A 55,025-nucleotide genomic window follows, 5' to 3' on the forward strand; every position below is an offset into this window, starting at 1 on the left:
CGTGAAGTGATCGATATCGCCGGGTTTGGTCATGCCGACGACCGGGTGGATGATCAGGTTGGCCTGCGCCTCTTTCGCGGCGCGGAAGGTCAACTCCTGATGCGCGCGGTGGAGCGGGTTGCGAGTTTGGAAAGCCACGACCCGGCGCCAGCCAAGTTTGCGGAAATAGGCACGGAGCTCATTCGGCGTGTCCCGGCGGGCGCGGAAATCGTAATGCACCGGCTGTTGGATGCCAGTGATTGCGCCGCCCAGATAGACCGGCCCCGCGATGTTGTGCAGGTAGTTCACCGCAGGATGCGCGATATCATCGGCCCCAAAGACCATCTCCGCCTCGCGGGCCTTATTCGGTAGGTATTTATCGCCAATCGAGAGGATGGCGAGGATCACGCCTTCCTGATCACGGAGAGCGATGTCCTGGCCGGGCTCGACGCTATCGGCAAATTCCTGGCTGACATCGAGCGTGATCGGCATCGGCCAGAGTGTGCCATCGGCCAACCGCATGTTTTCGACGACAGAGGTGTAATCCTCTTCGCTCAGGAACCCTTTCAGCGGGTTGAAGCCGCCATTCATTAGAAGTTCCAGGTCGCAGATCTGGCGTGGGGTCAAATCCCAGCTTGGCAGTTCGGCGGCTTCGGCTTTGAGTTTCTGTGCTGAGTCATATGAGACATAAAGCTCAGGCACCGGGGCAAGGTTTGGTTGCATCGCTGTCGTCCTGTTTTTGGAAGGGAGAAGGCCGCTTGCCGCGCCGGTTAGCTCGGCATGCAGTGTGTCGTATTCCGCGAGCTTTCGGGCAAGGAACCGGTCGGCCAGGCGGGCCTTTTCGGCGGCTCCTCGCGGGGTCAGCGCGTAGGAAAATCTTTGGCGTCGATCTGGTCCGGCACGGTCGGAAATCGTGACCAGGCCTTGATCAGCCACAGCCCGTAATTGCGCATTGAGCCGCCCCAAGCTGATGCCAAGCGCTTCGGCCGTCGCCCGTTGCGACGCTTCTGGTGCGGTGTCCAGTTGCCGCAAGAGCCGAAAGAGCAGGTCTTCGTCTGGCTGTGGCGTATCAAGGGGTGGTGCGGGCATGCGAGGCTCAGGTTAAAAGTGTGTTCACGAATGAACGCATTTCACAAACCTGAGCTTAGGGGAAGAGAAAATCTGCCCGGCAACAGATTGTTTCAGCGCCGTGGCCGGTGGGCCACGCGCTTCTTAGACGTCACTGAAAAGGGGACCTTACTCCGCCGCGTCGACCGGAGCGGCATAAGCTCCGGCTTCAACCGTTTCTTCGCCCTCAAGCTCGGCGATGTATTTCTCGGCATCCAGCGCCGCCATGCAGCCCATACCGGCGGAGGTGACCGCTTGGCGATAGATGTGGTCGGTCAGATCGCCCGCCGCGAAGACGCCTGGGATTGAGGTGCGGGTCGAGCCAGCCTCGACCTTCACATAGCCGCCATTGTGCAGCTCAAGCTGGTCTTTCACCAGTTCCGTCGCCGGGGCATGCCCGATCGCCACGAAGAAGCCTTTGCAGGGCACTTCGGTGATCACGCCGGTCTCGACATGTTTCGCGCGGACGCCTTCGACGCCACGGGGCTCATCGGTGCCGACGACCTCCTCGACTGTATGGTCCCAGAGGATTTCGACCTTGGGGTTCTTGAACAGGCGTTCCTGCATGATCTTTTCGGCGCGCAGGCTGTCGCGGCGGTGGATCAGCGTCACCTTCGAGGCGAAGTTGGTCAGAAACAGCGCTTCTTCCACGGCCGTGTTGCCGCCGCCGATCACCACGATCTCCTGCCCGCGATAGAAGAACCCGTCGCAGGTCGCGCAGGCCGAGACACCGAAACCTTTGAAATGCTCTTCCGAGGGCAGGCCCAGCCACTTCGCCTGTGCGCCGGTGGCCAGTATGACCGCATCGGCCGTGTATGTCGTGCCGCTATCGCCCTCTGCCGTGAACGGGCGTTTCGACAGATCGAGAGATATGATGTGATCGGAGATGATCTCCGTTCCCATCTCTTTGGCATGCGCCTCCATCCGCACCATCAGATCAGGGCCCATAACGCTGCTATCGCCGGGCCAGTTCTCCACATCTGTGGTGATGGTGAGCTGCCCGCCGGGCTGAATACCTTGCACCAGGATCGGTTTCAGCATCGCGCGGCTGGCATAAACGGCGGCGGTATATCCCGCAGGGCCGGAGCCGATGATCAAAACGGGGCTGTGACGGGTGTCGGACATGGGCGGCAGCTTTCGTATCTCGGGTTGCACGGGGGAGAGGGATCCCGCCCGGTTCAAGCGATATAACGACCCGGGCGTGCGGAATAAAGAGGCCGCTTGTTCCGATGCGGAAAGCCTTGCATTTGGCGCCTCGCTCTTCCATATGTTGCGCGATAACGAAAGAATATTGCGTGATTGATGGGAGTGTTGGACATTTCCATAATCTCCACGCAGAGGGAGCCGATCTATGTCAACTGCCAAACTGGACCCAATCGACCGCAAGATTCTGGCCGAGTTGCAGGCCGATGGCCGGATGACCAATGTCGAACTGGCCAAGCGTGTCGGTATCTCGGCCCCGCCCTGTCTGCGGCGGGTGCGGACTTTGGAAGAGGCAGGGTATATCAAGGGCTATCATGCCGATGTGGATGCGCGGCAACTGGGCTTCGAGGTGCAGGTCTTCGCGATGGTCGGGCTGCATAGTCAGGCCGAGGCGGATTTGGTGGCGTTCGAGGCGCTTTGCCAATCCTGGCCACTGGTCCGGGAATGTCACATGCTGAATGGAGAAATCGATTTCATCCTGAAATGCGTCGCCCCCGATCTCAGCTCGTTCCAAAGCTTTCTGACCGAGCATTTGACCTCGGCGCCAAATGTTGCGTCGGTCCGGACATCGCTGGTCATTCGCGGTGCAAAGGATGACCCGGGCGTGCCCTTCGATGTGATGGAAGAAAGGTTGAGCCAAACCGCATGACCGGCACGGGTCCGTCTTCGATCACGGCAGCTTATCAGGCGGCGCTGACGGCGCAAAAAGCCAAGCGTTTCGATGATGCGCGGCGGCTCTATCGACAGATTCTCGATCAACGACCATTGGCGGAGCCGATGTTCCAGCTCGGTCAGATCGCGGCGGAGACCGGGGATCGGGCCGGGGCCGCGAAATGGTATCGCAAAGCCCTGAAGCTGAAACCGAAAGAACCAGCACTGTGGCACGCTCTGATAGCGGTTAGCCGTGGCGGAGAACGGGAAAAGGCGCGGCGGCAGGCCAAAACGGCGGGGGTCAGTTTGCCTGCGCCCGGGCAAGACCTTGTTGAAAGCGCCGATATGCTCCTGGCGACGGGCCGCCTTGACGCGGCGAAGGACCGTTATCGAGAGGCGATAAAGGCCGGGGCACCCGCAACAGCAGTCCTGACCCATATGGGTGCGCGGCTCAGCCATGCGGATGATCACCAGGGGGCATTGGCGGCCTTGAACGAGGCGATAGACCTTGCCCCCAGGGCTCCGTCCGCGCGCGTGCTCAGGGCAACGCTGTATCAGACCATGGGTGAACTTGATCTGGCAGAGGCGGAGCTGCGCCAAGTCTTGGACGTCGCGCCGTTTCATGGATCGGCTTGGTTGGCCCTGATGCGGGGCCGGAAACAGCCGGTTGATTCCACCGATGTGGCGGCGTTGGAGGCCAGGCTGGCAGATGGGGTCAGCGATGCCGACGCAAGGCGGCTGATGTCTTTCGCATTGGCGAAGGCGCTGGAAGATCAGGGGCGGTATGGAGAGGTCTTCGCCCCCCTTACCGTCGCCAATCAGATCACCGCACGTCGGTTCCCCTATGGGTTTGACAGCGATCTGAAGTCGATCCGGGCGCGGCTCCGCCATTATGAGCCGGACGTATTTGATGGGTTCGCCGACGCGGCGCCGATTTTCGTAACCGGCTTGCCGCGCTCTGGCACGACTTTGGTCGAGACGATCCTCAGCGCACATCCCGATGTGGCCGCTGGCGGTGAAATGGCGCTTTTCGACGATACCATTCGCCCGTTGGTCGAGGCGGCCAGTGCCGGGCAGATGCCGCCATCTGAGGATTGGCTCCGCGCGGGGCAGGCTTGGGCTGAAAAGGCGCAGGTCAAGGCGGGTAGTGGGCGGGTGACCGACAAATCCATTTCGACATTCTCGATGATGGGATATGTGGCGCGCGCCTTGCCGGGCGCCAAGTTTGTGCTCTTGAACCGAGACCCGCGCGATGTCGGCCTGTCGCTTTACAAAAACCAATTCGCGGATGGACAACACCGCTATTCCAACAGCTTGCGAGAGATCGGGCGCTATATCCGCCTGTTCGAGGCGGTGACGGCAGAGTGGCGGCGGATGATGCCGGATCGGGTGCATGTCATTGATTATGACGCGCTTACATCGGACCCAGAGCCAGAAATCCGGCGGCTCTTGGCGTTCTGCGATTTGGACTGGAACCCGGCCTGCCTGAACCCGGAGCAGACGGGCCGTGCGGTAAAAACGCTGAGCGTCGCTCAGGTGCGCCAGCCGATCAATCGCGGGTCTGTTGGGGCGTGGCGACGGTTTGAAGCCGAGTTACAGCCTTTGATTGAGGCGCTTGATACCGAAATTACGCTTTAAGCTCTCAGAATATAAGAAAAGGCGGCCATTCTGGCCGCCCATCTTGCAAGCATACCGCTCGATTGGTGTTAGCTGGCTTGTTTGAGAGTTCCCTCGACCGCCAACTGCCTTTTGGCCCGGACCTGTCGTGCCCAAGGCATCTCAATCTGGTCCTTCTTGCTTTCCGCAAGAACCGATTTCATCCAACGCCGCTTCATCATCTGCCTGTTCCTTCGACTTATCATCGTGTTGTTTTCCGGTCGTTTCCGGATTGAGGACAATCTGCAGGCGCATTCAGGCAGTCTTGCGGCTTTCGTGCTAATTTTCCGTGAAAACTGGTGACAAAAATGTGGCCGAGATACCCCCTGATTTTCCCCTATTTTCCGCAAATCCTAAGCATTTGGTCGCCGTGATTTTGGCGGCGGCAGGGCGATACCTGCCTCGTCTTTGCCGCAAATGCGCCTCTCGCGCCGACAATCGGGGCAGATTGGCCGCATTCTGCGGCCTGGTTTCTCAAAGACGAATTGCTGAGATCAGGCGGCCATAATCCGCCTCACCTTCGTGAACCGAGCGGCGGTAGGAGTAGAACCGCAGTGGATCGGAATAGGTGCAATGGCGGGTCCATTCCGCTTGGCCGATGCCCGCTGCGCGGAGTCGCATCAGACCATAGGCGGGCAGATCGAAGAGATATCGGTCACCAGCCCCGTTGATAAAGAACCGAGCATTTTCGGGGTCTTCATCAAGGAAACGTTCAATAAATTCGGGGCCCACCTCATAGGCGCGCTGGCTGATCGAGGGGCCGATTACGGCTTGAATCCGCGCGCGCTCCGCCCCGGCATCGACCATCACCTCGATTGTGCGCTCCAACACACCATCCAGCGCGCCACGCCATCCCGCATGGGCGGCGGCAATCACGCCACCGGCTCGATCCGCGAAGAGCACCGGCTGACAATCAGCGGTCAGAATCGCAATCGCGATGCCCGGCGTGGTCGTGACGATGGCATCGGCGCGCGGTTTCGGGTCTTGCGCCGTCTTGTCCAATATGACCGCCTCTGCGGAATGGACCTGATGCACGGTCGCAAGCCGATCTGGTCCCACGCCCATGGTTTGCGCCACGCGGTCACGGTTCAGGGCGACGATCTCGGCTTGATCCGACGAGCCGCCGCCGCAGTTCAGACCTTCAAAAATCCCCGAGGATGCGCCGCCGCGCCGGGTGAAGAACCCATGCGTCATGCCCTCCAAAAGATCGGAGGTCAGCGGTTCAAGACGTGTGGTCACTGGACACATCGGGGGCGATCGGCTCCAAGGCTGGCAGGGGTGGGGCATCGGGCGGACGAAGCCCCATCACTTTGAACAAAGTTCCCATTTCGTCGGGGTGCGTCAACCGCTTGTGTGCGGCGATATGCTCGATGCGTGCCGGACCTGAGAGTTTCTCGGCGAGATGTTGCGCCCGGACCGTGATACCGAGCCGTTCGAGGAACACACCCTGTGGCACCAGCGCCGAGGCTTGTGCAGGCATCGCCGCCCGCGCCAGGGGGCTGAACGCCACCTGGGCGGTAAGGTCCGCCTTTCCGGGGTCCTGCAGCGGGTCGACAAAACGGTGTTTAAGGACCGCCTGCAAGGTTTCACCGATGCTGTCCCATTCGCCATAGTCGATGAAAAGTGCGGTGCCGCCCGCGTCGGAAACCCGCCGCCCAATCTCTTCGGAAATGGGGAGAGCCGGGGCATTTAGCTCAACCACTTGGCCGCGCACCGTATCGGCCAGCCGGTCTTCAAGCGCCGCGATTGCGCTCTCGGGACCGAGACCCCAGATCAACCGGCTGCCATCGGTTCCAATCTGGCGTTCGTGCCAGGCCGTCTCGGTCCGCAAGAATTGCCGGATCGGTAGAGCGTCAAAAAACTCGTTGGCAATCAGGTAAAGCGGTCCGGGTGGAAGATCGCCCACGTGATCGACAAATTGCGGTTGATACCCGGCCAGCGCCGCCCTTTGCCGGGCGCGCAGCACAGGGGAGGCTTCGACCAAGACCACTTGCATGGCTTGATGGAACCCCTCGACCATCGCCGTTGCTCGCAGCAAATCAGCCATAAGGGTGCCCCGCCCGGGGCCAAGCTCGGCCAGGACAAACGGGCTTGGACGCCCCTGATCAAGCCAAACTTGTGCCAGCCAGAGCCCGATGATCTCGCCAAACATCTGGCTGATCTCAGGCGCGGTGGTGAAATCGCCCCCTGCGCCGAACGGGTCTTGCGTCACATAATAGCCGTCATGCGGGTTCAGCAGGCATTCGGTCATATACTCGGAAACCGAAATCGGCCCGTTGCGCACGATGCGTGCGATTAGACGTTCGCCAAGCGGCGTCACGCGGCGCGCCTGCGCGCGATGACGATGATGGCGATGCCGATCACCAGCATCGGTAGCGAAAGAAGCTGCCCCATGGAGAGGCCGAGCGTTGGGGTGAGGGAGAGCACATGGCCAAGCGGGTTGTCCGGTGTGATGAATTGCGGGTCTGCTTGGCGGAAATATTCGACGATGAAACGTCCCAGCCCGTACCCGGCAAGAAACAGTCCCATGATCTGCCCCGGAATTTTGAACCCGCCCCGGCGATAGACGAGCCAGAGGATGACCGCGCCCAGGATCAGCCCTTCGAGCGCCGCTTCGTAAAGCTGCGACGGATGGCGGGCGCAGAGCGTTTCCCAGGCTCGTTCGACCAAGCCTTCGGGGCCGGGGCAGGCCTGCGCCAGATCACCGGGAAAAATCACGCCCCAAGGCAGATCGGTTGGGCGGCCCCAGAGCTCGGCATTGATGAAATTGGCGATCCGGCCCAGGAACAACCCGACTGGCGCGGCCAAAGCCATCGCATCACCCACGCTGGCCATCGGCAGTTTGTGCACCCTACAAAACAAGATACCGGCGACGATGACCCCTAAGAGCCCGCCATGGAAGGCCATCCCGCCTTGCCAGATCATCAGGATTTCACCAGGATTTTGGAGGTAATAGCCGGGTTGGTAAAACAAAACGAACCCAAGGCGCCCGCCAAGAATCACGCCGATAATTACCCAGGTGAGCAGGTTTTCGACATGGGTCGGTGTCATCGGCGGGGTGTCGGCGGGCCAAAGCGCCGGCCGTTTGACCGCCATTACCACCATACGCCAGCCGATCAGAAGCGCGGCGATATAGGCCAGCGCATACCACCGGAGCGCAAATTCGAAGCCGCCAATGGCAAAAGAGAAAAGCTCTGGCGAGATGTCGGGAAAGGGGATCGCGGCCTGCATTTGGTCTCCGTCACCTGTATCTTGGTTTTGGATGCGGCGCGCCTGCGGCGAAGTCAACCTTGATACCGCTCCGCCAGACCGCCATATCTGAGCCAAGCGATATGGAGGCTCTCATGCAGACCCGCAACAAGATGATGGAAGATATCTCGCAGTTGATGACCAACGCGATGGGTGTCGCCCAAGGCGCAAAGGACGAGGCCGAAACCGCGATGAAATCGATGATGGATCGTTGGTTGGCTGATCGGGAGTTCGTGACTCGCGAAGAATTTGATGCCGTGCGCGCCATGGCGCAGAAGGCCCGCGAAGAGAACGAAGCCCTGAAAGCGAGAATTGAGGCGCTGGAAGCCGCAAAAGCCTAGAAGTCATCTAGCGTTTACCATTCTTTTGTCCCAATGCCCTCTTACATCCAGGGCATGATTATCGCGAAAGCCACCGAAACGCTCGCGCCATCCTTGGCGCATACGCTCTTTCGGGCGTCCGTCACCGGGGCGCTCTGGACGGGTGGCGCGGTGGCTGTTCAGTTGTTCATGGTGAGTTTGATGTATACCGGCTCTGGGTCGGTTTTGGCGGCGTTGTTCGGGTTTTTTCTGACCGCTGGTGTAAGTTTCCTGATCTGGTTGCCGGGGGTTTCTGTCGCAGTTTTGCTAGGGCGTTTGGTCTTGAGCGCTGCACGCCGCCAACGACCCTGGGGGTGGCCACTTTGGATCAGTGGGTTCGCCTTTGTCGGCGCATTCGGCGTGACAACAATACCGGGTTTGGGGATCGGCCAGCTCGTTTCGGTCCTACCAATGCTCTCGCCCGCATTTCTGAGCGCTGACGTGCTCGCCGGTGTGCCATGGTGGCATTCGCTCTTGGCGGCAAGTCTCTGCGCGATCATCGGTTTGCGGGTTGGAATGACGATCCATGCCTATGAGGGCGACAAGATCGAAATGGGCCGGGGCCCGCAGAATTCTGCTTCTTAATCAAAGCTGTTGATTGATCGCGATTTCCTGTGGATAGCGCGCCATTGGGCGCTTGATTGCGTCATTTCGTAAAAATACTGCTTTACAGGTCCGAGGATACGGCCCACCATATCTAGTATGGGGTCGGGAATATCTCGGCGACCCATAGGTAAGACACCCAGCTTCTAGTGGGCGTCATGGTCGAAAAGACCAGGCCCCGCCGAGGCTGCCAACAATAAAGAGGCCTGGGCAATGTCACTTTCCGAGCAGTATATCGAAACCGACGACATCCATCCGATCGACATTGTCGAGACGATCGCGACCCATCACGATTGGGATTTCGACCGTGTCGCCGATGATCAGATCGCCATGGCCATAGAGGGCCAATGGCGCACCTATTCGGTCACCTTGGCCTGGTCTTCTTTCGATGAAACCCTGCGGATGATTTGCACCTTTGACATGGAGCCGCCGGAAGAAAGCCTGCCAAAGCTTTATGAAACGCTGAACCTGGCCAATGACAAATGCTGGGCCGGCGCGTTCAGCTACTGGCACGCGCAGCGGTTGATGGTGTATCGCTACGGGCTTGTGCTGGCTGGCGAGCAACTGGCAAGCCCGGAGCAGATCGGCTGCATGGTGGAGACGGCGGTTTTGGCGGCGGAGCGCTACTACCCCGCCTTCCAACTGGCCTGCTGGGGTAATTCCACGCCGTCGGAAGCGATGCAGGTGGCCATTGCGGAGAGCTATGGCCGCGCCTAATCTCCTCGGCGGATGACGCCGGAGGCTCCATGGATTTCAACGATGTAAAGCGCCGCGGCCTGGTGATGCTGGGCTGCGGCAAGATGGGTTCAGCGATGCTGGAGGGCTGGCTGTCAGAAGGGCTGCCGCCTGAAAAGGTTTGGGTGATCGACCCCTTTCCAGCGGACTGGCTGGCAGCTCGGGGGGTACAGGTTAACGCCGATCTGCCAACGTCTCCCGCTGTCGCCCTGGTCGCCGTCAAACCGCAGATGATGGCCGAGGCGCTGCCAGCGCTTGCGCCCTTCGGCGGTGGCGACACTTTGATCCTCTCCGTCGCGGCGGGAACGCCAATTTCTTATTTCGAAGAGGTCTTGGGTACGGCGAGCCGGATCATCCGAGCGATGCCCAACACGCCTGCGGCCATTGGCCAAGGGATCACCGCGATCATCGGCAACGCGGCGAGTGAGGCTGCGGATGTCGATCTGGCGGCGGCACTGTTGTCGGCGATTGGCGAGGTCGTGAAACTCGATACCGAAGATCAGATCGATGCGGTCACAGGTGTCTCGGGCTCCGGCCCGGCTTATATCTTCTATATGATTGACGCGCTTGCGGCTGCGGCCCGCGCCGAGGGCCTGCCCGATGACATGGCGATGCAATTGGCCAAAGCGACGGTCGCCGGGGCAGGGGCGCTCGCCATGTCCGCCGACGAGACCCCGGAACAGCTCCGCATCAACGTTACCTCGCCCAATGGCACGACCCAAGCCGGGCTTGAGGTCTTGATGGATGCCGCAACCGGTCTCACGCCGTTGATCGAGGCCACGGTGGGCGCAGCCGCAGCGCGTTCGCGCGAGTTGAAAGGGTAATCCAAATGTCCGATCTCAGCTTCGATGAGTTCCTGAAAGTCGACATCCGCGTCGGGACCGTGACCCGCGCCGAACCCTTCCCGGAGGCCCGCAAACCGGCGATCAAACTCTGGGTGGATTTTGGCCCCGAGCTTGGTGAAAAGAAGTCTTCCGCCCAAATCACCGCCCATTACACGCCGGAGACTTTGATTGGTCGCCAGGTGATGGGCGTGGTGAATTTCCCGCCGCGGCAGATTGGGCCGATGCGGTCGGAAGTGCTGATCCTGGGTGTCTCTGATGCTGAGGGCGGGATTGTCTTGCTCGCGCCGGATCAGGCGGTGGAAAACGGTCAAAGGATGCATTGATGAAACTGCTGATTTCCCGCCGGTTGCCCGATGCTGTCATGGCCGAGGCGGCGGCCCGGTTCGATTTGACAGATCGCGCCGGAGACGGACCGATGTCCAAGACCGAATGCATCGCGGCCCTGACCGAGCAAGACGTGGTGATCCCGACCTTGGGAGATGGGTTTAATGCCGAGGTTTTCGCCGCCGTGCCCGAGCCGCGTTGTAAGCTGCTCGCCAATTTCGGCGTTGGCTATAATCATATCGATGTGGCCGCCGCCGGTGCCGCAGGGGTGGCTGTGACCAATACGCCGGGCGCGGTGACGGATGCGACGGCGGATATCGCGTTGACGCTGATCTTGATGACCGCCCGGCGGGCGGGTGAAGGGGAGCGAATGGTGCGCGCGGGGGCCTGGACCGGCTGGCACCCAACGCAGATGTTGGGTCTGCATGTAACCGGCAAGACCGTCGCGATCATCGGTATGGGGCGGATCGGACAAGCGATTGCACGGCGCTGCCATTTCGGCTTCGGTTGTCGGATCGTTTATGCGAACCGGTCCGAGAAGACGCTGGATTTCCCGGCGGAAAGGTTGCCCTTGGCTGAGGCGATGGCGGCGGCGGATATCGTCGTCTTGGGCCTTTCGGCCAGCGCCGAGACGCATCATTTCATTGACGCCGAAGCGCTCTCCGCCATGCGGTCCCATGCGATTCTGGTGAACATTTCGCGGGGCGATGTGATTGACGAGGCAGCGTTGATCGCTGCGCTTCAGGTGGGGCAGATCGCAGGAGCCGGCCTCGATGTCTATGAGTTCGAACCGCAGGTCCCCGACGCGCTGAAGGCAATGGAAAACGTGACCCTGTTGCCGCATCTGGGCACGGCGGCGCTTGAGGTGCGCGAGAATATGGGCCGGATGGCGCTCGAAAATGCCATTGCGTTTGAGGAAGGTCGGGCGCTACCAAACCTGGTCTAAGAGCGCACTAGGTCTATACAATCTGTGGCATCTGGGCTGAGACGCGGACTCCCCCTCAGTCCAGGACCGCCGTCGACGTCCGATCACCGATCTCCTCACGCCAATGGCGTCGACAGAGCGAGATGTACCGGTCATTGCCACCCACTTCGATCTGCGCGCCTTGGGTTATGGCTTTGCCGCTTTCATCGACCCGGATCACCATGGTGGCCTTGCGCCCACAATGGCAAATCGTGCGTACCTCGCGCATTTCATCGGCAAGCGCCAGAAGTGCTGCGGACCCGGGGAAAAGTTCGCCCTGGAAATCGACGCGTAGGCCGTAGCACATCACCGGTACACCCAGATCATCGACGGCACGGGCCAACTGCCAAACTTGGTCGCGAGTCATCCATTGTGCTTCGTCGATCAGCACACAAGCGCATGGTCCTTGTTTCAGGCGCGTGTCGATTTTGGCAAAGAGATCATCAGCTTGCGTATAGGTGTCGGCCTCCGCGCTGATCCCGATCCGGCTGCCGATTTGGCCGGTTCCGACCCTATCATCGAAGTTCGCTGTCAGCAAATAGGTCTGCATCCCGCGTTCGATATAGTTGTAGGAGGCTTGCAGAAGCAGGGTCGATTTCCCGGCATTCATGGTCGAATAGTGAAAGTAGAGCTTGGCCATGAGGTTAGATGTGCCTCAGCCCGAAGGCGCATGCAAGAGACGCGTAGGGTGGGGGTTCTCGCCTTTTCGGCTGTTTCGAAATGCCGCTAGCCAACCCGGTCGCGAAAGGGGAAAGCGGTCTCGGGAAAGGGTTCGCCGCAAGTTGCGACGAGACCCCGACCAGAGCCGGTTTGGCCGCGACGACGAACCCCCACCCAATCGGCCCGGTACAGCGACCGATCACTAGTGACGCGCCCGAAACACGTTCCGAGCAAGGAGAGTGTCGCAGCAGCGGCGATTGACCATCATGGGAAAAAGCGATTTGGTTTCCCCAAGATAGCCAATGAGGAGGCGGGGGTAATCGCGTGGGAAGCTACCTGAAGAAACACACCGAGGCGCTGATAAAGGATGTGGGGTTTGCGGCGGCCTGCGAGTTGACCGGGAAATCGAAGGCGACTTTGGGTCGCTATTTCTCCGATGCGCCGGAACATAGCGACCGGTTCATGCCGGTGGATGCGGTGGCTGCCCTTGAGGGCGCGGCGCGGTTCCCACATGTGACGACGGCTTTGGCAGATCTCAGGGGTATCACGCTCAGCTATGATGAGACGCGCCGGAATGAGGGCGGCGAGGGCGGTGTGAATGCCGATGTTGTCGCGCTGAGCCAGCGGTTTGCGATGTTGATGGGGGAGTATCACCAGTCGATTGAGGACGGGGTGATCACGATCAACGAGGCGAAGCGGCTTTTGCGAGAGACGCTGGAGATCCAAAAGGTGCTGCTTGAGATGAAGCTGCACTTGGAAGAAGAAACCGCGGGTTAGGCGCGTTCGACGATCACCGAGCCGACGGAATAGCCCGCGCCGAACGAGCAGATCAGACCGGTGTCGCCGCTCTGTAAGTCATTGGAATATTTGGAAAACGCGATGATTGAGCCAGCGCTCGAGGTGTTGGCATAGTCTTGCAAGATGTTGGGCTGCTCACCGGGGTTCGGATCGCGGCCCAGGACTTTTTTGCCGATATAGTCATTCATCGTCTTGTTCGCCTGGTGGAGCCAGAGGCGTTTGAGATCCTCGGCGGCGATGTTTTCCTCGGCCATATGCGTGGCGATATGTTTGGAGACGAGGGGCAGGACCTCTTTGAAGACTTTGCGGCCGTTCTGCATGAATTGCATGTCGCGGCGGTCTTCCATCTGACCTTTGCGGGTGCGGCGCAGATAGCCGTTATTGTTGCGGATATTGTTCGAGAACTGGGTCGCGCAGCGGGTAGATTTTATCAGGAAATGCGGGCCCTTAGCGTCTTCGGCGCGCTCGATCAGGACGGCGGTACAGACATCGCCGAAGATGAAATGGCAATCGCGGTCGCGCCATTCGAGATGGGCGGAGCAGATCTCGGGATTGACCACTAAGGCACTGGAAATGCTGCCGGATTTCACCATATCGGCGGCGGCTTGGATGCCGAAGGTGGCGGAGCTGCAGGCGACGTTCATGTCGAAGGCAAAGCCTTGGATTCCAAGAAGATTCTGGATCTCGATGGCAATCGCGGGATAGGCGCGTTCGTGGTTCGAGGCGGCGCAGATCACGGCCCCTACATCACCGGCAGTTTTGCCGGCCATTGCAAGGGCTTGGGTGCAAGCGTCGAGCGCCATTTCCGCCATTTGGCCGGGTTCGTCGTCGGCGCGCTCCCGAAGCCAGGGATGCATCACGGCGGGGTCTAAAACGCCCGTCTTATCAAGGACATAGCGCTGCTCAATGCCGGAAGCCGCGAGGATGAACTCTGCGGAGCTTGGTTCCTTCGCCTCGACCTCGCCCGCCGCGATTTTATCCGCGTTTTCAGCGTTGTAGCGCTCTACATAGGCGTTGAACGCGGCCACAAGCTCGTCATTGGTGATGATTTCCGAGGGCGTGAACACGCCGGTTCCGGTGATCGCGGGCTGATACATCTGGCTCTCTCCTTGACGGTCCAAATGCGCCCGATTTTGGCCCGAGGTCAAGATATGGAACCGGTATGGGTTTGGTATGGAACTGATACATACGCGGCCCCATCCACGCAATTTTAGGAAATTTGCGAGAGTCTGACGCTCCCCAGAGGCAAAGGAGCGGTGCGATGGACCCGTTTGACGACAAGCCGCTGACCAAACGGCAGCGCTATGACCACTATTACATGATGGAGGCGATGGCCCGGTTCGAATGGGACATGCACCACAAGATCGCCACCCATTTGCGCATCCCGCAGGACTGGCACGAGATCAGCCAGCGGCGCGAGAGCAAGAAGGTGAAGATCACGATGTCGGTCGATGAGGATGTGGTGAAATGGTTCAAGTCGATGGGGCCGGGATATCAGCCGCGGATGAACGATGTGCTGCGCAGCTTCATGCATGCGAAGCTCATGGGGTTGCTGAAAGGCGACGACACCAAGGATGCCTATCGCGAGGGGCTGGCCGTGGGGACGGAGCGGGTGGCGTTTGGGGAGATGGAGGAGAAGGTGAGGCGGCGGGGGAGGTGAGGTATCTTGATGTTATTACCAATTAGGGTTCTCATAACCTCAACCGCGAGGTGTCACTGTGCAAATAAAGAGACTTAGAGTTCAAAACTATCGCTCCGCGCGCGATCTTACCATCGACTTCAGTGATCTGACGGTGGTTCTAGGCGCAAACAACTCAGGAAAATCAACGGCCTTACGGGCGCTAGAGATTTTCTTTGAGGCCGCACCAAAGGTTTCCGATGAAGACTTCTACCAGAGGGAAGGCAACGATATACTCGTGACAATTACCTTCTCAAGGCTGGTTGAGGACGAAATCGAGCAGTTTGGTAGCGCTGTCATTGACGGGCAGATGACGATTCAGCGCGTTTTTTCGACGGATAAGGATATAAACTATCAGTACGCCGCACTTGCCCCGGTGTTTCCAGGGTTCTCGGAAATCAGGAATGAGAAAAGCAAGACCAAACAAAGGTCAATCTATTCGATCTTAAGACAGGAAATGACCGAACTTCCAGCGGCACAGAATGCAGATCAGGTGCTTGAAAATTTGGAGCAGTGGGAAAGTCAGCATCCCGATAGGCTTGAACTACAATTTCTGAGGAATTTTTTTGGCGCACCTAATGTCGCCAACGGTAAGCTGCGGAAGAAAACGGCCCTAAGTTTTGTGCCCGCTGTCGCAGACGCACAGGAAGTTGCCGGAAATGAAAAGACGAGTCCAATTGTCAAATTGCTGACAGACGTCTCTAGACAAATCTATGAAAACAGAGAGGAGCTTCGTGGCTTCATCGACGCCGCTCAAGGCGAGTTCGAGGCACTCACGAATCCGGAGAACTTCCCACAGCTAAGCGGTATCAGTGAACGGCTAACTGATAGTTTGCAGCGGTACTATGCAAACTCGAGCCTGCTTGCGGAGTGGTCAGGACAAGATGGCCTTAGGGTCGAATATCCCAAGCCGACCATAAGAATCGAAAACGATGGCTTCAACACCCTCTTAGCCAACGTTGGTCATGGCCTCCAACGCGCTGCGCTATTTGCAGTTGTTCAATACTTAGCCGAAACGCAGACGACCACCGAAGGCGCGGACTTTGCGGAGCCTCAAAGCGACATCATTTTGCTAGTTGAAGAACCTGAGATATACCAACATCCGCACAAGCAGCACGTGATTTCGGATGCGTTTTCCGAAATAGTACAAGTGTTTTCTCAAGCAACTGGGATTAGATTTCAGATAATTTTTGCGACTCACTCTGAGAAATTTGTCAAAATGCACTCCTTTGAAAGGCTGCGCCTAGTTCGACAGGTTGATGGCGAGCGTTGGTCTCACAGCGTGTCTTCGGTTTCCTTGACGAAGTGTAGCAAGTACTTTGCAAGTCTCGTGGGGCGAGACCCAATGCCAGATGAGGCTTTTGCAGCAAAGCTCCACATATTCTCAAGGGAGGTTTGTGAAGGTTTCTTTGCCGATCGGGTTGTGTTGGTTGAAGGTGTCACCGACAAAGCGGTGCTGGAAGGATTATTTAAGATAAAGGGGCGCAGTGCGTACGGCGAGGGGGTCTCAATAATAAGCGTCGAGGGCAAGAACAAGATTGATAAGCCATTCTATATTTTTTCTGAAATGGGGATTCCAACCTACGCAATCTTTGACTCCGATATTACGAAGAAGCCTAGACATCAAAGGAAAGACTTCAACATGCTTTTCCAGAAAATGATAGGAGTGACCCAGCCACAAGAATTCCCAGCCGGCGTCTTTCCTCGCTTTGCGGCGTTCGAGTCCGATCTTGAGGGTTACCTGCGAGATCGGATCGGAAAGACATATGATGAAATACGAGCAGGAATTGCTGAAGAGTTTGGCCTGCAAGTAGGTGAGTTATCAAAAACGCCGCATGCAATGGGCCTGCTGCTACAGAAAGCTATCGATAGCGGTACTACGTTTCCCCTTTTAGACCAGATTGTTGAGGCGATAGACAGTCTTTGACGTTTACCCCTGAAGCGACCTTACCCCCAACTCGCCTTCCCGCGCCGCTTTCATCGCCAGCGCGGCGGCGTGGCTGGCGGCGAGTGTCGTGAAATAGGGGATCTTGTCATACAAAGCGACGGCGCGCATGGAGCGGCTGTCTTCGACGGCTTGTGCGCCTTCGGTTGTGTTCATCACCAGGGCCACATGGCCGTCTTTCATGATGTCCACAATCGTGCGCCCGCCTTCATAGGCTTTGTTCACCACATCCGAGGCGATGTCGTGCTCCGCGAGGAAGCTGGCGGTGCCGCGGGTGGCGAGGATGGTGAGGCCCAGATCGGTGAGGGTTTTCGCGGTCTCGATCAGGTGCGGGGTTTTGTCGTCGTCTTTGATCGAGAGGAACACGGTGCCCTGGTCGGGGAGCGTAGTGCCCGCGCCCAGTTGCGCTTTCAGGAAGGCGCGGGGGAAGGTGCGGTCCCAGCCCATGACCTCGCCGGTGGAGCGCATTTCGGGGCCGAGGATCGTGTCGACGCCGGGGAAGCGGGCAAAGGGCATGACGGCCTCTTTGACCGAGAACCATTGGGTGCGGAAATCGGCCAGCGTCATCGGGTCGGCCTGGGGTAGGTCGACATCGTCGGGCACGGGTTTCTGGCGCGGGGTGAGCGGGAAGCTGGAGAGCGGCTCCCCGGCCATGAGGCGGGCGGCGATGGAGGCGATGGCGCTGTCCGTGGCTTTGGCGACGAAGGGCACAGTGCGCGAGGCGCGGGGGTTGACCTCGATGAGGTAGATCTCACCGTCTTTCACCGCGAATTGGATGTTCATCAGGCCGATGACGTTGAGCGCTTTGGCAAGCGCTTCGGTCTGGCGGGTGATCTCGGCGATGATGTCGTCAGAGAGCGTGTGGGGCGGGAGCGAGCAGGCGCTGTCGCCCGAGTGGACGCCGGCCTCTTCGATATGTTGCATGATGCCGGCGACATGGGTGTCGGTGCCGTCCGAGAGGCAGTCCACGTCGACTTCGGTGGCGCCCGCAAGGTAGCTGTCAAGCAGCACGGGGCTGTCGCCGGAGACGACCACGGCCTCGGCGATGTAGCGGTCGAGCTGCGCGGTGTCGCGGACGATTTCCATGGCGCGGCCGCCGAGCACGTAAGACGGGCGGATGACGAGCGGGTAGCCGAGTTGTTCGGCGGCGGCTTTGGCCTCGGCATCGGTGGTGGCGATGGCGTTTTGCGGTTGCTTCAGGCCGAGGCGCTGGACCAGTTGCTGGAACCGCTCGCGGTCTTCGGCGAGGTCGATCGCGTCGGGCGTGGTGCCGAGGATTGGGATGCCCGCATCATGCAACGCATTGGCGAGTTTCAGCGGGGTCTGGCCGCCGAATTGGACGATAACGCCGTGGAGCGTGCCGTTTTCCTGCTCGACGCGGAGGATTTCCATCACATGCTCGAAGGTGAGCGGTTCGAAATAGAGCCGGTCGGAGGTGTCGTAATCAGTGGAGACGGTCTCGGGGTTGCAGTTGACCATGATGGTCTCGTAGCCCGCGTCGGTCAGCGCGAAACAGGCGTGACAGCAGCAATAATCGAACTCGATCCCTTGGCCGATCCGGTTCGGGCCGCCGCCGAGGATGACGACTTTCTTGGCGTCCGACGGGCGGGCCTCGCATTCGACCTCGCCCATCACAGGGGCCTCATAGGTGGAATACATATAGGGTGTTTGCGCTTCGAACTCGGCGGCGCAGGTATCGATGCGCTTGAAGACGGCGGTGACCCCTTGGGCCACGCGGTCGGCGCGGATCGAGGCCTCGGTCCGGCCGGTGAGTTTGGCCAGACGGGCATCAGTGAAGCCCATCATTTTCAGGCTGCGCAGCCCGGCTTCGTCACTGGGCAGGCCGTCCGCGCGGACCGCTTCCTCGGCGTCGATGATCTCGCGGATGCGGGCCAGGAACCAGGGGTCGAAGCTGGTCACCGCTTGGATGTCGTCATCCGAGAGGCCATGCCGCATGGCTTGCGCGATGACGCGGAGCCGGTCTGGGGTCTGGGCGCTGAGCGCTTTGGTGATCGCCGCCGGATCGGGGGCGCCAGGAATGTCGATCTCGTCGAATCCGGTGAGGCCGGTTTCCATCGAGGCCAGTGCCTTTTGCACCGATTCATGGAAGCTTCGCCCGATGGACATCGCCTCGCCCACGGACTTCATCGCGGTGGTGAGATAGGGTTCGGAGCCGGGGAACTTCTCGAAGGCGAAGCGGGGGATTTTGGTCACGACATAATCGATGGTCGGCTCGAAGCTGGCCGGTGTGACCTTGGTGATGTCATTGTCCAACTCATCCAGCGTGTAGCCCACGGCGAGCTTTGCCGCGATTTTGGCAATCGGGAAGCCGGTGGCTTTCGAGGCCAGCGCCGAGGACCGCGACACGCGCGGGTTCATCTCGATCACGACCATGCGGCCATCGGCGGGGTTCACGGCCCATTGCACGTTGGAGCCGCCGGTCTCCACCCCGATTTCGCGCAGAACGGCAATCGAGCCGTTGCGCATGATCTGATATTCCTTGTCGGTGAGCGTCAGCGCGGGCGCGACGGTGATCGAGTCGCCGGTATGGACGCCCATCGGGTCCACATTTTCGATGGCGCAGACGATGATCGCGTTATCCGCCTTGTCGCGGACCACCTCCATCTCGTATTCTTTCCAGCCAAGCAGGCTTTCATCGATCAGGATCTGTGCCACGGGCGAGGCCTCAAGGCCGGAGCGGCAGAAATGCTCATATTCTTCGCGGTTATAGGCAACGCCGCCGCCGGTGCCGCCAAGCGTAAAGGCGGGGCGGATGATCGCGGGCAGGCCGACATATTCGATGGCGTCGATGGCCGATTGCAAACCCGCGGCGATGTCGTATTTGCCAGTGTCCAGCTTTGGCGCGCTGACAATTGTCGCTTTGGGATTCTCCAAACCGATCCGGTCCATCGCTTCGCGGAATAGTTTGCGATCCTCGGCCATCTCGATCGCGGGGCGTTTGGCGCCGATCATCTCGACGCCGAATTTTTCCAGAACACCTGCTTCTTCGAGCGCGAGAGAGGTGTTGAGGCCGGTTTGTCCACCCATGGTCGGCAGGAGCGCGTCGGGGCGTTCCTTCTCGATGATCTTGGCCACGACCTCGGGGGTGATCGGCTCGATATAAGTGGCGTCGGCGAGGCCGGGGTCGGTCATGATGGTGGCGGGGTTGGAGTTGACCAGGATGACCCGGTAGCCTTCTTCGCGCAGCGCCTTGCAGGCTTGGGCGCCGGAATAGTCGAACTCGCAGGCTTGGCCGATGACGATGGGCCCGGCACCGATGATCATGATGGAGGTGATATCGGTTCTTTTTGGCATGTCATTCCCCAAGGCCCAAGCAAACTGTCCGCGTTATAGTCAGCGGGCGTGGGGGCGCAACCCCGGAAGGGGGCATCGGAGCGCGTGCCGCAGGTGGTGGGGGTCGTGGAGCCGGTTTGATGGTTGGCGAAGGGCCGTCGACGGGCCGCGTCTATGCGGCACGATTTGGCGGGGAGCCCGTCGCGCGGCGCGGCCGGGTGGAGACGCCAAGCCCGCGCCGTCTATTCGGCGGCGTGCCTTTGGCGGCGGTGGGTGCCCGCATAGAGATAATCACGGGTCAGCGGTACGGCCTGTTGATGTTTGGCAAGTTGCAGTTGGAAAACGCATTGCCGGTGGTGCCGGAAGGTCAGTTCCGAGGCTTTCAGATAGTAGCGCCACATGCGGGTGAAACGCGCGTCATAGAGGGCTTCGGCCTCGGCCTCACGGGCAGTGAACCGGTCATGCCAGTGTTTCAGGGTCTCGGCATAATGCAGCCGCCAGACCTCCAAATCGGTGGGGTAGAGGCCGGTTTTCTCCATCGCTTTCGACATTTCCGACAAAGCCGGGACATAGCCGCCGGGGAATATATATTTGGTGATCCAGGGGCTTGTGCTGCCTGGCGGGGCGGCGCGGCCAATGGTGTGGATCAGCGCGACGCCATCGGGCGTCAGCCGGTCATAGACGTGGGAGAAATACTCCCGGTAATGCGGCACGCCCACATGTTCGAACATCCCAACCGAAACGATCCGGTCGAAGGTGCCGGTGACCGAGCGATAGTCGCGAAGCTCATAACGCACCCGGTCGGCGAGGCCCGCTTGCGCGGCGCGGTCCGTGGCGATCCGGTGCTGTTCTTCGGAGAGCGTCACGCCGAGGACGCGGACGCCATAGTCGCGCGCCAGGGTAAGGCCGAGGCCGCCCCAGCCACAACCGATCTCGAACACCTCCATATCGGGCTGAAGCAGGAGCTTGCCCGCAATGTGGTGCTTCTTGGCCTCCTGCGCCTCTTCCAGCGACAGATCGGGCCGGGTGAAATAGGCGCAAGAGTATTGCCGGTCGTCGTCGAGGAACAGGTCGTAGAGCTTTGAGGACAGATCGTAGTGATGGGCGACATTTTGGCGGGCGCGATGCGCCGGGTTCCATTGGTCAAAAGCCCGCCGAGTGCGGCGCAGCCCAAGAGCGGCTTTCCGCCACCACAGCCCCTTGGAGCGCGCGGCATTGCGGACGATGAGGGTCAAAAACCCCTCCAAATCATCCTGGGCGATGGTCATTTGGCCGTCCATATAGGCCTCCCCCAGAGCCAGTTCGGTGCTCAAGACCAGGCGGCGGATCAGCGCCGGATCATGGAATGTGATGCGGCTGACCGGGCCCGTCTCTGAGCCATATTTTCTTTCGATTCCATCAGGATAGGTGACAAAAAGCGTCCCTGTGGTGACAAAGCCACCCAGCATATGATCCAAGATGCGGTCCCACATCTTCCTACCTCCCTTGGTCTGACAAGGTCGATCCGAAGCCCCTCGGGGTCCGTATTCTGCCAGACCGGGGCAAAAAAGAAAGGGTTAACAATCTTGAGATAAGGGTGCATGCGCGGATGTTAAACCCTCAGGCCTGGAGGGTTTGCTGGTCTGGCCGCGCCGCATATGCGCGATTGGAACAGGCGAGAGGCCGATGCCATCGGGGATTGTGGGGGCATGCCCCCGCGCGGGGCGAGGAGGGCTCCCGTTCAGGGGGCGTGACGCGCGCCGCCCCCTCTTCAGTTGATGAAGTCGTTCGGATCGACCGCTTCGAAGCCGCGCCGAACCTCGAAATGCAGGAAGGACGGATCGCCCGGGCCCACATCGGCCACCGTTTGGCCGCGCGAGATCGTGTCGCCACGCTCCACTCGGATGTTCTGGATATTGGCGTAAACCGTCAGCAGGTTGTTCGGATGCCGGATCACCAGGATCGGGATCTGATCGGTGTCGCGGGTGATCGCGGCGACTTCGCCATCGGCGGCGGCCTGAACGGCGGTGCCAGTCGCGGCGGCAATGTCGATCCCCTCATTGCTCGACGAGAAGGGCCGGATGATCGATCCCGCAACGGGGCGCTGCATCTGGGACCGGTTGACCGCAGGGGCGGGTGTTGCGGGCTCAGCCGTCGGTTGCGCGGTGTCGGTCAGATCGGGTGTGTCTGGCAGGGGCGCGGAGGTGATCGGCTCAGGCAAGGGTTCGGATGCGGAGGGGGGCACAGGGGTGATCGATGCGCCTGGTGCCGCGGCATCCTCGATCGGTCCGGCCTCCTCAATCACCAAGGGGATGATCAGGTATTGGCCTTCGCGTACGGACAAATCGGGCCCCAGCCCGTTCCATTCGGCAAGCGCCCGGACTGACACGCCATAGAGCCGGGCCACGGAATAGGCGGTTTCGCCCCGGGTCACGCGGTGTCGCACCGGCTCCGCGCCGCCTTGCACCGCGACCGGCGTGGCTGGGCGGTTGGCGTCGGCCTCATCAATTGCGGCTGATGCGATCGAGGTGATGTTGGTCCCCGTGGTGCCGCCAACCGAGGTCACGCGGCGGGGCAGAGCGACGATCTCATCGGCGCGGAGTGTATCGGTCACGTTGCGTCCGTTGAATGTCGCGAGCTCTTGCGCGTCCAGCCCAAGCCGGGCTGCCAAGCTTTGCATCGTGTCGCCCCGGCGGGCCACCGCAACCTGATAATTCGGATAGGTGATCAGGCCGTTTGCATCGGCTTCGGGTCTTGGGGCCGTCTCGGACCCGGGTGCCGCGTTCGAAATCGCATTATTGCGAAAATCGAAATCAAAATCGCTGATCGCGTCGGCACAGCCAGCAAGAAGCGGCAGACAAAGGCCAAGCATAAAAAATTTGGGGGCGGGCATTGCTCGGGTGTCCTCAAATGATCATCGCGCCATTGGCGCGTCTCTGCCCCGATTTTTCCGGAGTCTCGCGCGCCTTTTGCATAGCTTTTACACCAAAATGCAAGGTTAACGCCAGCCCCAGGCGCGGTCTAATCTGTGGCCATGCCTTCGAGCAGGGGGACGAAGCGCACCGGCAACAACTCATCATAATGCAGCCCATCTGGCCCGCGCGTGACCTTGATCAAACTTTGCACCGCATCGGATTGACCCACGGGCACGACCATAATGCCGCCCTCTTTGAGTTGGGCCAAAAGCGGCCCGGGCGGGTCTTCGGCGGCGGCGGTAACTAGGATCCGGTCGAAAGGGGCCTGTTCCGGCATACCAAAGCAGCCATCCCCGGCCATCACGGTCACATTGGTGATATCTTGCGCGGCCAGCCGTTTTTCGGCTTCGCGGATCAGTGTCCGGTGCCGGTCGATTGTATAGACCCGGCGCGCAAGATGGCTCAGCACGGCGGCCTGATAGCCCGAGCCGGTGCCAACCTCGAGCACCTTGTCGCGCGGCTGTACATTCAGCGCTTGCGTCATCAGACCCACGACCGACGGTTGCGAGATGGTTTGCCCGCAGGAGATCGGCAGTGGCATGTCGTCATAGGCCCGGTCTTCGAAATGTCCGCGGACGAAATCACCCCGGTCGACCTTTTCCATCGCGCCAAGCGTCCGCTGATCCGTCACGCCCTTTGATCGAAGGGCGAAGAGGAATTGCATTTTGCGCTCGGCTTCGGTGGTCATCTGATCATTCCAGGGCGGCTTTCAGATCATCAAGCGCCTCATGCGCCGTCAGATCGGCGCGCAGCGGGGTGATCGAGATATACCCGTCGAGATTGGCATGGGCATCGGTGCCCGGCGCGGTCGGGATATGTTGCGGCCCGCCGGTGATCCAGAGAAAGCGGCGGCCATTGGGGGCGATATGCGCGTCCATCCCGAAGAAGGTTTCGGTGCGGAAGCCTTGCGAGACGACCTTATGGCCTTTGACCCCGGCCGCCGGGGTCGGCGGGAAGTTCACATTGTAGAAAATCCGGTAATCGGCTTTGTCCCAATGGCCCTGATCCACGAGCGCGCGGACCAGGCCCGCACCGTGTTCAACCGTGGCCTCGAACGGGTCGTCAAGATGGGCGTTGCCGGGCCCGTAATATTGGCTGAGCGCGATGGCGGGCAGGCCTTGCAAGGCGGCCTCCATCGCGCCGCCGATGGTGCCGGAATAGAGCACGTTTTCGGCCGAATTGTTGCCCCGGTTGACGCCAGAGAGGACCAGATCGGGTGGATTGTCTTTTAAGACATCGTAGAGGCCCGCCAAGACGCAATCGGCGGGCGACCCTTCGGCGGCATAGCGGCGCGGCCCAAGCTCGGCGATCATTGTGGGCGAGACGTAAGAGATGCAGTGCCCGACGCCGGATTGTTCGAAGGCGGGCGCGACCGTCCAAACCTCGCCACCCGGGCCCGCGACTTCGGTGGCGATGGCTTCGAGGACTTTCAGGCCGGGGGCGTTGATGCCGTCGTCATTGGTGATGAGAATGCGCATAAGCCCGCCCCGATCCTGCTTCTATCTTGCCTCTGTGCCATAGCTTTGCCAGAGGGGTGGGGTAAAGGCCAGATGGATGGGAAGTCTGCACCTGCAACTCAGATGTCACGCCCTTGCCGGGCGTGTTGCGTGGGTGATCAGGAAGAAGGGCGCTTAGCCCCTGTGCAGGCCCCGGACATATCCAAGCGCAATCGCCGCGAAGGCGGTGATGACACCGACGGCGAAGGGCAGGTTGAATGTGTCACTGGTGAAGACCGAGACCGCGACGCCGACCAGCGCCCAATCCAGCGCCACCGCATAGGTGACCGGTGGGCGGAGCCGCAGGATCGCGATGCCAAGCGCGCCGATGGCGATCAGCCCAAGCCAACTGGCCGCGCCCGGGCCGATCCCGGTCCACCCCGTCAGGGTGGTCATCGCCGCCACGAAACTCGCCGCCGTCAGCCAGCCCGCGTAGAGCCCGAGCGGGGCGGCACAAAGCCAAGTGTCGCTGCGCGGCGCACGGGCCATGGCAAAGACGGCACCGCCGAGCATCACGAAGATCAGGAGTGTCGCGATCACCGGATTCAGTTGCGCCACGCCAATCCAACTGGCCCCCACGGCGAGGCTGATGAAGAGCGGCCAACGGGTGGCGTCCCATCCCGGATCGACATCGCGTTTGATCAGCCCAAAGAAGGCGGACGCGATGAGCCAGGCATAGATCACGCCCCAGATCGCGAAAGCGTAACCCGCCGGTTGCAGTGGCAAGGGCGGCGTCGGGTTCGGGAATGCATCGGGGTCGAAGCCGGTGAAGGGCTGTGTCATCAGCGGCGCGGCGGCGAAGGCCAGGGCCGCGCAGACGATGAGGATCGCCTTGAGCTTGGCGCCGTCATTCGGGTCTTCGGGGTTTTCGATGTCAGACAAGGGCGCCTCCCGCGTCGATCCGGGTTTTGTCGCCGAGATAGGGGTGCAGAACCTCGGGCAGGGTGACAGAGCCGTCCTCCTCCTGACCGTTTTCCAGAACCGCGATGAGGCAACGCCCCACGGCGAGGCCGGAGCCGTTCAGGGTATGGACGAATTCCGGCTTGCCGCCGCCTTCGGGACGGAAGCGCGCATTCATCCGACGCGCCTGGAAATCGCCGCAAGTAGAGCAGGAGCTGATCTCGCGATAGGTGTTTTGGCCGGGCAGCCAGACCTCGATATCATGCGTGCGGCGCGCGCCGAAGCCCATATCGCCGGTGCAGAGGATCACGGTGCGGTAGGGCAGGCCGAGTTTTTCAAGGATTCCCTCGGCGCATTTGGTCATCCGCTCCAGTTCCGCATCGGAGTGATCGGGATGGGTGATCGAGACCATTTCGACCTTCTCGAACTGGTGCTGACGCAACATACCGGAGGTGTCGCGGCCCGCGCTGCCGGCCTCGCTGCGGAAACAGAGCGAATGGGCGGTGTAGCGGCGGGGCAGATAGCTTTCCTCGATGATCATGCCGTTGACGATATTGGTCAGGCTGACCTCGGAGGTGGGGATCAGCCACCAGCCATTTGTGGTCTGATAGCTGTCTTCGCCGAATTTCGGCAATTGGCCGGTGCCATACATCATCTCATCACGGACCAGGACGGGGGCGTTGACTTCGGTGAGGCCGTTTTCAAGCGTGTGGGTGTCGAGCATGAATTGCGCTAAGGCCCTGTGAAGACGGGCAATTCCACCGTTCAAGAGGACGAAACGGCTGCCCGAGAGCTTGGCGGCGGTCTCGAAATCCATGCCGTCTTGGGTGGCGGCCAGCTCGTAATGCTCTTTCGGCGTGAAGCTGAAATTGCGCGGGCTGCCGTGGCGGCGGATTTCCTCGTTATCGTCTTCGTCATCGCCATCGGGAACGCTGTCATAAGGCAGGTTGGGAAGGGCCGCGAGGGCTTCGGTCAGGGCCGCGTCCTTGGCCTTGGCCTCGTCTTCCAGGCGCGCGATTTCATCTTTCTTTTCAGCGACTAACGCGCGGAGGCGTTCGAACTCCGCCTCATCGCCGCTGGCCTTGGCGCGGCCCACCTCTTTGGAGGCCGCATTGCGTTCGGCGAGCGCGGTTTCAGCGGCCAGAATGCAGGCGCGGCGCGCTTCGTCGAGGGCGAGAAGGGCGGGCGATTGCGGGGCCATATCGCGGCGCGCGAGGGCGGCGTCGAAAGCGTCTGGATTGTCACGAATGGCGCGGATGTCATGCATGGAGCGGGCCTTTGATCGGGCAGAGTGTTGCGGCGCGGTATGCCCGATCCGGCGGCGGGTTTGAAGGGGGAAAGGGGCGTATGGGACCGGTATGGATTCGGTATGGGTCTGATACAGACGCGGTGCGGGTTAGTCGAGCACAGGGTCGGGCAATCTGTAACCCTCCGGATTGGCCTGCCATTTGCGCCATTCGGTCTGGAAGTGTTCGTCGTCCAATGCGAATCTGGGCCAATGGGTAGGACGGAGTTCGGGCGGGACGGGGACGGAACCGTCTGCGAATATCTCGGGCCAGAACGGGCGGAGTTGGTTGGTGGTGATCTGGTCGACTTGCCCCGATGCGGCACCTCGGAGCCTAGCAGCTCTGAGTAGGGTGCCTTCTGACATCTGCGCGCGCGTAAGGTCTACCCCATGCATCTCCGCAGCGCTGAGATTTGACCCCTGCAGCTGCGCGCTAGCCATGTCCGCCTCTTGCATCTTTGCCCGAGTCAGGTTTGCCCCCTGCATCTGTGCGTTCCAAAGAATTGCCCTTTGCATCTGAGCGTCCCACAGGTCTGCGCCCTGCATCTGCGCGCGCTCGAGGTTTGCCCCCTGCATCTGCGCGCTCCAAAGGACCGCTCGCTGCATCTCCGCGCCTCGAAGATTTGCCCCCTGCATTTGCGCTTGCATAAGGTTGGCCTCCTGCATCTGCGCGTTCCTGAGGTCCGCGCCTCGCATCTGGGCGAACTGTAGGTTTGCTCCCTCTAGTTGCGCCCCAGTGAGGTCTGCCCCCTGTATTTGCACACGGGTTAGAGACACGCCAACTAAGATGGCACCATCAAGATCCGCGTTGCGGAGATCTGCCCCTGTCAGATCCGGTGGCGAGAGGTTGATGAACTCAGCTGACCGATGAGCCCGCCAATCTTCATGAAAGCGCCTATCAATAGTCCCAAAATGATCTGAGCAGGTTGAGCTCAAATCACTTTCGTTTTCGGTGCACCAGACGGCGCGTGCGGACTGAACTCTGTCTGTGATTGCGTCTGCCCAATCGGTGTATGGACCGCAAACCTCCATCGTTAGTTCCTCGCGCCCACACCAATCGATGCGGTAGCTATGGCGCGCGGTCTCGTGGTCCAAGCGCTCAGGCGCTATCTCGACCGCCTGCAGGTTCCGCAAGTTTACGGGTTCCATCTCTGTCCAAAACTCGTGCAAGCGGAGAGAGAGTTCCCAACTGCTGGTTGCTACACGTAATGTGATTGGAGCAGTGAGGTCCCGAACCGTTCCGATTTCGGTTTTGACGAGCGTCAGATGAGCCATCACCAGAAAGCTCGCAGTTAGGCCCATCCCGTAGGTGAGCGTCGCCAATCCCGGGCGGCCTTCCACCCGAAACGCGTCGCGGACGGAGAGCCAACTGCCGATCGCGACATGTGTCGAGAACAGGGCAAGAACAAGTAGAAACACGCTCAGGTATTCGTCATGGGCGGGCCAGCTTCTTAACCAGAAACCAAACAACACCAAGGGACCTGCGATCCAAATCAAGACCAGCGTGACGGAGTTTGCGATCCAGTCCATCCGCCGCGTCGTTGAGGCGGCATCGCGGCGAAGTTTGAGAATGAAGTCATTCAGCAACCAGGTGTTCAGGTGCCGCTCTAGCGGTTGGCCCTTCACAAGAGGATCAGGTGTAGCAAGTGCCTCTGCCATCTTGCGGACATGCAGGTGAAGATAGACATAAAGCGCCGTGCCCAAGAGAGGCGCGAAGATGAAGAATGAGTAGGTTGGGATGGAGACCCCGATGAGCGGCAAGACCGTTTCACGAGACGGAATGAAGAAATCCGCGTCTTCGACACGCAGCAAAGTGACCGTGGCAAAGGCTAAGAATGCCATTAGGCCGAACCAGTTTGTCCGCCCGACCCGGGTCAGTTCATTGATACGCGCGATTTCTATGTCTGCCCGGTCATTTTCGACTGCGACAGCGGTAGTTTTGCTTTGACTACTCATTCTGAGCCTAACACCTCCGGTCCAACAAACCGCAATTTCATCGTTTCGGCAAAAGGTTTTATGGCTGTTAGCTTTGGGGTGTCGGATAGGTTGCTCTCCCCGGCTCCAACACATCTTTCCCGGTTGTCATTCATCCCCTGCGTCCCATATGCCGCAGAAGGCCCGTTTATGGGAACCGGAAAAGGGCGGGCGGGCCATTGCCTTCCCTTGGTCCGGCCCGTATCGTGCCGCCGATTTTGCGGGCTGGCCCCGCGTTGGACAACCAAGAGGACCTCTGATGGACGGTGCATTCGCCCAATTCCTGCCCCTGATCCTGATCTTCGTGATCATGTATTTCCTGCTGATCCGGCCGCAGCAGAAGAAAGTCAAAGAACACAAGGCGATGGTGGATGCGCTGCGCCGGGGCGATCAGGTGATCACGCAAGGCGGCCTCTATGCCAAGGTGACCAAGGTCAAGGATGACGCCGAGGTTGAGGTGGAGATTGCCGAGGGGGTGAAGGTGCGCGTGGCGCGGCCGACGATCGTCCAGGTTGTTTCGAAAACCGAGCCGGCCGACAACGCCTGATCCTTCGCGCTAGGAGCCATCCGACATGCTGAATATCCCCCTTTGGAACCGGGTTTTGATCTGGGGTGTGGTTGCGATTGGTCTGGCTCTGGCGATGCCGAACCTGTTTTACGACCGGGTGGAGCGGCATAATGATGCGGTGGCGTTGATCGAAGAGACCGGGGCCACGGATGATGCGTTGGAGGCGGATCGGGCGCTTTGGCCCGAGTTCCTGCCCGCGACATTGGTCAATCTGGGGTTGGATTTGCGCGGGGGGGCGCATTTGCTGGCCGAGGTGCGGGTTGAGGATGTTTATGAGCAGCGAATGGATGCGCTTTGGCCCGAGGTGCGTGATGCGCTGAGAGAGGTGCGTGCGGAGGTCGGCACGATCCGGCGGCAGGACGCGCCGATTGGCGAGTTGCAGGTGCAGATTTCGCAGCCCGAGGGCATGGCGGCGGCGGTCGCGGCAGTGCGCGAGATTGCGGCGCCGGTGGTGAGCCTGACCGGGATTGCGCAGAGCACGCTGGATGTCAGCGGTAATAACGACATTCTGACGGTGACGCTGAGCGCGGCGGAGCAGCAGGCGACGCTGGACCGGACGATGCAGCAATCGGTGGAGATTGTGCGCCGCCGGGTTGATGAGGTCGGCACACGTGAGCCGACCATTCAGCGGCAGGGCGAGCGGCGGGTCTTGATCCAGGTGCCGGGGATCGGCTCGGCCGAGGAGTTGAAGGCGCTGATCGGGACGACGGCGCGGCTGACCTTCCACCCGGTGGTGGGGCGGACCACGGATGGGGCGGAAGTGGCCGGGTCGCGGCAGGTGATCTATCCGTCGCTGGACGAAGAGGGCGTGTTCTACATCCTAGAGCAGACGCCGGTGGTGACGGGCGACGATCTGGTGGACAGCCAGCCCGCATTTGATGCGCAGACCGGGCAGCCCAGTGTCACCTTCCGGTTCAACCCGCATGGCGCGTCACTGTTCGGTGTGTATACGGCGGCCAATGTTGGTGCGCCGTTTGCGATTGTGCTGGATGAAGAGGTGATTTCCGCGCCGGTGATCCGGCAGGCGATCACCGGTGGCTCGGGCCAGATCACCGGGAATTTCAATGTGCAGGAATCGACCGATTTGGCGATTTTGCTCCGCGCGGGGGCCTTGCCCGCGGAGATGACTTTCCTTGAGGAGCGGACCATCGGGCCGGAATTGGGTGCCGACAGTATTGCTGCGGGGCAGGTGGCGGCGATGGTCGCCTTTGTCGCCGTTCTGGTCTTCATGATCCTCAGTTATGGGCTGTTTGGGATCTTCGCGAGTGTCGCGCTGATCCTGAATGTGGGGCTGATTTTCGGTGTCTTGAGCCTGATCGGGGCGACGCTGACCCTGCCCGGGATCGCCGGGATCGTTTTGACCATCGGGATGGCGGTGGATGCCAATGTGCTGGTCTTTGAACGTATCCGCGAGGAGCTCAAAACCGCGAAAGGCCCGGCGCGCGCTATTGAGCTGGGCTATAGCCGGGCGTTGAGCGCGATCATCGATGCGAACCTGACGACCTTCATCATCGCGATCATTCTGTTCACCGTAGGCTCCGGTCCGGTGCGCGGCTTCTCCGTCACGCTGGGGATCGGGATCATGACCTCGGTCTTCACTGCGATTTACGTCACCCGCTTGCTGATTTTGACCTGGTTTGACCGCCGGCGTCCCAAGACAATCGAGGTCTAAGAGATGCGCCTGCGCCTGGTTCCCCAAGAGACAAATTTCAACTTCTTCCGCTTCGCGCGGGTCACATTCGGTGCCTCAATCGTCGCCATGGTGGTGTCGATTGGCATCTGGCTTGCGATGGGGCTGAATTTCGGGATCGATTTCCTTGGCGGCACGACGCTGCGGGTGGAGAGCACGCAGGAGGTGGTCGTGGGCGACTACCGCGCGGCGCTTGATCCGTTGGGCCTTGGCGATGTCTCGATCACCGAAGTGTTCGACCCAACCTTTGAGGCGGGCCGCCATGTGGCGATGGTCCGTATTCAGGCGCAGGAAGGCCAGGAGAGTGTGACACCGGAGACGGTGAATGCGGTGCAAGACGCGCTTGTGGCGGCGATTGACCCGGAGATGACCTTCCCCTCGGTGGAAAGCGTCGGGCCGAAGGTCTCGGGCGAGTTGATCACCACGGCGCTGCTTGCGGTCGGCATCTCGCTGGCGGCGATCTTGATCTATATCTGGCTCAGGTTCGAATGGCAGTTCTCGGTCGGCGCGGTGGCGGCCTTGATCCACGATGTGGTGTTGACCATCGGGGTGTTTTCGCTGCTGCAAATCCGGTTCGATTTGGCGACGATCGCGGCGCTTCTGACGATCATCGGCTATTCGATCAACGATACGGTGGTGATTTTCGACCGGCTGCGCGAGAACCTGCGGAAATACAAGAAAATGCCGCTGGTCGACGTGATGAACCTCAGCGCCAATGAGACGTTGAGCCGGACCTTGATGACCAGTGGCACGACGCTTCTGGCGCTTTTGGCGCTGCTGATCCTCGGTGGCGATGTGATCCGCGGCTTCGTCTTCGCGATTTTCTGGGGCGTGATCGTAGGCACCTATTCCTCGATCTATGTGGCGAAGAATGTCGTCTTGATGATCGGGGTGAAACGCGATTGGTCGAAGCCGGATGGAAATGCCGGAACGCAGTTTTCCAACATAGATGCCTGAGGCGTTGAGCGCCGCACTGGCCCTGGACGGGCTGGTGTGGGTTCTGGCCACGACGATCCTTGCGGGGGTGGTTTATGGCTTTGCGGGGTTCGGCTCGGCGCTGATTTTCATGCCTTTGGCAACGATCTGGCTGGAGCCCGCCTTTGCGATTGCGGCGTTCTCCCTCTCGGCAATCGTGTCGCTATTCACCGTTGTGCCACGCGCTTGGGGGGTGGCGGAGAAATCCGCGACCTTCACCTTGATTGGCGCGGCGTTTCTGGGCGCGCCGTTTGGGATCTACCTGCTGCGTGTCTTGGACGTCGATTGGGTGCGCATCGCGGTTGCGACGACGGTTTTGGTGACCTTGGCGGCGTTGATGGCGGGTTGGCGCTATGCCACGCGGCCGGGGGTGGCCACCCGCGTCGGCGTTGGCGCGGCCACGGGCGTTTTGGGCGGGCTGACCGGGCTGATGGGGCCGATTGTGATCTTGTTCAATCTGGGCGCGGGCAGCCGGGCCGAGGTGATGCGGGCCAATACGATGGTGTTTCTGACCACGATCAGCATCCTGGTCCTGCCGCAAATGGCGTTTCAGGGATTGTTGAGCCTGGAGGCACTTTGGCTGGGTGTGGTGATGATGCCAGCCTATGGGATCGGGACGCGGATTGGGCAGGCGCTATTCGACCCGGATCGCGAAGTTATGTATCGCCGGGTCGCATATGGTATTATCGGTTTGGCGGGTGTGATGGGGCTGCCGATCTGGCAGTGAGTGGAGAAGGGCATGCAGCTACACGAAGTGCAATATGACGACCGCAAGCCGATCGATGGCTATGGGCCGGGGTTTTTCCGGGTCGGTGGCGAACGGATTGAGGGCGGGGCGGTGTTGCTGCCCTCGGGGGTTGCACCTTGGGCTGGGTATGAAGCGGCAGGGCCTCTGATTGCGGCGGCCGATGAGATCGATGTTTTGCTGATCGGGACGGGGGCGGAGATTGCGCATATCCCCGACGGCTTGCGTGCGGAGCTTGAGGCGGCGGGCATTGGGGTGGAGGTGATGGCGTCCCCCTCGGCTTGCCGGACCTATAACGTGCTGCTGGCCGAAGGACGGCGGATTGGCGCGGCGCTTTTGCCGATTTCCGAGGCGAAATAGGCCGCCATTATTGGTTCATTGCATATTTGGGCAAATATCCATTGTTTATTCCTAATTCACGTCTTTTGGGCGGCCTAATGTCGCCTTTTGGATGAATCGGAATTGACAGTGGCTTTGAATGAACCCACCGATTGGGAACTTTCGGACAGATAAAGGGTTCAATACGATGTTTCGTTCATTTCGGCAGGTTGTTTCAAAGGTGGTTGTCGTATCGATTGCCGTAATGCTCGCGGCGCCGGTCAGCGCGCAGAATTCGGCGCTGCAAGTCCCGGTGACATCGGAGTTCATCCCCGGGGAGATACGATTTACCGGCGGGTTGGGGACCGTCTATCAATATCGTTGGACGATAGTGGCCGTTGATGGCCGGTTGGCGCTTTGTGGTGCAGGGTATCTGCGAGATGGGCGGCTGCGCGGTTCGATCAATGACATGCTGGAGGGGGCCTCTCTTCTGGTCGGATCGCAGGTTATGCCGGTCGACGCGCGGTTTTTCACCCGCGCCCGCAGTGCGCGCCGACTGGATCAAGCGGTTGCGACTTGTCAGCCGACCGGCGTGTCCGCAAATACGCGTGAAACTATCTATTTTCAGCCGGATTCAGGTTCCTGGCGGAACTAGCGGGGGGACGGTTCTGGCTCTAGCGATCCCAAGATCATCACCCGCAGCTCGCGCTCCAGCTTTCGGCGCATGACCTCTTCGAAATGGTCATGGTTGAGCGCGTGTTCGACAAAGGCGCCCGGGCCGCGGATCACTTCGCTTTCATAGTAAAGCTCGATCTCGCGGCTGGCCCCGCCGATGGCCAGCCCGTTCACGGTGACCCCGTTCAGCGCGAAATGCTCATAGGCGGCTTCGGGCGGGAAGCCGTCATTGTTTTGTCCGTCGCCGGAGATGTCGAGCGTTTGGAACAGGCACGGCGGGGCTTCGGCGAAGCGTTCGGCGGCAAAGCCGATGGCATAGCCAAGCGCGGTGGGAAAGTCAGCATGTTGCCGTGTGGCCCGCGCGATCTGTTCGGTGACGGTGACGAGGTCCTCTTGGGTCCGGATCATCGTCCAGTTGACCAGCATGTCCTGCTGAAACCGTCCACTCCATTCATAGACCGCGAAGGCGACGGGGCCGGGGCCGTTTAGAAATCCGTTCTGCACTTCGGGAGACAGGAGCGCAGAGATCAGCCCGTTGATTTGCAAAGAATATTCCGCCTCATCGACGGAGGCCGAGACGTCCATCGCAAGAAGCAAGGCCAAGCGGCATTGCTCCTCGGCTTGGGCATGAAGTGGCAGAGGCGTGGCCAGCGATAGGCCCAGGGCGATGAGGCCAGCGCGGATCACCAGTGACCGGTGTTTTCCATCGAGGCCCAGGGTTCGGCCGGGGCCAGCCGCTCGCCTGATTGCAGAAGCTCAACGGAGATGTTGTCGGGCGAGCGCACGAAGGCCATATGCCCGTCGCGCGGCGGGCGGTTGATGGTCACGCCGGCCTCCATCAGGTGCTGGCAGGTCTCGTAGATATTGTCGACCTCATAGGCCAGATGCCCGAAATGGCGGCTGTCGGAGGGCAGCCCCTCGTCGCCATCCCAGTTATAGGTCAGCTCCACCGGGCACTCGTCTTGCCCCGGAGGCGCCATGAAAACCAGGGTGAAGCGGCCGCCTTCGTTTTCCCAACGGCGGGTCTCATGCAGGCCGAGAAGTTGGAAGAAGGCCATCGTGGCCTCCAGATCCTTCACCCGGACCATGGTGTGAAGATATTTCAATCCCATTACAGCTACTCCCTATGCTCGTTTGGGGTAGCCTAACCCGGGTTGGAGGCGCGCGCATCCTCTGTCTTCAGTAAATTTCCCGTGGGGTGGGCGCGACCGGGCGGATGTGCAGTGCGTCGCGCAAGATCAGGGTGACGGTCACGAAGCTCACATAGAGCAGCAGATACCAGGAGCCGAGCTTGCCGAGCGAGACCAGATCCAGCGCGCCTTGGCCGGCATAAGACCAGGTTTGCGTGAAGGTTCCGACATTCTCGGCGACCCAGATGAAGATGGCCGACAGGAACGCCGCGAGCGGCAACGGCATCCAGCGGGGTGTGCTGCCCGCATAGAACCAGACCCGGGTGCGCCAGAAGAGCAGCACTGTGGCCAGGAACAGCCCGGCGCGGATATCGGGCAGGAAATGATGCGTGAAGAAATTGCCATAGATCGCGGCGGCCAGCAGGAGGGTCAGCGCAAAGGGCGGGTAAGGCGCGAACTGCATATGAAAGATGCGGATGACGCGGGCCATATAGCTGCCGACGCAGGCATACATGAAGCCGGAGAAAAGCGGCACGCCGCCGATCTCCATAACCCCGGTATCGGGGTAATCCCAAGAGCCCATATGCAGCTTGAACACTTCCATCAAGGTGCCGGTGAGGTGGAAGAGCGCGATGACCTTGGCCTCGGCGATGCTTTCGAGCCGGAGCCAGAGGAACAGGATCTGGGTGGAAAGCGCGAACAGGAACAGAGCGTCATAGCGGCTGAGCGCCCAATTGGGCGACCAGATGAAGCGGGTGGCAATGATTGCGATCAGAAATAGGATGCCGAAAAGCGCCGCCCAGCCCTGTTTCAGCACAAACATGATGAACTCGGCGAGATGCGGATTGAGCCGTTCGCGCGCCCAATCGCCCATGCGGCGTTCCAGAAAAACGACGCCCCGATCCGTCATCCTGCCCCTTTATCTTGCGTGCCTGCCTCGCGCTGATGCAAGATGTTGTAGACCCCGAATCCCTAGAAGGAAAGAGCAGAGATATGCCGCTGAGCCCTGAGCAACTGGCCGAGATTGAAGAGAGCCGTCAGAATCCGCAACCCACCTTGCGCGCCGTGGCACCGGGGATGGAGCAGCATCTCTATAAAGCGCAGCCGGTTTTGGACCACGGCTTTGTGCGGGTCATCGACTATATGGGCGACGATGCCGCGATCGTGCAGGCGGCCCGGGTAAGCTATGGCGCGGGGACCAAAAAAGCCCGCGATGACAGTGGCTTGATCCGCTATCTGATGCGGCACTGGCACTCGACGCCGTTTGAGATGTGCGAGATCAAACTGCATGTGAAACTGCCGGTTTTCGTGGCGCGGCAATGGATCCGGCACCGGACGGCAAATGTGAATGAATACTCGGCGCGCTATTCGATCCTCGACCGGGAGTTCTATATCCCCGCGCCGGAACATCTGGCGGCGCAATCGGTGGTCAACAACCAGGGGCGCGGCGAGGTCTTGCAAGGCGAAGAGGCGGCGCGGGTTTTGGAGGTGCTGAAGGCCGACAGCGCGCGGGCCTATGACCATTACGAAGAGATGCTGAGCCAGGAGGGGCAGGCGGGGCTGGCCCGCGAATTGGCGCGGATGAACCTGCCGGCGAATGTTTACACGCAATGGTATTGGAAAGTGGATTTGCACAACCTGTTCCATTTCCTGCGGCTACGCGCCGATGCCCATGCGCAATATGAAATCCGGGTCTATGCGGAGGCGATTTGTGAGATGGTCAAAGATTGGGTCCCGGCGGCCTATGGCGCGTTCGAGGATTACCGCATGGGCGGGGTGCAGTTGAGTGGCAAGGGGGTTGATTGTCTCCGGCGGATGCTTTCAGGTGAAAAGGTCACGCAGGAGAACTCGGGGATGAGCAAAGGCGAGTGGCGGGAGTTTGAGGGAGTGTTTGCGGCCGGATGAGAGAGTGACGGTGTTCACGCGTGAGTGGGCGTAAGAAGTCGTGTGGATTAGGAGACTCTTTTTAGGCCTTTTGTATAGTTTGCTACAATCAATCAACGGAGTGTCCGATAGATGCCTTCAGCAGCACGAGTTCTGGCGCGAGACAAGATGATCCCGGAGGTCGGTCTTCTAATTGCAAGCCACACAGAGTTGAGGAGAGGAAAGAAGGGGCGTGATCCTCATAACTCAATACTGAAGTCATCCGTGATGATGCTCTGTGCGATATGGGAACTATACTGCGAGTCTGTTTTGGAGGAGGCTGTCGCGAAGCTGCTGGAAGCTAAAAGCGACCCTCAAACATTGCCTGATGCGATTAAGGGGCAGATTAAACAAGCAGTTTACCACGAGAATGTTTGGAAGTCCGACCCATTAAGTCTGGCTGGATTTGGTTGGCGCGATGTTCACTTGAGGATTGTCAAAGAAAGATGTGCTTCGTTCAATACGCCGAAACCTAAACAACTCGATGATCTCTTCAAAAAGATGTTAGGTCTAAAGGAGCTTTCGAAATCATGGACTGTTCAGCCATCAGAAATTGAGAATTTCGTTAAACTGCGTGGTGAAATTGCGCATCGTGGAACAGACGCTGCGAATGTTCCTCGTGATGACGCGATCCACTATAAGGTTATGATTTCGAAGACGATTTCTGAGACCGATGACGCCATATATGATTTCCTAAGGGCAGAGGAGAATACGGGTAGGGCACCGTGGCAGAAGACTTCCAAATAGTTGCTGCCTGAGAGTAGGAAACGTGCCGTTTCGTCGCCAACAAGCCGACTGTTTGACATGGCAGGCAGACGCCTGCCCGTTAATGCCGGACCAGCGTGCAAGCCCAAAAGATACGTCCAATTGACCGAAGCAAGCATCTTTTCCAGCGTCACAGGCACTGCTCTCACTCTCCGATCTTCGCACCCGCGCCAAGGACATCGCCCGCAAGCTGGCAACCGTGTCCGCGTTCCCTTCCTCCTATTCGCTGAAGGCCAAACAGGTCGCGATACGTCGGGTGCCGTATTCGGGGGTGCCAGGTCGGCGGGGTCGAGGGGGCGAAGTAGCTTTTGACGTCTTCTTAGGTCTCCGCACAGGCAAGGCGGTCACCGCTCAAGGGGCCTTGGGCCTGTGCAGCGGCGTCGCAGGTGTATTGGGCCAGCAGCAGGGCTAGAATTCGGTCATCTGCATGCTCCCACGCCGAAGTCTGACGCCGCGGTGTGGCTTTCTGTCAAAGAAACGGGCCGCAATGACCTTCACATCAGTGCGAGCGGTGCTAGTTGATATCGGATCGTTCAGCCCGGAGCCGCACCACATGTCCCTTCTGATCCTCTTCCTCGCCACCTCGGTGATCTTCCTGGTCGCCGATGCGATCATGTTGCCCACGGTGATCCAGCCGGTCTTTGCGCGGCATCTGGGCGATGGGCTGGCCGAGGGGATCCGGTGGCTGCCGGCGATCCTGTTTTACCTGATTTTCATGTTTGGCATTCTATGGTTCGCGGGTTGGCCGGCTTTGCGGGACGGAACCCCGCATATGGCGCTGATCAATGGCGCGATCTTGGGGTTGGTGGCCTATGGCACCTATGAATTGACCTCTTGGGCCGTCATGCGGGACTGGCATCCGCAGATGGTCGTGCTCGACATGGCCTGGGGCACGGTCTTGACCGCGGGCGCGGCCTGGGGCGGGGTGATGATCACCCGGGCGCTCACCTGAGGCGTTATTCGCGCAGCCAGGTTTGTTCGATGTACAGGATGCTGGCCTTGGGGATGATCAGGTCAGTCTGGTGATCCCGCCCGTTCCGGATGCGGAGCTTAATGAAATCATCGCCTTTCTCGCGCACGGAGCCGCGCACGGTTGCGCTGCGCACGGCACCGTTGGTGAGGCGGATCGGTTGCGTGAGGATGAATTTATAGGTGTAGCGCGGGTCGTTGGTAATCACTTCGTCAAAGAGCATTTGTGGTCCTTTCCCGAGGCGCGCCCGAGAATGCAGGCGCGGCTGAAGGTCTTAGGAAAGCCCGCAAAATGGGGGTAGCGCAAGAAATTCTTGCGGATTGCCGCTCTGTCAGAGGTGATCTGCGGGGCCGTGGCGACGGCTCAATTGTGGGGAAAAACATCAATACGCCGCCCGAATCTCTCCCCCGCGCGACGTCTGTCTTGTGGCCCGATCCCTAGGTGGAATCAGAGCTTCTGCAACTCCACCGCCGAGGCGCGGCCATCACGGCCTTCGCGGAGTTCGTAGCCAATTTTTTCGTTGTCGGCCAAGCCGGTAAGACCGGCGCGTTCGACCGCTGAGATATGTACAAACACATCATTGCCGCCATCATCGGGGGCAATGAAACCGTAACCTTTGGTGGTGTTGAACCATTTTACAGTGCCAGTGGGCATCGTCGTTGTCTTTCCTTCTCAAGGTTTTCCGCCCGCGGTAGTGCGGCGGTGCGGTGTCGTCAGGGCCGTCCTATTGGAATGCCTTCTTGAGAGGGCGGTTCAGCATAAACCTGTTGTCACAGAGAAAAGTTTGGAGCGAAATTGAAAAAAGGCAAGTGTTGGGTTGATTATGGGCTCTGTCTGGCATCAATTCGCGGAGCAATTGCGGCAAAGGTGCATAAGAGATGATCGTTTTCGGGCTAAAAAACTGCGACACATGCCGAAAGGCCGTAAAGGAATTGAAGGCCGCCGGGCATGAGGCGGTTTTGCGCGATGTGCGGGCCGCGCCATTGGATGCGGCGGAGTTGGCCCGGTTTTTAGACGCTTTTGGCGATCATTTGGTGAATCGCCGCTCGACCACGTGGCGTGGGTTGTCGGAAGAGGCGCGGGCGGCAACGCCAGAAGCGTTGCTGACGGCCCATGCGGCGCTGATGAAGCGCCCGGTGATCGAGGTGGCGGGGGAGCTTTATCTTGGGTGGAGCGCTGAGGTCAAACAGGCGCTCCTTTAGAGCGGCCGCGCAGGATCGCATCGAGCGAGAGCGGCCCTGCACCGCGCAGGACGATGACGATCAAGAGAAACACCCAGAACGCGCGTTGATCCATGATCAGGCTGCCGGAGGCGGCGTCGAACCAGCTGCCCCGGTCGGCGGCGGAGATGCCATGGCCGAAAATGTCGACCCAGCTCTGTGCGAAGACAAACCCGATCATGCCGAGGGCGGCGAGCCGTGTAGCGAGGCCGATCAGAAGCAGAAGCGGGAGGATGAACTCGCCCCAAGTCGCACCGAGGACCAGCAATTTGGCGAAAAGGCCCAATTGGCTTGCGTCATAGCCCGCGGCCTCGAACATGCGCGGCAGGATTTGGCCATAGGCCCCGAAACCGACATTGAGGAAGCCGAAAAAACCGTCGCCCAATTTGGTCAGGCCGGAATTCCAGTAATAGATCAGAAGTGTGCCTGCGAAGACCAGCCGCGCCAGGGTGGGGATGAGAAACGGCGCCAGGCCCTCAAGGGCGTCGAAGATGCGATTGTGCAGGGAAATCAAGGCAGTCATGGGTCTTTCCGATCAAGGGTCAGGGCGCCGGTGCTGACAAAGAGCGACAGAAGCGCGGAGATATTGGCTTTGGGTTCGGCGGCCTGGGTCGCGGCCATGGCCTCGGCAACGCTCATCCGGCCTTTTAGAAGCCGGGCGAAAGCAACACCGCCGATGGGCAAAAGATGCGGCACCGGGTCAAACCCGGGCCGGGTGATGATCACGTCTTGGCCGCCGCCGGTGGGTTTTGGGGCGTCCGGGTCGCTATTGGCGCGCCAGATTGCGTAGATCGGATAGCGGGATTGGACGACCAGCGTCGCAGGCGCAACGCGGGGTTTCAGCGCCAAGACCTCATTCGGATCGAGGCCTTCCATCGAGAGCGGGGTCACATCGGCGGCGTGATATGATTGCCGGAGGCCCAGTTCGAGCTTGGCGATATCCGGCAGATAGGGCAGATGCGCGACCGGCTCGAAGCTGGTTAGAAAGCCCGGGAGCCGTTGGCCATAGAGTTGCAGGCGCGGGTGCTCGGGCGGGTGCGCGCGCAGGAAGACGCCCGCCATGGCTTTGAAGAAATCGTTGCCCACGAGTTTCCGGAGAACGGGGAAGCCGGTTTCCAGCGCCTGGGTCAGTGAGACAGCGACATTGTTGCGATAAACGTCAAAACGTTTGCCAGCGGGGCCGCCATGGGCATCGCCGAGCCCCTCCGGGGTCGGTCGGCCTGCATCCATGATGGCTTCGGCGAATTGGGTTTGGCCAGCCATCGGTCTCAAGCCTCAACAGGGGTGAGAATGGTCTCCGCCCGGGCCGCTTCGGCGCGCAGTTCGGCAAAGGGCGGCACGTCGGTATCCCATTCGATCAGCGTCGGGCGGGGGCCACCCCGGGCGACGGTGTAGCGATAGAGCGCCCAGACCGGGTCGACCACCTCGCGGCCATGGCTGTCGATCAAGAGCGGGCGGCCTTGATCGTCTTCATCCTCGTCATGACCGCCGAGATGGATCTCGCCCACATGGGTGAGCGGGAAGGCGTCGATATAGCTATGCGCGTCCCAGCCCTGGTTGTTGGCAGAGACAAAGACGTTGTTCACGTCGAGCAGCAGGCCGCAGCCGGTGCGTTTGGCGATCGCGGACAGGAACTCAACCTCTTCCATCTCGGTTTCGTCAAAATCCAGATAGGTCGAGGGGTTTTCGAGCAGCATCTGCCGACCGATCGTGTCTTGCACCTGGTTGATATGGGCGGCGACGCGGGCGAGCGTGGCCTGTGTATAGGGCAGGGGCAGCAGGTCGTTCAGGAAGCCCATGTCATGGGTCGACCAGGCCAGATGTTCCGAGAAAGACGCGGGGTTGAGCCAGGTGCAGAGATGTTTCAGCCGCGCAAGGTGATCCGTATCGAGCGGGGCTTCGCCGCCAATCGACAGGCCAACGCCATGAACCGAGATCGGGAAACGCTCGGCCAAGGCGCGCAGTTGCGCCAGCGGGCGGCCGCCATCTCCCATGTAGTTTTCCGCGTGAATTTCGAGCCAGGTCACGGGGCCGGGATCTGCGATCAGATCGGCGTAGTGCTGGGCTTTGTAGCCGATACCGGCGGTCAGAGGGAGGCGCGTGTGTTGAGCCATATCGAGCATACTACCACCGGATCGTCTTAAAAAGGACCCCTGGCGCGAACGCCAGGGGCGGGTTTGGCAAAAGCCAAATTACATGTCGAGCGAGCGCAGAACCGAGGTGTCGGTGCCTTCGGGCAGGTCGCGCGCCAGGCCTTCGTAGCCATCGGCTTCGAGCGAGGCGAGGGTTTCACCCATGCGGCCATCTGGCAGCTCAACGTCGGCGCAGGTGCCGGCGGGCACGAAGGTCCAGGCGTTACCCTGATAGTCAACAGTCGAGGTGCCGGCGCAGGTGGTGCCGGGGCCCGCGGCGCAGTCGTTTTCGCCAGCGAGGCTGATGCCGAAGCATTTTTCCTGGGCCTGAGCTTGGGCCGGTGCGGTGCCGTGAGCGGTCAGAACAGCAGCGGCGGCGCCGAGCAGCGCCAGGGATTTCACGTGGGTCGACATTTTGGAGTATCTCCGAGTTGGTTAGATGACAGATCGCAAGTAGCAGCGACAGGGAAATTGGTAGCGGCTGGGGCCGATCACTGGCCAATCACAGAGCCGTGCCGCACGGGTCCGTGAGCGCGCGCGAGAGGTTTGTGAGCAGGGTGGGCGGTGCTAAAATGCGGGAAATATTCAAGAAAACAAGGGTTGCGACAGTATGCGGCCAACCGGGGATTTCCGCTCATGTTACAGGGGAAACCGGGGGAAGAGTGGCAAATGTTTCACCCTAACCTGGCGGCGGCTCGATCTTGGATTGGACGGGCGCGGGTGCCATATCGAGATGAGACAGGCAGGCAGAAGGACTCTCACATGCGCAATGCGGCTTTGGTTTTGGGCATTATCGGCGGTGTCACCGGCATGATCGTCGGATTTTTTGTTTATGGCTATGTGGCGTTTATCGACTCATTTGGCGAGATCGATAATGTGGCGCGGCAGGTCGACAACCCACAGCTTTTCAAAACAGTTGCGATTCTGTCGCCGCTTTTGGCGATTGCGGGTGGGGCGATGGCCCGGGCGCGGGCACTTTGGGGCGGTATCTTGCTGTTGATCTCAGCCACCGGGATGTATCACGCCTTCGGCTTCAACGTCGCCACCATGTTCCCGATTGCCTTTTGTGGTTTGGGCGGACTCTTGGCGCTGGCCGCCGGGCGGCCCGATGAGGAGAAAGCGCATTTTTGAGGGATGGGGGCCTTTGAGTTCTCATTGACCGAGATGCCTGGCCAATGGATGGCGGCCTTTCGAAAACTGGATGCCAAGCGCTCGCATGCAAGCCCCTCCAGTCTCTAACGGCCGTAAACTCTTTGAAGATCAGCGACCGCCTCGGCCTCGCAGCCGTGAACATAAACCCGGTATCGCACATCGTCTTTGCCGCCATAGGGGATCATGTCGTCAAAGAAATGAATGCCCCTCCTTTGCAGTGATTTCTTCAACGCGGTGAGCTTGACCTGTTCCTTGATGAAACCAACCAAATGGCTCCACGCCCAACTGTCATCTTTGATCTGCGTATATGCGTGGAAAACCGCGTCGCTTTCGCAGTCGAAGACCTTCTCCACCCTCTTCACGCCGCGTTCGGTGAAAACCCACTGAAAGGATGTGCCGACCTTTGCGAGTATGAACCCCTCGGAGATAGGCGCGCTATCAATCTGATAAGACAGAAAGTTGCAGCCGTTTTCTTCCATCCACGACCTCAAGTCACGGATCGTCCGAAGTTCAGTTTTTGGTTGTTCTGGCTTGAAATCCAAATGATCTGGCCTGTCGGTATCTCACTCAAGAAACGGCGCCGCGACTTGATCATTCTGTATGATCAAACGTTCTATCTCATCTCATCGCCCGAAAGCAGGCGTTGCTCCTTGAACGCCTGACAACAGCTTTTTCTAGCCCAAGCGGCCATTGGCCCTTGGGTCACTTCAGGTCCGGCGGGATCGCCTCGTTGGTCAAATCGGCGAGGATCTGATCCACCGGCAAGACACTGGTCTGTTTCTCCCCCAAACGGCGGAGGGTGACGGTGCGGTCCTCCACCTCTTTGCGGCCGATGGCGAGGATGACAGGGACCTTGCCCACGGAATGCTCGCGGACCTTGTAGTTGATCTTCTCGTTCCGGATATCGGCCTCAGCGCGGATGCCGGCGTCTTTTAGCATCTGGGTGACTTCCAGCACATACTCGTCGGCCTCCGACACGATCGCGGCCACCACGACCTGCCGGGGCGCGAGCCAGAACGGCAGTTTGCCAGCGTAGTTCTCGATCATGATGCCGATGAAGCGCTCGAACGAGCCCAGGATCGCGCGGTGCAGCATGACGGGGCGATGTTTCGCGCCGTCCTCGCCAATATAGTTGGCATCGAGCCGTTCCGGCAGGTTGAAATCCGCCTGGAACGTGCCGCATTGCCATTCGCGGCCAATCGCATCGGTCAGTTTGAAGTCGAGTTTGGGGCCGTAAAACGCGCCTTCGCCCGGGTCGATCTCATAATCATTGCGGACGCTGAGGATCGCCTTCTCCAGCGCGGTTTCGGCCTTGTCCCAAACTTCGTCAGAGCCGACGCGGACCTCGGGGCGGGTCGAGAGTTTGATGTCGAAACTCGCAAAGCCCGCATCGCGGTAGATGCCGGACAAGAGCTCGATAAAGGCCGCGCATTCCGCCTCGATCTGATCCTCGGTGCAGAAGATATGCGCGTCATCCTGGGTGAAGCCGCGCACCCGCATCAGCCCGTGCAGCGCGCCATGGGCCTCATAACGGTGGCAAGAGCCGAACTCGGCTAGGCGCAGCGGCAGATCGCGGTAGGATTTGATGCCCTGGTTGAAAATCTGCACATGGCAGGGGCAGTTCATCGGCTTCAGAGCATTGGTGCGTTTTTCATTCGCGTGCTCTTCGTCGATCTCCGTGATGTACATGTTTTCACGGTATTTATCCCAATGGCCCGAGGCTTCCCACAGTTTGCGGTCGACGACTTGCGGCGTCTTGATCTCTTGATAACCCGCCTTGGTCAGGCGGCGGCGCATATAGTCTTCAAGCTCGCGATAGATTGACCAGCCATTGGGGTGCCAGAAGACCATGCCCGGCGCTTCCTCCTGGAAATGGAACAGCTCCATCTCCCGGCCCAGGCGGCGGTGGTCGCGTTTCTCGGCTTCTTCGAGGAAGGTCAGGTGGTCTTTCAACTGCTGCCGGTTCTGGAAGGCGACGCCATAGATCCGCTGAAGCTGCGGACGATTGCTGTCGCCGCGCCAATAGGCCCCGGCGACTTTCATCAGTTTGAACGCGTCGGCGGGTACCTGGCCGGTGTGTTGGAAATGCGGGCCGCGGCAGAGGTCTTGCCAATGGCCATGCCAATACATCCGGAGCGGTTCGTCCCCGGGGATGGCTTCGATCAGCTCGACCTTATAAGGCTCGTTATTGGCCTCGTAGAAGGCGACGGCGCGGTCGCGTTCCCAGATCTCGGTGGTCACCGGGTCGCGGCGGTTGATGATTTCTTTCATCTTCGCTTCGATCACACCGAGGTCTTCGGGGGTAAAGGGCTCTTCCCGGTCGAAATCGTAATAGAAGCCGTTATCGATGACGGGGCCGATGGTGACTTTGACATCGGGCCAAATCTCCTGCACGGCGCGGGCCATGATATGGGCGCAGTCATGGCGGATCAGTTCCAGCGCCGGGGCTTCATCCTTCATCGTGTTGATGGCGATCGCGGCGTCGGCCTCAATCGGCCAGGCGAGATCCCAATGGATGCCATCGACCTGCGCCGAGATGGCTTTCTTGGCCAGCGAGGGCGCAATGCTTTCCGCCACTTCCGCCGGAGTCACGCCAGCGGCGTAGCTACGGGAATTGCCATCGGGGAAAGTCAGGGAAATCTGGGCCATCGGCCGGTCTCCTCATCAGTTTGGCGCCTACGAAACGCCCGGTTGCGGGACAATATGTATGTGCCGACTGAATGCCCTCTGTTGGGCTGCGCGTCAAGGTGCCGGAAAGGTGCGGCGGTTCAATTTGTCGGACCAGAGCAGATGGGCAAGCGACAGGGCGACACCGGCAGCGGCGGCCAGACCCAGCAAACCAGGGCCAAACCCGGCCAGGACCAGCCCGCCGATGAAGGCGCCAAGGGCGGTGCCGATATAAACCCCGGCGGCGTTGAGCGACAGGAGCACAGGCGCCTGGGTCGCGTCGAGGATGATCAGCCGAACCTGTTGTGCCGCCCCGAAGGACCAACCGATCACCGACCAGATGAGTACGATCAACCCCAAGACCCAGGTATTGAGCGGCAGGATCGAGAAAAGCGGCAACACCGCAAGTTGCGCCAGGCAGAGGCCGATCAGCGTGCGGGAGGGGCCGAACCGGTCGGACAGGATGCCGCCAAAGAGATTGCCCAAGATCGCGCCGATCCCGAAGAGCAGGAGCATGAGGGAAACCCCGTCGCGGCCCAGGCCCTGCACTTGGGCGAGGAGCGGGGTGAAATAGGTGTAGAGCACGAAGATCGCGCCCAGAAATGTCGTGGTAAACAAGACCGAGACCATGATTGGCAGGCTGGTCAGGTTCGCTCGCAGATCGCGCAGCGCCACCGCGTGGAAGGGCAGACCCGGCGGGATCATCCGCCAGAGCAGAATGAGCGCCGGAAGCGACAAAAGGGCGACGACGCCAAAGGCCCATCGCCAGCCAATGGTGTAGGCGAGCCAACTGCCCGCCGGGATGCCGAGGGCTTGGGCCACGGTGATCCCGGCAAAGACCAAGGCGAGGGTTCGGGCGCGTTGATCGGCGGGGACCAGCGTCGCCGCGACAGCGGCGGCGACGGGGGTGATGACGCCCGCCCCGGCGGCGGCCAGGGCCCGGGCCAGATGCAGCGTGGTGATGTCGGGCGCGAGGGCAGAGGCCAGCGAGGCGAGCCCGTAGAGGCTGAACCCCGCGGCCAGCACCCGGCGCCGCCCGATCCGCCCCGTGGCCGCCACCAGAAGCGGCGAGAGGACAGCATAGGTCAGCGCATAGGTCGTCATCAGATTGCCCGTCGCCGCCCGGCTTGCGCCGAGGTCTTGGGCCAAGGGTTCCAAAATCCCAATGACGAGGAAGGCCCCCATGCCGACAACGAAATTCGCGGCGGAGAGGGACCAGATCACGGTGCGGGAGGCGGTGCTCATCCCCGCGACAGTAGAGACGCCGCGCCCGAGGTCAATTCGGGCGCGGCGTCATTTGGTCAACTGTCTGTGTCAGGCGGCGGCGAAGACCGCGTAGCCCATGATCAAGACACAGATCCACCCGGCGGTGAAAACGATGGGCCGGAGCGGCATGCGCGCCACGCCGGCGATCATGCCCGCCGCATGGAGGACGCGGATCCAGAAAAACGCGATGGCCGTCCAATAGGTGAGACCGGTGAACCCGTCGAACCGATCCACCATCAGAACCAGCACCGCGAAGGGCATGGCTTGTTCCAAGAGGTTCAGATGCGCGCGATGGGCGCGCTGCACCCAGGGGCGCAATCTGCTGATCGTCGCAGGTGTATCGAACGCGTCTTCTTCGGAGGGGTCGGATGCGATGCCAACAACATAAGGGATCCACATCGAGGCCGCGAGGATCATCAGGCAGGCGAGAATGCCCAATTCGGTGGGGAATTCCATGACTCAAGCCTCCTCGTGTTCGTCCCAGAGATGATCGCCGCCGAAATGGGTCGGCGTGCCGGTCTCGAGCCAGGTTTTGAGGCCTGCAAGTGAGCGCACCCAACCGTCCGCGGTGCCGCCCGATGGATCGTGGGCAAGGCCACGATGCTCTACGGTAAGGCAACAATAATCGCCCTGCGGTTCGATCAGATATGTCACCTCGCTGGTTTTTGCATCGGGTTCCCATTTGGGCTCGAAACTGGTGACGAGCCGCGTCTTCGGTTCGACGACCATCTCTTTGGTGTGCAAGGTCTCGGTGCCATCGGGGGTGCGATACACCAACGTATCGCCGCGGCGCTCGGCCGTTTGTTCGAGAAAGTCATAGTGCTGAACGGCGTCTGCGTTGGTGAGGGCGTCCCAAAGCGCATCTTGGGAGCAGCGGATATAAGTCTGCATCATGAAATCGGGTTTGGTCATGGTCTAAGCCTCCTTCACATCGCCATTTTGAGGGCGCTGCCGGTTTCGAGATAGGATTTGAGCGAGGCCGCCAACCGTGCCCAACCTTCGGCGAAGCCTTCTTGGCCGGGGGCCATATCGTAATGCTCGATGGTCAGTTTGCAGGTGTCGCCCTGGGCTTCGATCACATAGACCATATGGCTCGCGGGCGCGTCCGGCCCCATGAACATCGGTTCGAAGGTCATCGCGATACGGGTTTTGGGGTCCATCTCGGTGGTGACCTGGCGCAGCATCGGGTTGCCATCGGGCAGGATAAACTCGGTCACATTGTCCGGCTTCGCATCGCCGCGCACGTCGTTGCACATGAAGTGATACATCGCCATTTGATCGGCCTTGGTCAGCGCATCCCAAAGCGCATCTTGCGTGCAGCGGATGAAAGTCTGCATCATGAAATCGGGTTTACCCATTACACTCTCTCTTTCCAGTTTGGCTTTCAGGTCGCTCAACGCGCTGGCCTGTGGCTGGAGAAAGGGCGCGACCCAACGGTCGAGCATCTCTTGCAAGGGCAAGGCATTGAGATAGTGATGTTTGAACCGCCCATGGCGGCGCGTGATGACAAGATGCGCGTCTTCAAGCACTTTGAGATGTCTCATGACGCCAAAACGGGTCATGTCCAGCTGTTCCTCCAGATCACTCAAGGATTGCCCGTCTTTCCGGCGCAGACTGTCCAACAGCGCGCGCCGGGTCGGGTCGTTGAGGGCTTTGAAGATCGTATCCATGAGGTCTTTATAGGTGATAAAATAGTCACGTGACAAGGTAGTCACCTATTGGATTGTATGACGTGACGGCGTTTTGCATTGAAAAACAGGGTTTTTCTTGCTGTTTTTATCGTGCGGTGCAGTAATGACGCCCGAATGAGAAGGGCGTTTTGCGATGACAGATGGTGTGTTTGAGACGGTTCAGAGGCGGTGGTTGGCCTATAATCGAATCGCGGGAGACGGGCCGGGCGTCGTGTTTTTGGGCGGGTTCAAATCCGACAAAGAGGGCACCAAAGCCCTGCATCTCGAGGCCTGGGCCAAGGCAACGGGCCGGGCATTTCTGCGGTTCGACTATTCGGGCCATGGGACATCGTCGGGTGAGTTCACTGAGGGATCGATTGGCGATTGGGCCGAGGATGCGTCTGCTGCGATTTTGGGCCTGACGGAGGGGCCGCAAGTGCTGGTGGGGTCCTCGATGGGCGGCTGGATCTCGCTCTTGATGGCGAAACGGCACCTCGAGAAACTGGCCGGGTTGGTGACCATTGCCGCGGCGCCGGATTTCACCGAAGACAGCATGTGGGCCGGGTTTTCAGATGCCCAGAGGGTGGAGCTTGCGGAGACGGGCCAGGTTGCGTTGCCCTCGGAATATGGCGAGCCCTATATCATCACTAAACGGCTGATTGAGGAGGGGCGGAGCCAGTTGGTTCTGCGGGAGCCGTTGGCGATCGACGTGCCGGTGCGGATGCTGCAGGGCACGGCGGACGCGGATGTGGAGATGTCGGTGGCGCAGCGGCTGCTGGAGCATCTGGAAGGGCCGGATATCCGGTTGGAGCTGGTCAAAGGCGCTGATCATCGGTTCTCCGATGAGACCTGCCTGGCGCTGATCACGGAGAAGGTCGAAGAGGTTCTGGCGCGTGCGTAGGGTTGGCAAATGGCTGGGCCGATTGCTGTTGGCGCTCGTTGTGTTGTTGGGGGCTGTCTGGCTCTTTGGTCCGACCGAACCGGTGGAGCGCGGCGCGCCCTTCGCGGGTGATTTGAGCGATCCGGCGGCGCATTTAGCGGCGCGGGAGGCGGCGTTTGACGACATCACCCCGGGGGCCGAGGCGCGGATCATCTGGGCTGGTGCGCCGGGTGCGGAGACGCCGCTGACGGTGCTGTATCTGCATGGGTTTTCCGCGACCTCGGAAGAGATCCGCCCGGTGCCCGACAATGTCGCCGATGCATTGGGTGCGAACCTGGTCTATGCCCGGTTGCGAGGCCACGGGCGCGGCGGGGCGGCGCTGGCCCAAGCGACAGCGGGCGCCTGGATCGACGACACGGCCGAGGCTTTGGCCGTCGCGCGCGCGGTGGGCGAGGAGGTTCTGATCATCGGCACCTCCACCGGCGCGACCTTGGCGGCGATTGCGATGACCGAGCCGGATATGGCGGTGGATGTCGCGGGGGTGGTGATGATCTCGGCCAATTTCGAGCTGGCCAATCCGGCGGGTGTGCTCTTGGAATGGCCCGCGGCACGGGTTTGGGTGCCCTGGCTCGTTGGCGCGGAGCGCAGTTTCGAGACCCTGAATGACGCCCATGCCACCTATTGGACCTGGTCCTACCCGACCATCGCGACCTTGCCGCTGGCGGCGGTGATGCGGGAGGCCCGGGGACGCGATTATGCGACCGTGGAGGCCCCACTTTTGTCGATTTTTTCCGATCAGGATCAGGTGGTCTCCGCCGCCGCGTCGCGGGCCTTTGCGGAGGGGTGGGGCGGCCCGGTGCAGCTTGCGCCGCAGGACCTGCCGGCGGAGGGTGCAGACCCCTATAATCATGTGATTGCTGGCGATGTTTTGAGCCCGGCCATGACCGCAGATGTGACCCAAATCATCCTCGACTGGGCGGCCGTGCAGGGCTTCTAGAGCAAGGGCGTTTTCCGCGCTGCAGCGACGATTTTCTGTCTTTTCCCTTGCCGAAACCGGTTTCGGAACGAAGGTTCTGAGTCGGGGAGTGAGATCAAATGCCAATCGCAAAGCCACGAGAGCGGGCCGCCAAACGGGTGACGATCAATGATCTGGCCCGGTCCTTGGGCATCGCCAAGGGCACGGTTAGCCGGGCGCTCAATGGCTATCCTGATATCTCGGAAACCACCCGGGTTCGTGTGACCCGCGCGGCGGAGCGTATGGGGTATCGGCCCTTGGCGCAGGCGCAAGCGATCCGCACCGGGCGGGCGCGCTCTTTGGGGCTGGTCTTGAATGCGGGCGGAGATGCCGAGCATCGGCCTTTTCTGACCGATTTCCTCGATGGTATTTCGCGCGCGGCCTCGAAAGAGAGTTGGACGCTGAGTGTTGCCACGGCCCATGACGTGGAGGACGAGGTGGCCACGATGGCGCGGCTGATCGATGAGCGGAAGGTGGATGGGTTCATCTTGCCCCGGACGCGGCTGCACGATGCGCGGATTGACTTGTTGCGCGATCTGGATGTGCCGTTTGTCCTTTTTGGGCGCACGGCGGACCCCACCGGCTGCGCCTGGTATGACATCAGCGGTGAAGATGCGATGACCGCCGCCGTGCAGCGGTTGGCTAATCGCGGGCATCGGCGGATCGGCTTCATTAATGGCGCGTTGGAGTACACCTATGCCGGGCTGCGCGAAGGTGGCTATCGGGCGGGTCTGGCCGATGCGGGCTTGCCATTTGATCCGGCGCTTATGGTCGACGGCGCGACCACGATGGCCGAGGGGGAGGTTCAGGGTGAGCGCCTGCTGGATCTGGCCGAACCGCCCACGGCGATTGTCTGCGCATTGGATTTGGCCGCTCTTGGAGTTTACCGCGCCGCCGCGCGCCGCGGGCTGCGCATTGGCCCCGATCTGGCAGTGATCAGCTATGACGGCATTCCCGAAGGCGCGACGGCGACGCCACCATTGACCACCTATGCGGTGGATAGCCGGGCCGCGGGCGCGCGGCTGGCCAAGCTTCTCTTCGCCCGCATTCGCGGGACCGATCCAGAACGTCTGCGCGAACTCGCGCCTGCGCGGTTGATCGCGCGGGCGTCGGATGTCGCAGATTTTTATCCGGATCCGGCGGCAGCGCTGGGGCCGGTCAGTACCGAAAACAACCATTGGGAGGATTGAAATGACACTGATGATGAAGGGGACCCGTTTGGCCCTGATGGCGGCGGTCTCAAGCCTGGCGCTTGGCTCCGTCGCTGCGGCCCAAGACACGATCCGGTTTTGGACGACCGAGGAACAGCCTGAGCGTTTGGCCCGGCAAGAGGCGATGGCCGCCGAGTTTACTGCGGAGAGCGGTATTTCTGTCGAGGTGATCCCGGTCACCGAAAGCGATCTGGGCACCCGGGCCACGGCGGCCTTTGCCGCGGGCGATTTGCCGGACGTGATCTATCACCCGCTGCAATATGCGCTGCCCTGGACCGAAGCCGGCATCTTGGACCCGGACGCGGCCAGTGATGTGATCGAGGACCTGGGCGAAGATACCTTTGCACCGGGCGCCTTGAGCATGGCGGCAACCGAAGACGGGTTCGCCTCGGTTCCGGTGGATGGCTGGACGCAGATGATCGTCTATCGTGCCGATTTGTTTGAAGAAAACGGGCTGGAGCCGCCCAACACCTATGCCAATGTGCTGGCCGCCGTTGAGGCATTGCACAATCCGCCGGAGATGTTCGGTTTCGTTGCGGCGACCAAGATCGACGAGAATTTCATGAGCCAAGTTCTGGAGCATGTGTTCCTCGCCAATGGCGTGAGCCCGGTCGGCGCGGACGGGTTCCAGGAGTTGGACGAGGCGGCGACCACCGAGGTGTTGGAGTTCTATGCCGCGATTGTTGAGGCCAGCCCCGATGGGGAGTTGTTCTGGCAGCAATCTCGCGAGCTTTACTTCGCGGGTCGTGCGGCAATGATCATCTGGTCGCCCTTCATCCTCGACGAGTTGGCCGGTCTTCGCGACAGCGCACCGCCGACCATCACCGACGATCCGACCAGCGGCGAGTTGGCCTCGCGCACGGGTATCGTGACCAACTTTGCCGGCCCGTCGAACCCCGATGGCGCGGCCTGGGCCGATATCCGCTATTTCGGAATCACGGCGGATGCCGATACCGATGCGGCGATGGAATTTGTCCAATTCTCGATGGATCAGGGCTATACCGCGACGCTGGCCATCGCACCGGAGGGAAAGTTCCCGATCCGGCGCGGCACGGCGGAGGATCCGACTGCGTTTACCGAAGCCTGGGCGATGCTTGACGTCGGTGTCGACCGCCGCGCGCCTTTGGGCGACCTCTATGACCAAGCGATGATTGACGAGATTGTCGGCGGTCTGGATGTGGCGCAGCGCTGGGGCGTGGCCGATGGCCAACTCGGTCTGGCCAGCCGGATCGTCAACAGCCAGATCATCAACCGGTTGGTGCGTGAATACATGGATGGGGTGCGGGATGCCTCGGCCACGGTCGCGCTGATGAATGAGGAGCTGGCGCGGATCGAATGATCCGGGCTCAGCCGATCTGATCAAGCTTTCGGGCGGCGCATTGGCCGTCGCCCGGGGCCAGCCCTCCCGCTCAATCGGAGACCAAGCTGATGACGACCGCTGTCCCTCCTAAGGGCACCGGCCCCCTTGCGCGCCGCGAAGCGCGCCTGGCCTGGGGTCTGTTGTTCCCGACACTTGCTAGTGTGGCGCTGGTGGTTCTGCTGCCGCTCTTGGCGATCTTCTGGATCAGTTTCAAACCGGTTGGCCTGGCCGATTTGCGGGCCGCGGCGCCGGTGGCGCGCGAAGACCTGCGCGATGCGGACGATGCGGAGCCTTACATCCGCTATCGCATTCGCAACTCCAGTCAAAGCGACCCGATTGAGGCCGTGGTTCTGACCGACCTCATCCCGGATCAGGTCGAGATTCTGGAGCTGCCAGAGGGGTGCGAACTGGATGGGCAGGCGCTGACCTGCCGGATCGACCTGTTGGAGCCGGGCGAGCGTCTCACGCTGGAAATTCCCGTCGGGCTGCCCGCTGATATCGAGGCGGCGGAAGCGGCGATTGAGGATGGCGAGCCGAGCATCACGGGGTCAGCCGATAATGTGCTGACCAACATGGAATTCACCTTGGAGAATTTCGCCGAAATCTTTGATGCGCGCGAGTTTTGGACCGTCATTGGGGCAACGCTGTTTTACACCGTGTTTGGGACGTTTGGCGCGCTGATCGTCGGGCTTTTCGCGGCGCTTTTGCTCAATAAGAGTTTCCGGGGGCAGGGGGTCCTGCGCGGGCTTTACCTCTTCCCCTATGTCGCCCCGGTGATCGCGGTGGCGTTTTCCTGGGTGATCTTGTTCGACCCCTTCTCGGGCTCGGTCAATGCACTGCTGATTCAGATGGGCGTGACCTCGCAAGCGATCAATTTCTTCGGCGAGCGGCCCCTGGCGCTGATCATGGTGACGGTGTTCGAAATCTGGCGCTACTTCCCGCTCTCCTTCCTCTTCATCCTCGCGCGGATGCAGTCGATCGACACCGATATGTATGAGGCGGCAGATGTGGATGGCGCCTCGCCGTTCCAGAAGTTCCGCTATCTGAGCCTACCGATGTTGATGGGCATCCTCTCGGTTCTGTTCCTGCTGCGGTTCATTTGGACCTTCAACAAGTTCGACGACATCTTCCTGCTGACGGGCGGCAATGCGGGCACGCGGACGCTGACGGTGAATGTCTATGAGCAGGCCTTCGCGCTGTCGAATATCGGGGCGGGGGCGGCCGTGGCGGTGGTCATCCTGCTCTGCTTGCTCTGCTTCTCGTGGTTCTTCTTCAAATTCATGTCGAAAGAGGAGGGGCTCTGATGCGGATCTTCTGGAACAGCTATATCACCGGGCCGATCCTGGGCGTCTTGTGGGCCTTCGTGATTGCGACAACCGTCTCGGTCCTGCTCTCTTTCATGACGGGCGAGGCGTTTCGGCCTGGTCTGATCGGCTGCCTGCTTTTGGGTGCGCTTGTCGGGGTCGTCTCGGTCGAGCCGTTTGATCGGCGGCTTCTGGCTGCGGGCGCGGTGATTTTGACGCTTGCGCTGACCTATACCCCGTTTGGTCCGATCCATGTGGCTGAGACTGTCGGTCTGGGCGGCCATCTGGCAGTGGCGGTCGGGTTCGGCATTGGCTTGGCCTGGCCGATATTGGTGATGTTCGACGGATGCCCGAAGGGCGCGTTGAACCGGCATGAATGGGAAGAGGCGGTGATCCGGTTTTTGACCGGGTTCGGCTATATCTTCTTCACCGCCGCCGTCGCGATCCCGTTTTATGTGATGGTGATGACCAGCCTGAAGACGCAAGGCGAATTGATCGCGAACCCGTTGGATTTCACGATTGATCTGAGCCGAGGTTGGGCGTTGCTCAGAAGCTACGAAGAGCTGTTCCGCGATTTCAATTTCGGCAGCTATCTGTGGACCAGCTTCTATATCTCGATCTTGACGGTTCTGATCACGCTGCTCTTCTCGATTCCCGGGGCCTATGCGGTGGCACGGCTGCGGTTTAAGGGGCAGAAATCGCTCTCTCGCTCGATCCTCCTGATCTACAT

Annotated in this window: 59 protein-coding genes (2 of these 59 running past the window's edge); 28 read left to right on the forward strand and 31 right to left on the reverse strand. The window is 60.5% G+C overall.

All coding sequences use genetic code 11. The features are described 5' to 3' along the window. Both GTF44_RS12850 and trxB read right to left on the reverse strand, forming a co-directional pair. Positions 1-1,068, reverse strand: partial view of a bifunctional sulfate adenylyltransferase/adenylylsulfate kinase gene (locus tag GTF44_RS12850; protein WP_171561634.1) — the 5' portion only. Its footprint begins 1,002 nt before the window's first position; the window shows 1,068 of its 2,070 coding nt (coding positions 1-1,068); it begins with the start codon at positions 1,066-1,068; the stop codon falls past the left edge of the window. A gap of 147 nt (positions 1,069-1,215) precedes the next feature. Further along, entirely contained in the window at positions 1,216-2,211 is a 996-nt protein-coding gene (gene trxB / locus GTF44_RS12855; RefSeq protein ID WP_171561636.1) for a thioredoxin-disulfide reductase, read from the reverse strand. A 226-nt stretch (positions 2,212-2,437) separates the two neighbouring features. On the opposite strand from trxB, the gene GTF44_RS12860 reads away from it, so the two are divergent. Both GTF44_RS12860 and GTF44_RS12865 read left to right on the forward strand, forming a co-directional pair. Beyond that, a complete protein-coding gene (locus GTF44_RS12860; RefSeq protein WP_171561638.1) occupies positions 2,438-2,938 on the forward strand; it encodes an Lrp/AsnC family transcriptional regulator in 501 nt (166 codons plus the stop codon). Further along, positions 2,935-4,578, forward strand: a complete 1,644-nt coding sequence (locus GTF44_RS12865) for a sulfotransferase (protein WP_171561639.1) — start codon at positions 2,935-2,937, stop codon at positions 4,576-4,578. The genes GTF44_RS12860 and GTF44_RS12865 overlap by 4 nt, the downstream gene beginning before the upstream one ends. 141 nt (positions 4,579-4,719) lie before the next feature. Here GTF44_RS12865 and GTF44_RS22435 read toward each other — a convergent pair whose 3' ends face one another. The 4 genes from GTF44_RS22435 to lgt form a co-directional block, all read right to left on the reverse strand. Next, positions 4,720-4,851: a hypothetical protein gene (locus tag GTF44_RS22435; protein ID WP_290154750.1), complete on the reverse strand. Its 132-nt coding sequence runs from the start codon at positions 4,849-4,851 to the stop codon at positions 4,720-4,722. Between the two features lie 219 nt (positions 4,852-5,070). Beyond that, entirely contained in the window at positions 5,071-5,790 is a 720-nt protein-coding gene (gene pgeF, locus GTF44_RS12870) for a peptidoglycan editing factor PgeF (protein WP_253261318.1), read from the reverse strand. Positions 5,791-5,818: 28 nt separating this feature from the next. Next, positions 5,819-6,916 carry a class I SAM-dependent methyltransferase gene (locus tag GTF44_RS12875; RefSeq protein WP_367383405.1) on the reverse strand — a complete coding sequence of 366 codons (1,098 nt, stop codon included), beginning with the start codon at positions 6,914-6,916 and terminating at the stop codon, positions 5,819-5,821. Further along, positions 6,913-7,827, reverse strand: coding sequence for a prolipoprotein diacylglyceryl transferase (lgt, locus tag GTF44_RS12880; RefSeq protein WP_171561643.1), 915 nt, complete (start codon positions 7,825-7,827; stop codon positions 6,913-6,915). The genes GTF44_RS12875 and lgt overlap by 4 nt, the downstream gene beginning before the upstream one ends. Positions 7,828-7,940: 113 nt before the next feature. Between lgt and GTF44_RS12885 the strand changes: the two genes are divergently transcribed. From GTF44_RS12885 to GTF44_RS12910, 6 genes are all read left to right on the forward strand, one after another. Continuing rightward, a complete protein-coding gene (locus GTF44_RS12885) occupies positions 7,941-8,186 on the forward strand; it encodes an accessory factor UbiK family protein (RefSeq protein WP_171561645.1) in 246 nt (81 codons plus the stop codon). 54 nt (positions 8,187-8,240) lie between these two features. Further along, complete coding sequence (locus tag GTF44_RS12890) at positions 8,241-8,789, forward strand: hypothetical protein (RefSeq protein ID WP_171561646.1); 549 nt, start codon at positions 8,241-8,243, stop codon at positions 8,787-8,789. Positions 8,790-9,020: 231 nt separating this feature from the next. Then, on the forward strand, positions 9,021-9,524 hold the full coding sequence (locus GTF44_RS12895; RefSeq protein ID WP_171561648.1) for a YbjN domain-containing protein: 504 nt from the start codon (positions 9,021-9,023) through the stop codon (positions 9,522-9,524). A 29-nt stretch (positions 9,525-9,553) separates the two neighbouring features. After that, on the forward strand, positions 9,554-10,366 hold the full coding sequence (proC, locus tag GTF44_RS12900; protein ID WP_171561650.1) for a pyrroline-5-carboxylate reductase: 813 nt from the start codon (positions 9,554-9,556) through the stop codon (positions 10,364-10,366). Between the two features lie 5 nt (positions 10,367-10,371). Beyond that, complete coding sequence (locus tag GTF44_RS12905; protein ID WP_171561651.1) at positions 10,372-10,710, forward strand: tRNA-binding protein; 339 nt, start codon at positions 10,372-10,374, stop codon at positions 10,708-10,710. Beyond that, the gene (locus GTF44_RS12910) at positions 10,710-11,657 is read left to right on the forward strand and encodes a D-glycerate dehydrogenase (RefSeq protein ID WP_171561653.1); all 948 of its coding nucleotides are present in this window, start codon (positions 10,710-10,712) and stop codon (positions 11,655-11,657) included. Before GTF44_RS12905 ends, GTF44_RS12910 begins: the two co-directional genes overlap by 1 nt. Before the next feature lie 55 nt (positions 11,658-11,712). Here the strand turns inward: GTF44_RS12910 and GTF44_RS12915 are convergent, their stop codons facing one another. Next, on the reverse strand, positions 11,713-12,315 hold the full coding sequence (locus tag GTF44_RS12915; RefSeq protein ID WP_171561655.1) for a thymidine kinase: 603 nt from the start codon (positions 12,313-12,315) through the stop codon (positions 11,713-11,715). Positions 12,316-12,659: 344 nt separating this feature from the next. On the opposite strand from GTF44_RS12915, the gene GTF44_RS12920 reads away from it, so the two are divergent. Beyond that, positions 12,660-13,112 (forward strand): hypothetical protein, encoded by a 453-nt coding sequence (locus GTF44_RS12920; RefSeq protein ID WP_145216146.1) that lies wholly within the window; start codon positions 12,660-12,662, stop codon positions 13,110-13,112. On the opposite strand, the gene GTF44_RS12925 is transcribed toward GTF44_RS12920, so the two are convergent. After that, the gene (locus GTF44_RS12925) at positions 13,109-14,230 is read right to left on the reverse strand and encodes a beta-ketoacyl-ACP synthase III (RefSeq protein ID WP_171561657.1); all 1,122 of its coding nucleotides are present in this window, start codon (positions 14,228-14,230) and stop codon (positions 13,109-13,111) included. The genes GTF44_RS12920 and GTF44_RS12925 overlap by 4 nt on opposite strands. A 164-nt stretch (positions 14,231-14,394) precedes the next feature. On the opposite strand from GTF44_RS12925, the gene GTF44_RS12930 reads away from it, so the two are divergent. Next, a complete protein-coding gene (locus GTF44_RS12930; RefSeq protein ID WP_171561658.1) occupies positions 14,395-14,793 on the forward strand; it encodes a BrnA antitoxin family protein in 399 nt (132 codons plus the stop codon). A gap of 58 nt (positions 14,794-14,851) precedes the next feature. After that, the gene (locus GTF44_RS12935; RefSeq protein ID WP_171561660.1) at positions 14,852-16,738 is read left to right on the forward strand and encodes an AAA family ATPase; all 1,887 of its coding nucleotides are present in this window, start codon (positions 14,852-14,854) and stop codon (positions 16,736-16,738) included. A gap of 3 nt (positions 16,739-16,741) precedes the next feature. On the opposite strand, the gene carB is transcribed toward GTF44_RS12935, so the two are convergent. The 8 genes from carB to GTF44_RS12975 form a co-directional block, all read right to left on the reverse strand. Then, positions 16,742-20,071: a carbamoyl-phosphate synthase large subunit gene (gene carB / locus GTF44_RS12940; RefSeq protein ID WP_171561667.1), complete on the reverse strand. Its 3,330-nt coding sequence runs from the start codon at positions 20,069-20,071 to the stop codon at positions 16,742-16,744. A 221-nt stretch (positions 20,072-20,292) separates the two neighbouring features. Further along, positions 20,293-21,522: a cyclopropane-fatty-acyl-phospholipid synthase family protein gene (locus GTF44_RS12945; RefSeq protein ID WP_171561669.1), complete on the reverse strand. Its 1,230-nt coding sequence runs from the start codon at positions 21,520-21,522 to the stop codon at positions 20,293-20,295. Between the two features lie 278 nt (positions 21,523-21,800). Next, complete coding sequence (locus tag GTF44_RS12950) at positions 21,801-22,922, reverse strand: M23 family metallopeptidase (protein ID WP_171561670.1); 1,122 nt, start codon at positions 22,920-22,922, stop codon at positions 21,801-21,803. Between the two features lie 128 nt (positions 22,923-23,050). Further along, complete coding sequence (locus GTF44_RS12955; RefSeq protein ID WP_171561672.1) at positions 23,051-23,692, reverse strand: protein-L-isoaspartate(D-aspartate) O-methyltransferase; 642 nt, start codon at positions 23,690-23,692, stop codon at positions 23,051-23,053. Positions 23,693-23,696: 4 nt separating this feature from the next. Beyond that, positions 23,697-24,482, reverse strand: coding sequence for a 5'/3'-nucleotidase SurE (surE, locus tag GTF44_RS12960; RefSeq protein WP_171561675.1), 786 nt, complete (start codon positions 24,480-24,482; stop codon positions 23,697-23,699). 153 nt (positions 24,483-24,635) lie between these two features. Next, the gene (locus GTF44_RS12965; RefSeq protein WP_216365147.1) at positions 24,636-25,382 is read right to left on the reverse strand and encodes a hypothetical protein; all 747 of its coding nucleotides are present in this window, start codon (positions 25,380-25,382) and stop codon (positions 24,636-24,638) included. Continuing rightward, positions 25,375-26,667 carry a serine--tRNA ligase gene (gene serS, locus GTF44_RS12970; protein ID WP_171561677.1) on the reverse strand — a complete coding sequence of 431 codons (1,293 nt, stop codon included), beginning with the start codon at positions 26,665-26,667 and terminating at the stop codon, positions 25,375-25,377. The genes GTF44_RS12965 and serS overlap by 8 nt, the downstream gene beginning before the upstream one ends. Positions 26,668-26,796: 129 nt before the next feature. After that, positions 26,797-28,641 (reverse strand): pentapeptide repeat-containing protein, encoded by a 1,845-nt coding sequence (locus tag GTF44_RS12975; protein WP_171561679.1) that lies wholly within the window; start codon positions 28,639-28,641, stop codon positions 26,797-26,799. Between the two features lie 277 nt (positions 28,642-28,918). Here GTF44_RS12975 and yajC point away from each other — a divergent pair, with 277 nt between their 5' ends. From yajC to GTF44_RS13005, 6 genes are all read left to right on the forward strand, one after another. After that, positions 28,919-29,206: a preprotein translocase subunit YajC gene (gene yajC, locus GTF44_RS12980; protein WP_145216183.1), complete on the forward strand. Its 288-nt coding sequence runs from the start codon at positions 28,919-28,921 to the stop codon at positions 29,204-29,206. Between the two features lie 25 nt (positions 29,207-29,231). Continuing rightward, complete coding sequence (gene secD / locus GTF44_RS12985) at positions 29,232-30,899, forward strand: protein translocase subunit SecD (protein WP_171561682.1); 1,668 nt, start codon at positions 29,232-29,234, stop codon at positions 30,897-30,899. 3 nt (positions 30,900-30,902) lie between these two features. Further along, the gene (secF, locus tag GTF44_RS12990) at positions 30,903-31,874 is read left to right on the forward strand and encodes a protein translocase subunit SecF (protein ID WP_171561684.1); all 972 of its coding nucleotides are present in this window, start codon (positions 30,903-30,905) and stop codon (positions 31,872-31,874) included. Between the two features lie 4 nt (positions 31,875-31,878). Continuing rightward, positions 31,879-32,619 (forward strand): sulfite exporter TauE/SafE family protein, encoded by a 741-nt coding sequence (locus tag GTF44_RS12995; RefSeq protein WP_171564098.1) that lies wholly within the window; start codon positions 31,879-31,881, stop codon positions 32,617-32,619. A gap of 12 nt (positions 32,620-32,631) precedes the next feature. Beyond that, entirely contained in the window at positions 32,632-32,997 is a 366-nt protein-coding gene (locus GTF44_RS13000) for an Mth938-like domain-containing protein (protein WP_171561687.1), read from the forward strand. A 166-nt stretch (positions 32,998-33,163) separates the two neighbouring features. Then, the gene (locus tag GTF44_RS13005) at positions 33,164-33,610 is read left to right on the forward strand and encodes a hypothetical protein (protein WP_171561689.1); all 447 of its coding nucleotides are present in this window, start codon (positions 33,164-33,166) and stop codon (positions 33,608-33,610) included. Here the strand turns inward: GTF44_RS13005 and GTF44_RS13010 are convergent. The 3 genes from GTF44_RS13010 to GTF44_RS13020 form a co-directional block, all read right to left on the reverse strand. Beyond that, positions 33,607-34,317: a DUF1194 domain-containing protein gene (locus GTF44_RS13010; RefSeq protein WP_171561691.1), complete on the reverse strand. Its 711-nt coding sequence runs from the start codon at positions 34,315-34,317 to the stop codon at positions 33,607-33,609. The genes GTF44_RS13005 and GTF44_RS13010 overlap by 4 nt on opposite strands. Further along, positions 34,314-34,742, reverse strand: coding sequence for a VOC family protein (locus GTF44_RS13015; RefSeq protein WP_171561693.1), 429 nt, complete (start codon positions 34,740-34,742; stop codon positions 34,314-34,316). The genes GTF44_RS13010 and GTF44_RS13015 overlap by 4 nt, the downstream gene beginning before the upstream one ends. A 67-nt stretch (positions 34,743-34,809) precedes the next feature. Then, on the reverse strand, positions 34,810-35,670 hold the full coding sequence (locus tag GTF44_RS13020; protein WP_253261310.1) for a DUF817 domain-containing protein: 861 nt from the start codon (positions 35,668-35,670) through the stop codon (positions 34,810-34,812). Between the two features lie 83 nt (positions 35,671-35,753). On the opposite strand from GTF44_RS13020, the gene thyX reads away from it, so the two are divergent. The 3 genes from thyX to GTF44_RS13035 all read left to right on the forward strand — a co-directional run bounded on the left by thyX (position 35,754) and on the right by GTF44_RS13035 (position 38,400). After that, positions 35,754-36,665 (forward strand): FAD-dependent thymidylate synthase, encoded by a 912-nt coding sequence (thyX, locus tag GTF44_RS13025; RefSeq protein WP_171561695.1) that lies wholly within the window; start codon positions 35,754-35,756, stop codon positions 36,663-36,665. A gap of 147 nt (positions 36,666-36,812) precedes the next feature. Continuing rightward, positions 36,813-37,430 carry a HEPN domain-containing protein gene (locus GTF44_RS13030; RefSeq protein ID WP_171561697.1) on the forward strand — a complete coding sequence of 206 codons (618 nt, stop codon included), beginning with the start codon at positions 36,813-36,815 and terminating at the stop codon, positions 37,428-37,430. A gap of 571 nt (positions 37,431-38,001) precedes the next feature. After that, entirely contained in the window at positions 38,002-38,400 is a 399-nt protein-coding gene (locus tag GTF44_RS13035) for a DUF2177 family protein (RefSeq protein WP_171561699.1), read from the forward strand. A gap of 4 nt (positions 38,401-38,404) precedes the next feature. Here the strand turns inward: GTF44_RS13035 and GTF44_RS13040 are convergent, their stop codons facing one another. Together GTF44_RS13040 and GTF44_RS13045 are read right to left on the reverse strand one after the other, a co-directional pair. Further along, positions 38,405-38,641, reverse strand: coding sequence for a hypothetical protein (locus GTF44_RS13040; protein ID WP_171561702.1), 237 nt, complete (start codon positions 38,639-38,641; stop codon positions 38,405-38,407). Between the two features lie 224 nt (positions 38,642-38,865). After that, positions 38,866-39,072: a cold-shock protein gene (locus tag GTF44_RS13045; RefSeq protein ID WP_145216217.1), complete on the reverse strand. Its 207-nt coding sequence runs from the start codon at positions 39,070-39,072 to the stop codon at positions 38,866-38,868. A gap of 224 nt (positions 39,073-39,296) precedes the next feature. On the opposite strand from GTF44_RS13045, the gene GTF44_RS13050 reads away from it, so the two are divergent. Continuing rightward, positions 39,297-39,620, forward strand: a complete 324-nt coding sequence (locus tag GTF44_RS13050) for an arsenate reductase family protein (protein ID WP_171561705.1) — start codon at positions 39,297-39,299, stop codon at positions 39,618-39,620. Here GTF44_RS13050 and GTF44_RS13055 read toward each other — a convergent pair. The 4 genes from GTF44_RS13055 to GTF44_RS13070 all read right to left on the reverse strand — a co-directional run bounded on the left by GTF44_RS13055 (position 39,601) and on the right by GTF44_RS13070 (position 42,184). Further along, positions 39,601-40,161: a DoxX family membrane protein gene (locus GTF44_RS13055; protein ID WP_171561708.1), complete on the reverse strand. Its 561-nt coding sequence runs from the start codon at positions 40,159-40,161 to the stop codon at positions 39,601-39,603. The genes GTF44_RS13050 and GTF44_RS13055 overlap by 20 nt on opposite strands. Then, positions 40,158-40,901, reverse strand: a complete 744-nt coding sequence (locus GTF44_RS13060) for a DNA-binding domain-containing protein (RefSeq protein ID WP_171561711.1) — start codon at positions 40,899-40,901, stop codon at positions 40,158-40,160. The genes GTF44_RS13055 and GTF44_RS13060 overlap by 4 nt, the downstream gene beginning before the upstream one ends. A gap of 5 nt (positions 40,902-40,906) precedes the next feature. Continuing rightward, positions 40,907-41,761: a DUF692 domain-containing protein gene (locus GTF44_RS13065; protein WP_171561714.1), complete on the reverse strand. Its 855-nt coding sequence runs from the start codon at positions 41,759-41,761 to the stop codon at positions 40,907-40,909. Between the two features lie 69 nt (positions 41,762-41,830). Continuing rightward, on the reverse strand, positions 41,831-42,184 hold the full coding sequence (locus GTF44_RS13070) for a DUF2282 domain-containing protein (protein ID WP_145216232.1): 354 nt from the start codon (positions 42,182-42,184) through the stop codon (positions 41,831-41,833). A gap of 348 nt (positions 42,185-42,532) precedes the next feature. Here GTF44_RS13070 and GTF44_RS13075 point away from each other — a divergent pair, with 348 nt between their 5' ends. Continuing rightward, positions 42,533-42,901, forward strand: a complete 369-nt coding sequence (locus GTF44_RS13075; protein WP_171561717.1) for a hypothetical protein — start codon at positions 42,533-42,535, stop codon at positions 42,899-42,901. A 104-nt stretch (positions 42,902-43,005) separates the two neighbouring features. Here the strand turns inward: GTF44_RS13075 and GTF44_RS13080 are convergent, their stop codons facing one another. The 6 genes from GTF44_RS13080 to GTF44_RS13105 all read right to left on the reverse strand — a co-directional run bounded on the left by GTF44_RS13080 (position 43,006) and on the right by GTF44_RS13105 (position 48,561). Next, positions 43,006-43,401, reverse strand: coding sequence for a hypothetical protein (locus GTF44_RS13080; RefSeq protein ID WP_171561720.1), 396 nt, complete (start codon positions 43,399-43,401; stop codon positions 43,006-43,008). Between the two features lie 223 nt (positions 43,402-43,624). After that, positions 43,625-45,571, reverse strand: coding sequence for a threonine--tRNA ligase (thrS, locus tag GTF44_RS13085; protein WP_171561722.1), 1,947 nt, complete (start codon positions 45,569-45,571; stop codon positions 43,625-43,627). Positions 45,572-45,664: 93 nt separating this feature from the next. Then, the gene (locus GTF44_RS13090) at positions 45,665-46,834 is read right to left on the reverse strand and encodes an MFS transporter (protein ID WP_171561725.1); all 1,170 of its coding nucleotides are present in this window, start codon (positions 46,832-46,834) and stop codon (positions 45,665-45,667) included. A gap of 69 nt (positions 46,835-46,903) precedes the next feature. Next, entirely contained in the window at positions 46,904-47,311 is a 408-nt protein-coding gene (locus tag GTF44_RS13095; protein ID WP_171561728.1) for an MAPEG family protein, read from the reverse strand. Between the two features lie 3 nt (positions 47,312-47,314). Further along, positions 47,315-47,767, reverse strand: coding sequence for an SRPBCC domain-containing protein (locus GTF44_RS13100; RefSeq protein WP_171561730.1), 453 nt, complete (start codon positions 47,765-47,767; stop codon positions 47,315-47,317). Between the two features lie 14 nt (positions 47,768-47,781). Beyond that, positions 47,782-48,561, reverse strand: coding sequence for a metalloregulator ArsR/SmtB family transcription factor (locus GTF44_RS13105; protein ID WP_253261309.1), 780 nt, complete (start codon positions 48,559-48,561; stop codon positions 47,782-47,784). Positions 48,562-48,679: 118 nt separating this feature from the next. Between GTF44_RS13105 and GTF44_RS13110 the strand changes: the two genes are divergently transcribed. The 6 genes from GTF44_RS13110 to GTF44_RS13135 form a co-directional block, all read left to right on the forward strand. Continuing rightward, on the forward strand, positions 48,680-49,426 hold the full coding sequence (locus GTF44_RS13110) for a carboxylesterase (RefSeq protein WP_171561733.1): 747 nt from the start codon (positions 48,680-48,682) through the stop codon (positions 49,424-49,426). Beyond that, positions 49,419-50,402 (forward strand): alpha/beta hydrolase, encoded by a 984-nt coding sequence (locus GTF44_RS13115; RefSeq protein WP_171561736.1) that lies wholly within the window; start codon positions 49,419-49,421, stop codon positions 50,400-50,402. The genes GTF44_RS13110 and GTF44_RS13115 overlap by 8 nt, the downstream gene beginning before the upstream one ends. Positions 50,403-50,500: 98 nt before the next feature. After that, positions 50,501-51,610 carry a LacI family DNA-binding transcriptional regulator gene (locus GTF44_RS13120; RefSeq protein WP_171561739.1) on the forward strand — a complete coding sequence of 370 codons (1,110 nt, stop codon included), beginning with the start codon at positions 50,501-50,503 and terminating at the stop codon, positions 51,608-51,610. Position 51,611: 1 nt separating this feature from the next. Continuing rightward, complete coding sequence (locus GTF44_RS13125; protein ID WP_253261308.1) at positions 51,612-52,970, forward strand: ABC transporter substrate-binding protein; 1,359 nt, start codon at positions 51,612-51,614, stop codon at positions 52,968-52,970. An 89-nt stretch (positions 52,971-53,059) separates the two neighbouring features. Next, a complete protein-coding gene (locus GTF44_RS13130) occupies positions 53,060-54,295 on the forward strand; it encodes a carbohydrate ABC transporter permease (RefSeq protein ID WP_171561742.1) in 1,236 nt (411 codons plus the stop codon). After that, positions 54,295-55,025, forward strand: the 5' portion of a protein-coding gene (locus GTF44_RS13135) for a carbohydrate ABC transporter permease (RefSeq protein WP_171561746.1). 484 nt of this gene lie beyond the right edge of the window; the window shows 731 of its 1,215 coding nt (coding positions 1-731); its start codon is at positions 54,295-54,297; its stop codon lies off the right edge, out of view. The genes GTF44_RS13130 and GTF44_RS13135 overlap by 1 nt, the downstream gene beginning before the upstream one ends.

Origin of the sequence: Roseobacter sp. HKCCD6576-2, assembly GCF_013179285.1 — a bacterium.
Taxonomy (GTDB): Bacteria; Pseudomonadota; Alphaproteobacteria; order Rhodobacterales; family Rhodobacteraceae; genus Rhodophyticola; species Rhodophyticola oceani.

What these genes read in the sequence shown, in the direction of transcription:
- GTF44_RS12910 (WP_171561653.1), top strand. Translation starts at nt 10,710, where the DNA reads ATGAAACTGCTGATTTCCCGCCGGTTGCCCGATGCTGTCATGGCCGAG.
- GTF44_RS12905 (WP_171561651.1), top strand. Translation starts at nt 10,372, where the DNA reads ATGTCCGATCTCAGCTTCGATGAGTTCCTGAAAGTCGACATCCGCGTC.
- GTF44_RS12895 (WP_171561648.1), top strand. Translation starts at nt 9,021, where the DNA reads ATGTCACTTTCCGAGCAGTATATCGAAACCGACGACATCCATCCGATC.
- GTF44_RS13110 (WP_171561733.1), top strand. Translation starts at nt 48,680, where the DNA reads ATGACAGATGGTGTGTTTGAGACGGTTCAGAGGCGGTGGTTGGCCTAT.
- GTF44_RS13050 (WP_171561705.1), top strand. Translation starts at nt 39,297, where the DNA reads ATGATCGTTTTCGGGCTAAAAAACTGCGACACATGCCGAAAGGCCGTA.
- GTF44_RS12890 (WP_171561646.1), top strand. Translation starts at nt 8,241, where the DNA reads ATGATTATCGCGAAAGCCACCGAAACGCTCGCGCCATCCTTGGCGCAT.
- GTF44_RS13020 (WP_253261310.1), bottom strand. Translation starts at nt 35,670, where the DNA reads ATGACGGATCGGGGCGTCGTTTTTCTGGAACGCCGCATGGGCGATTGG.
- GTF44_RS13015 (WP_171561693.1), bottom strand. Translation starts at nt 34,742, where the DNA reads ATGGGATTGAAATATCTTCACACCATGGTCCGGGTGAAGGATCTGGAG.
- GTF44_RS13080 (WP_171561720.1), bottom strand. Translation starts at nt 43,401, where the DNA reads ATGGAAGAAAACGGCTGCAACTTTCTGTCTTATCAGATTGATAGCGCG.
- GTF44_RS13060 (WP_171561711.1), bottom strand. Translation starts at nt 40,901, where the DNA reads ATGGCTGGCCAAACCCAATTCGCCGAAGCCATCATGGATGCAGGCCGA.
- GTF44_RS12915 (WP_171561655.1), bottom strand. Translation starts at nt 12,315, where the DNA reads ATGGCCAAGCTCTACTTTCACTATTCGACCATGAATGCCGGGAAATCG.
- lgt (WP_171561643.1), bottom strand. Translation starts at nt 7,827, where the DNA reads ATGCAGGCCGCGATCCCCTTTCCCGACATCTCGCCAGAGCTTTTCTCT.
- surE (WP_171561675.1), bottom strand. Translation starts at nt 24,482, where the DNA reads ATGCGCATTCTCATCACCAATGACGACGGCATCAACGCCCCCGGCCTG.
- yajC (WP_145216183.1), top strand. Translation starts at nt 28,919, where the DNA reads ATGGACGGTGCATTCGCCCAATTCCTGCCCCTGATCCTGATCTTCGTG.
- GTF44_RS12865 (WP_171561639.1), top strand. Translation starts at nt 2,935, where the DNA reads ATGACCGGCACGGGTCCGTCTTCGATCACGGCAGCTTATCAGGCGGCG.
- GTF44_RS13065 (WP_171561714.1), bottom strand. Translation starts at nt 41,761, where the DNA reads ATGCTCGATATGGCTCAACACACGCGCCTCCCTCTGACCGCCGGTATC.
- pgeF (WP_253261318.1), bottom strand. Translation starts at nt 5,790, where the DNA reads ATGACGCATGGGTTCTTCACCCGGCGCGGCGGCGCATCCTCGGGGATT.
- GTF44_RS13130 (WP_171561742.1), top strand. Translation starts at nt 53,060, where the DNA reads ATGACGACCGCTGTCCCTCCTAAGGGCACCGGCCCCCTTGCGCGCCGC.
- thyX (WP_171561695.1), top strand. Translation starts at nt 35,754, where the DNA reads ATGCCGCTGAGCCCTGAGCAACTGGCCGAGATTGAAGAGAGCCGTCAG.
- GTF44_RS13005 (WP_171561689.1), top strand. Translation starts at nt 33,164, where the DNA reads ATGTTTCGTTCATTTCGGCAGGTTGTTTCAAAGGTGGTTGTCGTATCG.
- GTF44_RS12860 (WP_171561638.1), top strand. Translation starts at nt 2,438, where the DNA reads ATGTCAACTGCCAAACTGGACCCAATCGACCGCAAGATTCTGGCCGAG.
- GTF44_RS13120 (WP_171561739.1), top strand. Translation starts at nt 50,501, where the DNA reads ATGCCAATCGCAAAGCCACGAGAGCGGGCCGCCAAACGGGTGACGATC.
- GTF44_RS13000 (WP_171561687.1), top strand. Translation starts at nt 32,632, where the DNA reads ATGCAGCTACACGAAGTGCAATATGACGACCGCAAGCCGATCGATGGC.
- carB (WP_171561667.1), bottom strand. Translation starts at nt 20,071, where the DNA reads ATGCCAAAAAGAACCGATATCACCTCCATCATGATCATCGGTGCCGGG.
- GTF44_RS13095 (WP_171561728.1), bottom strand. Translation starts at nt 47,311, where the DNA reads ATGGAATTCCCCACCGAATTGGGCATTCTCGCCTGCCTGATGATCCTC.
- GTF44_RS13040 (WP_171561702.1), bottom strand. Translation starts at nt 38,641, where the DNA reads ATGCTCTTTGACGAAGTGATTACCAACGACCCGCGCTACACCTATAAA.
- GTF44_RS13070 (WP_145216232.1), bottom strand. Translation starts at nt 42,184, where the DNA reads ATGTCGACCCACGTGAAATCCCTGGCGCTGCTCGGCGCCGCCGCTGCT.
- GTF44_RS12950 (WP_171561670.1), bottom strand. Translation starts at nt 22,922, where the DNA reads ATGCCCGCCCCCAAATTTTTTATGCTTGGCCTTTGTCTGCCGCTTCTT.
- GTF44_RS12930 (WP_171561658.1), top strand. Translation starts at nt 14,395, where the DNA reads ATGGACCCGTTTGACGACAAGCCGCTGACCAAACGGCAGCGCTATGAC.
- GTF44_RS12975 (WP_171561679.1), bottom strand. Translation starts at nt 28,641, where the DNA reads ATGAGTAGTCAAAGCAAAACTACCGCTGTCGCAGTCGAAAATGACCGG.
- GTF44_RS12885 (WP_171561645.1), top strand. Translation starts at nt 7,941, where the DNA reads ATGCAGACCCGCAACAAGATGATGGAAGATATCTCGCAGTTGATGACC.
- GTF44_RS13125 (WP_253261308.1), top strand. Translation starts at nt 51,612, where the DNA reads ATGACACTGATGATGAAGGGGACCCGTTTGGCCCTGATGGCGGCGGTC.
- serS (WP_171561677.1), bottom strand. Translation starts at nt 26,667, where the DNA reads ATGCATGACATCCGCGCCATTCGTGACAATCCAGACGCTTTCGACGCC.
- GTF44_RS13100 (WP_171561730.1), bottom strand. Translation starts at nt 47,767, where the DNA reads ATGACCAAACCCGATTTCATGATGCAGACTTATATCCGCTGCTCCCAA.
- GTF44_RS13045 (WP_145216217.1), bottom strand. Translation starts at nt 39,072, where the DNA reads ATGCCCACTGGCACTGTAAAATGGTTCAACACCACCAAAGGTTACGGT.
- secD (WP_171561682.1), top strand. Translation starts at nt 29,232, where the DNA reads ATGCTGAATATCCCCCTTTGGAACCGGGTTTTGATCTGGGGTGTGGTT.
- GTF44_RS12955 (WP_171561672.1), bottom strand. Translation starts at nt 23,692, where the DNA reads ATGACCACCGAAGCCGAGCGCAAAATGCAATTCCTCTTCGCCCTTCGA.
- GTF44_RS22435 (WP_290154750.1), bottom strand. Translation starts at nt 4,851, where the DNA reads ATGCGCCTGCAGATTGTCCTCAATCCGGAAACGACCGGAAAACAACAC.
- proC (WP_171561650.1), top strand. Translation starts at nt 9,554, where the DNA reads ATGGATTTCAACGATGTAAAGCGCCGCGGCCTGGTGATGCTGGGCTGC.
- GTF44_RS13075 (WP_171561717.1), top strand. Translation starts at nt 42,533, where the DNA reads ATGCGCAATGCGGCTTTGGTTTTGGGCATTATCGGCGGTGTCACCGGC.
- GTF44_RS13055 (WP_171561708.1), bottom strand. Translation starts at nt 40,161, where the DNA reads ATGACTGCCTTGATTTCCCTGCACAATCGCATCTTCGACGCCCTTGAG.
- secF (WP_171561684.1), top strand. Translation starts at nt 30,903, where the DNA reads ATGCGCCTGCGCCTGGTTCCCCAAGAGACAAATTTCAACTTCTTCCGC.
- GTF44_RS13090 (WP_171561725.1), bottom strand. Translation starts at nt 46,834, where the DNA reads ATGAGCACCGCCTCCCGCACCGTGATCTGGTCCCTCTCCGCCGCGAAT.
- GTF44_RS12925 (WP_171561657.1), bottom strand. Translation starts at nt 14,230, where the DNA reads ATGTATCAGCCCGCGATCACCGGAACCGGCGTGTTCACGCCCTCGGAA.
- GTF44_RS13035 (WP_171561699.1), top strand. Translation starts at nt 38,002, where the DNA reads ATGTCCCTTCTGATCCTCTTCCTCGCCACCTCGGTGATCTTCCTGGTC.
- thrS (WP_171561722.1), bottom strand. Translation starts at nt 45,571, where the DNA reads ATGGCCCAGATTTCCCTGACTTTCCCCGATGGCAATTCCCGTAGCTAC.
- GTF44_RS12945 (WP_171561669.1), bottom strand. Translation starts at nt 21,522, where the DNA reads ATGTGGGACCGCATCTTGGATCATATGCTGGGTGGCTTTGTCACCACA.
- trxB (WP_171561636.1), bottom strand. Translation starts at nt 2,211, where the DNA reads ATGTCCGACACCCGTCACAGCCCCGTTTTGATCATCGGCTCCGGCCCT.
- GTF44_RS13030 (WP_171561697.1), top strand. Translation starts at nt 36,813, where the DNA reads ATGATCCCGGAGGTCGGTCTTCTAATTGCAAGCCACACAGAGTTGAGG.